Raw genomic sequence first — 56944 nt, forward strand, 5'->3', positions numbered from 1 at the left:
CGCGAAGTCTTCCACGCCCTCAGAACCGACCTACTCCGGGCTTGACGAACTATAGGACCGTCGCCCCAACCCGCCGCGACGTCACCTCGGTTTCGACTCCCTCGCTGCGCTCGGTCGCTCAACCACCAGAAGGGGTCAGCGGCGGTCGAGCCAGAGCTCCTCGGGCGGCACCAGGGCCTCGAGCCCGGCGAACAGCTCGTCGGGCAGGTCGGCGGTCGCCGCGGCGACGTTCGGCGCGACGCGGGCCGCCGAGGACATCCCGATGACCGTCGTCGCGAACCGGGGATCCCTCGTCGAGTACCGCACGGCGGCGACGTCGAGCGTGGTGTCGAAGCGGCGGCACACCTGCCGCATCCGCTCGATCGCGTCGCGACCCGGGCGATCCCGGCCCTCGCCGAGCACCGCATCGGCTGGATCGAGGAGCCCCTGCGGGCGGATGACCTCGCCGGATACCGGGAGCTCGCGCGGCGGATCGACGTGCCCATCGCCGCGGGCGAGAACATCCACACCGTTCACCGCTTCCGCGACTTCCTCGACGCGGGAGCGCTGCAGGTCGCGCAGCCGAACATCGTGCGCGTGGGCGGCATCACCCCGTTCCTCGCGATCGCGGACCTCGCCCGCGAGCGCGGCATCGAGCTCGCGCCGCATCTGCTTCCGGAGCTGAGCTCCCAGCTTGCGTATACGCTTCCCGAGACGACCTGGATCGAGGATGTCGAGGACGCCGCCTTCGGCGCGCTGGGCGCCTTGGTCGAGCCGACGGGCGTGACCGTCGCGGACGGCTGGGTCACGGGCGGGCCGCCGCTCGGCCTCGGCATCCGCTTCCGCTGAGCGACGAGACCGGCCCGCACAATCGCCGCAGTGAGCGACCGAAGGGAGACGAAGTGACTGACACGACGATCGATGAGGTCGACCGGATCGCGCGCGCCGCGAAGGACGCCTTCGCGGTCACCGTGCGCACGGACGACCCGACCCGCGCCGAGTGGCTGCGCCGCGCCGCCGACGCGGTCGATGCCGACGCCGAGGGGCTCATCGAGGTCGCCGCACGGGAGACGGCGCTGCCGGCGAACCCTCGTCTGGCGGGCGAGCTCGCGCGCACGACCGCGCAGCTGCGCCTGTTCGCGAAGGTGGTCGAGGAGGGCTCGTACCTCGAGGCGATCATCGACCATCCGGATCCGTCCGCCACTCCCCCGATCCCCGACCTGCGGCGCGTGCTGCGCCCGCTCGGGCCCGTCGCGGTGTTCGCGGCGTCGAACTTCCCGTTCGCGTTCTCGGTCGTCGGCGGCGACACCGCGTCGGCTCTCGCCGTCGGCTGCCCCGTTGTGGTCAAGGCCCATCCCGGCCACCCGGAGACCTCGCGGCGCATGGCGGAGGTCGTCGCTCGGGCGCTTGCCGAGGCCGGGGCGCCCGAGGGAGTGTTCGCGCTGATCGAGGGCTTCGAGGCAGGGCTCGCGCTCGTCGACCACCCGGTGATCCGGGCCGTGGGCTTCACCGGATCCGTCCGCGGTGGTCGCGCGCTGCTCGACCGCGCCGCGGCCCGCCCCGAGCCGATCCCGTTCTACGGCGAGCTCGGCTCGCTGAACCCCGTCGTCGTGACGCCCGGCGCGGATGCCGCACGCGGAGCCTCGCTCGCCGAGGGACTCGCCGGTTCGTTCCAGCTCGGTGCCGGACAGTTCTGCACGAAGCCCGGTGTGGTCTTCCTTCCCGCGGGATCCGCCCTCGAGGCGGCGCTTCCCGGGCACCTGATCACCCCGCCGCGCCTGCTCACGCCCGCCATCACGGATGGCTTCGCCGCGGGCATCGAGCGGGTGTCGGGCGTGCCGGGCGTGGAGGTCGTCGCGACGGGCGAGGCCGGCGACGGACCTGCTCCCCTCGTCGCCGCGACGGACGTCGCCACCCTGCTCGAGCACTCGCACCAGCTGCTGGAGGAGGTGTTCGGGCCGTTCACGCTGCTCGTCCGGTACTCGTCGGCGGACGAGCTCGAGTCGGCGCTCGACGCGCTTCCGGGCGGCCTGACCGCGACCGTGCACCACGAGGCCGGCGAGGACGTCACCGCGCTCGTCACGCGCCTCGAGGAGGTCGTCGGCCGCGTGCTGTTCTCCGGCTGGCCGACCGGCGTCGCCGTCAGCTGGGGCCAGCACCACGGCGGCCCCTGGCCCGCCACGAACACGCAGTTCACCTCGGTGGGCGCCACGGCCGTGCGCCGCTTCCAGCGCCCGGTCGCCTACCAGGACGCGCCGGCCGACCTGCTCCCCCCTGCCCTGCAGGAGGGGAACCCCCTGGGCATCCCCCGCCGCGTCGACGGCGTGCTCGGCATCATCTGACGCCCGGGCGCCGGGATCCGGTGCGGAGCGGCCCCTTCCCTCGCGGATGAGGGCCGCTCGGCACCGATCGGCCGCCGCGTCAGGCCGGAGCCGGACGCGGCCGGGTGCGGAGCGGCCCCTACGCCGCCGGATGAGGGCCGCTCGGCACCGATCGGCGCGCGCCGGTGAGCGCGGGTCAGGCGAGCGGGTCGGCCAGCAGAGGCTCGAACGCGGCCTCGGCGGCGCCGATCAGCAGGCGATCGGCGCCGAGGGCCGCGGCGCGGATCTCCAGGCGCTCGGTCGGTGCCGAGAGGGCCTGATCGCGGACGAGGTCGAGCAGCCCCTCCGGATCGTGCTCGTGAAGGATCGCCAGGAAGCCGCCGAGCACGATCACCGACGGGTTCAGGGCGTTGACGGCGTTGGCGAGCGCGGCGGACAGGATCCGGCGCTGCCGGTGGATCTCCCCGGTCACCTCGCCGTCGGTCGCGTTGGCGAGCGCGCGGGCGAGGGCGGCGTCGTCGGCCGAGGGAAGCCCGACCGCGTCGAGCAGCCTGCCGCGATTGACCTCGTCCTCGAGCACTCCCTGGGTGGTGCGCCGGTCGGCCTCGAGCAGGATGCCGGGCCGGCTCTGGCCCCACTCGCCCGCGTAGCCCTCCGCCCCGCCGATGGCCATGCCGTGGAGCACAAGCCCGCCGCCGATGCCCGATGCGCCGCCGTTGAGGTAGATCACGTCGGCGTGATCGCGCGCGGCGCCGAACAGGCGCTCGGCGCGCGCGCCGAGCGACGCGTCGTTGCCGATCAGGAACCTGAGGCCCGTCGCCTCGGCGAGGCGGCTCGCGATGTCCTCGTCGCGCCAGCCGAGGTGCGGAGCGAGGCGCACGACGCCGTCCGAGGCGCGCACGAGCCCCGGCACCGCGGCACCGCCGCCCACCATGCGGCAGCCGCGCAGTGCGCCGGATCTCCAGCCGTCGACGATCCGGGCGACCGCGGCGACGACGTCCTCCACGGCCATGCCGACGCTCTCGCGCGTGCGGGCGCGCACCCGTCCGCCGAGGGTCACCGCCCCGACCTCGAGCGCGTCGACCTCGGGGTTGATCGCGATCGCCACCACGTCCTCGCTGGGCGCGACGATCGGCGACGGCCGTCCCACGCGGCGCGTCGGATCCGGATCCCGCTCCTCCACGAGGCCGGCGCCGACCAGCGTCGCGACGAGGTCCGACACGGTCGAGCGGTTCAGGCCCGTCTCGGCGGTGATCACCGCGCGCGACCGCGCGCCCTCGTGGTGGACGAGCCGCAGCACCGCGCCGAGGTTCGTCCTGCGCACGCCCTCGACGCTCGTGGCCCGTTCGTGCATGTCAGTCCTCGGTCTTCCGGTTCGGCTCTACGCTACCGAGCCGGGCGCGCACATCCCCGCAGCCACGCACGCTGCGGCCGCAGCCGGATCACGACGGGCGCGCACGTCGACGGATCCGGATCCCCCCGGCGAGTTCGGGTTCTCGACCGGGGGGATCCGGATCCGCCTGGTCTGTCAGTCGATGCGGACGCCGACGATGCGGGCGTCCTCGGGCGTCACGACGTGGACGTCACCCGTGAGCGTGACGACCTCGCGCGCGGTGGCCTCGCCGGGGATGACGCGCACGCCGCGCGCCTTCTCGTTGGAGATCACGCCGCCTGTCGTCTCCTCGGGGCCGGTCAGCTTCGCGGACGCCTCGGCGTGCGATGCCGCCCACACCTCGACCTCGCCGGGCTCGACGACGCGCGTCAGGGTCCGGTCGGTGAACGACAGGCGCTGGGTGGGGACGTCGAACGTGACGCGGCGCGACTGACCCGGCTCGAGCGCGACGCGCGCGTAGCCGAGCAGCTGGGCGACGGGGCGCGTGACCGAGCCGACGACGTCGCGGGCGTAGAGCTGCACGACATCCGTCGCCGCCACCTCGCCGGTGTTCGTCACCGTGACCGCGGCCTCGAAGGCGCCGTCGGTCGCCGCCGTCGCCGTGACCTGCAGGTCGTCGTACGCGAAGGTCGCGTACGACAGGCCGAAGCCGAAGGGACGCAGCGGCGTCGAGTCGGTCGACGTGACGTCCGACGGACCGCCGAGGATCGGATGCAGGTAGCTGTACGGAGAGGATCCGGACGAGCGCGGCAGGCTGATCGGCAGGCGACCGGACGGCGCCGTCTTCCCGGTGAGGACGTTGGCGATCGCGGGACCGCCCTCCTCGCCGGGGAAGAACGCCTGCAGCACCGCGGCGGGCTTGGGCTGCTCGCCGTCGACCGCCCATGCGATCGCGTAGGGGCGGCCGGTCAGCACGACAAGCACGACGGGGGTGCCGGTCGCGACGACTGCGTCGACGAGCTCGCGCTGGACGCCCGGCAGGTCGAGCGACTCGACGTCGTTTCCCTCGCCGACGGTGCCGCGGCCGAACAGGCCCGCCTGGTCACCCACGACGACCACAGCGACCTCCGAGTCCGCGGCCGCGGAGACGGCGGCGTCGAAGCCGGAGCGGTCGTCGCCCTCCACCTGGCAGCCCTCGGCGAACACGACCTCCGCCTCGGGCAGGGCCGCCGCGAGCGCCTCGCGCACCGTCGGGATCTCGAAGCCGATCTCGTACCCGGGGTGGTGTGCGAGCACATGGTTGGCGAACGAGTAGCAGCCCTGCAGCGCGGCGGCGCGATCGGCGTTGGGGCCGATCACCGCGACCCGCCGCGCATCGGCCGCGAGCGGGAGCGCGCCGTCGTTCGTGAGCAGCACAAGCGACTCCTCGGCGAGGCGCAGCGCGACCTCGCGGTGCCGCGGGCTGTCGAGGTCGATCTCGGCCGGGGCCTCCCCCGCGAAGGCGTCGGGCTCGAGCAGGCCGAGCTCCTCCTTCTGCGACAGGGCACGCAGCACCGCGCGGTCGACGTAGCCCTCGTCGAGCTGACCGGAGCGGACACGCTCCACGAGCGGCGCGAGGTAGGCGTCGCCCGAGGGAAGCTCCACGTCGATGCCGGCCTTCAGCGCCTGCGCGGCGGCCTCGCCGCGATCGGCCGCGACCGCGTGCATCACCTCGAGGAATGCGATCGCGAAGTAGTCCGCGACGACGACGCCGTCGAAGCCGAGCTGCTCGCGGAGCACGGTCGTCAGGAGCTCGGGGTTCGACGCCACCGGAACGCCGTCGATCTCGGCGTAGCTGTTCATCACGCTCTTGACGCCGCCGTCGCGGATCGCCATCTCGAACGGCGGCAGGAACACGTCGGCGACCTCGCGGGGGCCGGCGTGGACGGGCGCGTGGTTGCGTCCGGCGCGCGAGTTCGAGTACCCGAGGAAGTGCTTCAGCGTGGCGTGGACGCCGACCGACTGGAGGCCCTTCACGTACGCGGTGCCGACGGTGCCGACGAGGTACGGGTCCTCGCCGATGCACTCGTCGACCCGGCCCCAGCGCGGGTCGCGGATGACGTCCAGCACGGGCGCGAGGCCCTGGTGGATGCCGAGGTCGCGCATCGACTCGCCGATCAGGGCGCCCATCTCGGCGACCAGGTCCGGGTCGAACGACGCGCCCCACGCCAGCGGCGTCGCGAAGGTCGCCGCCTTCCACGCCGCGAGGCCCGTCAGGCACTCCTCGTGCACGAGCGCGGGGATGCCGAGGCGGGTCTCGGTCTTGAGGCGACGCTGCTCGTTCCACAGCCAGGCGGCGCGCTCGGTCGGTTCGACCGGACGCGTGCCGTACACACGCGTGTAGTGGCCGATGCCGTCCTTCGTGATGTCGGCGAGGGTGCGGCCGTCCTTCGCGGTGCTCATCTCGTCCGCGAGCGGGGCGACGACCTCGCCGCCCTGGTCGAGCCAGTAGCCGACGATCTGCGCGGCCTTCTCCTCGAGGGTCATCTCGGCCAGCAGCGCGCGCACGCGCTCGGAGGACTCCGGGAACGCCGGCACCTCGGTGGCCGCGGACTCGACGGCGCGGCCGTCGATGGACGTGTCAAGGGACATGGATGTCTCCAAAAGGGTGTTCTGCGGGGCTGAGCGCGCGGGCTCAGCCCTTGACGGCGCCGGTGAGTCCGCCGACGATGCGGCGTTCGAACAGGCTGAAGAAGACAAGCGCGGGCACCATCGACAGCGACGTGTACGCGAGCACGCGGGCCGTGTCCACGGAGTACTGCGAGGAGAAGTTCTGCACGCCGAGCGGCAGCGTGTACAGCGCGCTGTCGTTGAGGATGAACAGGGGCAGCATGTAGCCGTTCCAGGAGCCGACGAACGCCAGGATGCCCACCGTGATCACGCCGGGGAGGCTGAGCGGGATGACCATCCGCCAGAAGAACCCGAGGCGGCTCGCCCCGTCGATCGACGCGGCCTCCTCCAGCTCCTTCGGGATCGCCCGCAGGAACGGCACCAGGATGATGATCGTCGTCGGCAGGGCGAAGGCGATCTGCGGCAGGATGACGCCGCCCAGGCTGTTGACGAGCCCCAGGTTGCGGACCAGCAGGTAGAGCGGGGTGATCGCGACCGTGACGGGGAACATCAGGCCGGCCGCGAACAGCGAGTACATAACGCCCTTGCCGGTGAACTCGTACCGCGCGATCACGTAGCTCGCCATCACGCCGAGCACGACGGCGCCGAGCGTGGTGCCGAGCGCCACGATGGTCGAGTTCGCCATGGCGGTCCAGAACTCGGATCCGGTCAGCACGTCGCCGTAGTTGGCGAGCTGCCACGGCGCGGGGAAGCCCGAGGGGTCGGCCGTGATCTGCGAGTTCGTGCGGAAGCCGCCGATGATGATGTACAGCACCGGGGTGATGCAGATCGTCACGAGGATCACCGCGAGCAGGTACACCCACGGGTTTCCCCACTTCTCCTTCGGCGCCTTCGCGGGCCGGTTGTTGCGGCCGACCGCCCGGATCGCCACGGATGTCGCCGTCATTTCTCCGCCTTTCCGCTGTCCGTGAGCGCTCCCTCGGTGTCGCGACGCAGCACGAAGCGCTGGTAGACGAGCGCGACGGCGAGGGAGATGAGGAACAGCATCACCGCGACGGCGTTGCCGAAGCCGTAGTTCCCGGCCAGGTGGCCGTTCTGGTACATGTACGTGGCCATCGTCGAGGTGCCCGCGGTCGCCGCGATGTACTGGCCCCAGATGATGTTGACAAGGTCGAAGAGCTGCAGCGAGCCGATGATCGACAGGAACGCCCAGATGCGGATCGTCGGTCCGAGCAGCGGGAGCGTGATGCTCCACTGGGTCTTCCAGAAGCCGGCGCCGTCGATCGCGGCGGCCTCGTAGAGCTCCTCGGGGATCGACTGCATGCCGGCGAGCATCAGGATGACCGCGAACCCGATGTACTTCCAGGTGATGATCACCATCAGGGTCCAGATGGCGACATCCGGGTTGGCGATCCACGAGTTCTGCAGGAACTCGAGGCCCAGCTTCTCGAGCATCGAGTTGATCGCGCCGGTGTCCTGGGCCATGAGGCTCCAGCCCGTGCCGACGACGACCTCGGAGATCACGTAGGGGACGAAGATGAGCACCCGGATGAGGGAGCGCCCCTTCATCTTCTGGTTCATCAGAAGGGCGAAGAGGATCGCGAGCGGGCCCTGCATCAGCAGCGACAGGATGACGATCGCGAAGTTGTGGCCGACCGCCTCGCGGAAGGTCTGGTCCTCCCAGATGAGGACGTAGTTGTTCAGTCCCACGAAGTCGGTGGGCCAGCCGAAGCCGTTCCACTTGAAGAAGCCGTAGAACGCCGCCATCACCACGGGGAAGATGACGAAGCCGACGAAGAAGATGAGTGCGGGGCCTGAGAGGAGCGCGATCTCGCCGCGCTTGCGCCAGTCGGCCCGTCGCGGCTTGCGCCCGCCCGCCGTCGGGGCAGGCGCGGAGCCTGCCCCGACGGAGGCGATCCTCTCAGGCACGGACGTGGTGTTCTGTGCCTGAATGTCGGTCATGGTGCGAGATCAGCCTCGCTCGGCCGCCGTGGCGACACCGTCGACGAGCTTCTGCGCGTCGCCCTGGCCGGCGAGCATCTCGACGACGCCGGTGTTGAGCGCGTTGCCGACGTTCTGGCCGAGCGCCGTGTCGAGCCACAGGGTGACGTAGGCCGCCTCACCGTAGGCCTCCATGAGCGGCTGCAGCGACGGGTCGGTGACCGCGCCGAGCGCCTCCGAGGAAGCGGGGATGGTCTGGTACGCCTCGGCGTACTTCTCCTGCCACTCCTTGCCGGCGATGAAGTTCAGGAACTCCTCGCAGGCGGCCGGCGAGTCAGCCGAGCACGAGTAGCCGTCGACGCCGCCCATCATCGCGGACGGGTCGCCCGCGCCGCCATCGACGGCCGGGAAGGGGAACCATCCCAGGTCGGGAAGCGGCTGCTGGTCGGGGGTGAGGCTCGCGATGACGCCCACGTCCCAGGCGCCCATGAGCTCCATCGCCGCCTGGTGGTTGGCGATCAGACCGGCCGACGAGCTCGCGCCCTCCTGCGGGTCGGTGGTCAGGAAGCCCTCGTGGAACGGGTCGGTGCCCGCGAACTCCTCGAGGTTCTCCGCGGCCTCCAGCCAGCACGGGTCGGTGAAGTCGGCGTCGGTGGTGAGGTTCGCGATGGTGTCCTGGTCGCAGGCGCGCAGAGCGAAGAAGTAGTACCAGTGCGCGGCGGGCCATGCGGCCTTGGCGCCCAGCGCGATGGGCTGGATGTCGGCGGCCTTCAGCTTGTCGACGGCCTCGCCGAGCTCCTCGATCGTGGTCGGGGTCTCGGTGATGCCGGCCTGCTCGAACAGGTCCTTGCTGTAGAAGATGCCGCCGGGAAGCACGGCGGTCGGCATCGCGTAGACCTTGCCCTCGAGCGTGAAGGCGTTGAACGCGCCCTCGCCGAGCGCCTCCTTCACATCGGCGTCGATGGCGCCGCTGATGTCCTTGACCTGGCCGGCCGCGACGATGTCGGCGAGCTTGCCGCCGCCGCGCTGCAGGAAGATGTCGGGCATGTCGCCCGAGTTCACGGCGGTCTGAAGCTTGCCGTCGAGATCCTCGTTCTGGACCGAGGTCACCTTGACCGTGACGTCGGGGTTCTCCGCCTTGAATGCGGCGGCCGCCTCGTCCCAGAACTCCTTGCCGGGGCCCGTGGTCGAGTTGTGCCACATCGTCAGCTCGACGGGGCCGCCTTCCTCGCCGCCGCCACCGCCGCCACCACCACCGGCACAGCCGGTGAGCGTGAGTCCCGCGGCGACTGCGATGGCCCCAGCGGCCATCCATGTCCTGCGAACGTTCATGGGCATGATCCTCCTCGTTGAGTCGACGCCCCGCCCGGCTCCAGTCGCCGAGGCCTCCGATGCGTCTTGGACGACTTTGTCACCGGCGACAACTAATGTCAAACGTTATCGATAACGTTTTCGACGCTATGCTTGCCGGGACCCGGACGCGCTCGGCAGGTTCCCGCCGAGAGCTCGGGCAGGATTGACGTGCAAGGGGGCACATGAGCACGACTGTCGGGCGCCAGACGCCGCCGCGACGCGTCACCATCCGTGACGTCGCGGTCGCCGCGGGCGTTTCCGTCGCGACCGTGTCGAAGGTCATGAACGGCCGGGACGGCATCGCCGCCACCACGAGCGCCCACGTGCTGAGCGTCGTTGATCGGCTCGGCTACGAGACGTCGATCGTCGCCTCGTCGATGCGTCGCAGCCGTACGCACGTGGTCGGCGTGCTCGTCGCCGAGTTCGAGCCGTTCGCCCTGCAGCTGCTTCACGGCGTCTCCACCGCCCTGCAGGAGACCGCCTACGACGTGCTCGCCTACGCCGGAAGCGTGTCCGCCGGCGATCACGCGGGATGGGAGCGCCGCTCGCTCTCGCGCCTCGGCGGCACACTGATCGACGGGGCCATCATCCTGACCCCCACCGTCACGCTCGAGGAGATCTCCGTCCCGGTGGTCGCGGTCGACCCCCACACCGGCCCCACCGGTCCGGCCGTCGTCGACACCGACAACTACGGCGGCGGGCGGATGGCCACCGAGCACCTGATCTCGCTCGGGCACCGCCGGATCGGCCACCTGCGCGGCCGTGCCGACCTGCTGTCGGCGCAGCAGCGCGAGCAGGGCTACCGCGATGCGCTCGCCGCCGCGGGCATCGCGATCGACGAGTCGCTCGTGCTGGATGCCGGCTACCGGGCCCCGAACGCGACCGCCGCCGCCGAGGCCCTGCTCGACCGTCCCGATCGTCCGACCGCGGTCTTCGCGGCGAACGATGCGACGGCGCTCGAGGTGATCCGCGTCGCCTCCACCCGCGGGCTCCACGTTCCGGACGACCTCTCCGTCGTCGGCTTCGACGATCTCGCCCCCGCAGCCGCCAGCCGGCCCGGCCTCACCACGATCCGCCAGCCGCTTCTCGAGATGGGAACCGCGGCCGTGCACCTGCTCCTGGCGATGTTCGACGGCGGCGCGAGCGAGCGCATCCGGATGCCGGCGGAGCTGACCCTGCGCGACTCGACCCGCCCACCGACGGAGGAACGATGACCATCGCCCGCACCGGATCCGCCGAGGTCGTGCTGACCTCGCCCGACGGCGAGCCGCTCGCCCACCACGAGGTCACCGTCGAGCAGGTGCGCCACGCCTTCGGCTTCGGCAACATCGGCTTCGAGCTCGTGCCGCACGCGAACGGCGAGGCCGATCTGACGGCGCTCGCCGACGACTGGCTCGCGCTGTTCGACACCGCGACCCTGCCGTTCTACTGGGGCCGGTTCGAGCCGGAGCAGGGGCATCCCGACACCGCCCGCCTGCAGACCGCTGCACGCTGGTTCGCGGAGCGCGGCGTGCGTCTGAAGGGCCATCCGCTGGTCTGGCACACCGTCAAGGCGCAGTGGCACGACCGGCTTCCGTCGGACGAGACCGAGCGACTGCTGCGCGAGCGCGTGACGCGCGAGGCGACCGACTTCGCCGGGCTCATCGACACCTGGGACGCGATCAACGAGGTCGCGATCATGCCCGACTTCGACAACGAACCCGACGGCGTGCCGAACGCGGTCTCACGTCTTGCCCGCGAGTTGGGCCGCACCGGCATCGTGAAGCTCGCGTTCGAGACCGCCCGCGCCGCGAACCCCGGCGCGACGCTGCTCATCAACGACTTCGACCTGTCGCCGCGGTACGAGCGTGTGATCGAGGACGCACTCGAGGCCGGTGTGCGCATCGATGTGATCGGTCTGCAGACGCACATGCACCAGGGGTTCCGCGGCGAGGAGGAGCTGCTCGAGGTCGCCGATCGCTTCGCGCGCTTCGGGCTGCCGCTTCACTTCACGGAGTCGAGCCTGGTGTCGGGCGACCTGATGCCTCCCGAGATCGACGACCTGAACGACTACGTGGTCGACGAGTGGCCGTCGACGCCCGAGGGAGAGGCCCGCCAGGCCGACGAGATCGAGCGCCTGTACCGCGCGCTCACCGGGCATCCCTCGGTCGAGGCGATCACGTACTGGGGCCTCACCGACGTCGGCGCCTGGCTTGGCGCCCCGATCGGGCTGCTGCGCGCGGACGGCAGCCGCAAGCCCGCCTACGACCGGCTCCACGGCCTGATCCGGGGCGAATGGTGGATGTCGCCCACGACGCTGCGCACCGACGCCGACGGCCGCGTTCGCATCGAGGGATGGAAGGGCGACTACCGGATCACCGTTCCCGGCGGCGAGGTCGTCGAGGTCACGATCGCCTGAGCCTGCCGCCGCGCGGATAGCCTGACACGATGCCCGAACTCTCCGCCCTCGCCTGGGCAGCGCTCGCGCTCGGCGCCGTGGCGGTCGGGGTCTCGAAGACCGCGCTGCCGGGCGTCAACACGCTCGCGATCGCGCTGTTCGCGGCCGTCCTGCCGGCGCGGGCGTCGACCGGGGCGCTGCTTCTGCTGCTGATCGTCGGCGACTGGTTCGCGATCTGGGTTCACCGCAAGCACGCCCGCCTGCGGGCGCTGCTCCCCCTCATCCCGGCCGTCGCGGCCGGCCTGCTGCTCGGCTGGCTGTTCCTCGGCATCGCCGACGACACCTGGACGCGCCGCGTGATCGGCGCCATCCTGCTGCTCGTCATCGGCGTGACGCTGTGGCGCCGCTGGCGGGCGCGCGAGGAGGAGGTCACGACCGGACCGGTCGCCGCGGCCGCGTACGGCACCCTCGGCGGCTTCACGACGATGGTCGCCAACGCCGGCGGCCCGGTCATGACGATGTACTTCCTCGCCGCGCGCTTCCCGGTGCGTGCGTTCCTCGGCACGACGGCGTGGTTCTTCGCCGGAATCAACCTCGCGAAGCTGCCACTGTCGATCGGCCTCGGGATCATCGACGTCCCGACGCTGCTGATGGACCTCGTGCTCGTGCCGGGCGTGATCGCCGGCGCCTTCCTCGGGCGGACGATGCTCGGGAAGCTGGATCAGCGGACGTTCGAGCGCATCGTGATCGTGCTCACGATCGTCGGCGCGCTGTACCTGCTGCTCAGCTGACCCACGATCCGCGGCACGCTCCCGGTGCCGGTAACCGAGCGCCGCTTCGGCATTGCCTCCGCACCATCCTCGTGATAAGTTCTCAGTCGCAACAATTCGCCAACGACGCTGAAAGCGGGTCTGTACCACCATGTCGCTCACCCCCACCAAGGACGACAAGTTCTCCTTCGGCCTCTGGACCATCGGCTACAACGGCACGGACCCGTTCGGCGGTCCCACGCGCAACGCCCTCGACGTGGTCCACGCGGTCGAGAAGCTGGCCGAGCTCGGCGCCTACGGCCTCACCTTCCACGACGACGACCTGTTCGCCTTCGGCTCGACCGACGCCGAGCGCCAGACGCAGATCGACCGCCTCAAGCAGGTGCTCGCCGACACCGGCGTGATCGTGCCGATGGTGACCACCAACCTCTTCAGCGCGCCGGTCTTCAAGGACGGCGGCTTCACGTCGAACGACCGCCAGGTGCGCCGCTTCGCGCTGCGCAAGGTGCTGCGCAACATCGACCTCGCCGCCGAGCTCGGCGCCAAGACCTTCGTCATGTGGGGCGGCCGCGAGGGCGCCGAGTACGACTCGGCGAAGGACATCCGCTCCGCGCTCGAGCGCTACCGCGAGGCCGTCAACCTGCTCGGCGACTACGTCACCGACAAGGGCTACGACATCCGCTTCGCGATCGAGCCGAAGCCCAACGAGCCCCGCGGCGACATCCTGCTGCCGACCCTCGGCCACGCGATCGCGTTCATCGACTCGCTCGAGCGCCCCGAGCTCGTGGGCCTCAACCCCGAGGTGGGCCACGAGCAGATGGCCGGCCTGAACTTCGCCGCCGGCATCGCACAGGCGCTGTACCACGGCAAGCTCTTCCACATCGACCTCAACGGTCAGCGCGGCATCAAGTACGACCAGGACCTCGTGTTCGGTCACGGCGACCTGCACAACTCGTTCGCGCTCGTGGACCTGCTCGAGAACGGCGGCCCCGGCGGCGTCCCCGCCTACGACGGCCCCCGCCACTTCGACTACAAGCCGAGCCGCACCGAGGACGAGAACGGCGTGTGGGACTCCGTGTCCGCGAACATGCGCACCTACCTGCTGCTCAAGGAGCGCGCCGCGGCCTTCCGCGCCGACCCCGAGGTGCAGGAGGCGCTCAAGGCCGCCAAGGTGCTCGAGCTCGCCGAGCCCACGCTGAACGAGGGCGAGTCGTACGACGACCTGCTTGCCGACCGCTCGGCGTACGAGGACTTCGACGCCGACGCGTACCTGGGCGGCAAGGGCTTCGGCTTCGTGCGCCTGCAGCAGCTCGCCACCGAGCACCTGCTCGGCGCGCGCGGCTGAGATGACACTGGTCGCGGGCGTCGATTCTTCGACGCAGAGCTGCAAGGTCGTCGTCCGCGACCTCGAGTCGGGTGAGGTCGTCCGCTCCGGGCGGGCGACCCACCCCGACGGCACCGAGGTCGATCCCGGCTTCTGGTGGGACGCGCTGCGGAGCGCCATCGCCGACGCCGGAGGGCTCGGCGACGTCGCGGCGATCTCGATCGGCGGCCAGCAGCACGGAATGGTGGCGCTGGATGCCGACGGCCGGGTCGTCCGCCCCGCCCTGCTGTGGAACGACACGCGCTCGGCGGACGCCGCTGCAGCTCTGACCGCCGAGGTGGGCGCCGCGGAGTTCGCGCGTCGCACGGGACTCGTGCCCGTCGCGTCGTTCACCGCCACCAAGCTGCGCTGGCTCGCCGACGCCGAGCCCGAGAACGCCGATCGCGTGGCGGCCGTCGCGCTGCCGCACGACTGGCTGACCTGGCGCCTGCGCGGCTACGGCCCCGCGGGCGAGGCACCGCTCGGCCCGGTGCTCGACGAGCTCGTCACCGACCGCTCCGACGCGAGCGGCACGGCGTACTTCGACGCGGAGTCCGGCGAGTACGACCGCGAGCTGCTGTCGCTCGCCCTCCGTCGCGACGCGACCGGGGTCATCCTTCCCCGCGTCCTCGGGCCCGCCGAGTCGGTGACGGGCGGATCCGGATCCCTCACGGACGGCCTCGTGATCGGGCCCGGCTGCGGCGACAACGCCGGCGCCGCGCTGGGTCTCGGTGCGGCCGCGGGCGACGTCGTCGTCTCGATCGGCACGTCCGGCACCGTGTTCGCGGTGACGGAGGCGCCGGTGCGCGATGCAAGCGGCACGGTCGCCGGCTTCGCCGACGCGTCCGGCGCCTACCTGCCGCTCATCGCGACGCTGAACGCCGCGCGCGTGCTCGACGCGATCGCGCGCCTGCTGGGCGTCGACCACGACGAGCTCGGACGGCTCGCCCTCGGCGCCGACGCGGGGTCGGCGGGTCTCGTCCTGCAGCCCTACTTCGAGGGCGAGCGCACGCCGAACCTGCCGGATGCCACGGCGACGCTGTTCGGGATGACCCTCGCTTCGACCACGCGCGAGAACCTCGCGCGCGCGGCCATGGAGGGCATGCTCTCCGGCCTCGCCGACGGCCTCGACGCGGTGCGCGCGCACGGGGTCACCGCCGAGCGAGTCCTGCTCGTCGGCGGCGCCGCCCAGAACCCGGCGGTCTCCGCGATCGCCGCGCAGGTGTTCGACGCCCCGGTCGTCGTGCCGCAGCCCGGCGAGTACGTCGCCGCGGGCGCCGCGGTGCAGGCGGCGTGGGCGCTGACGGGCGAGCGCCCGCAGTGGCCGGTGTCGCTCTCGGCCGAGCCCGCGCCCGACACACGCGCGGTCATCCGCGAGCAGTACGCCGCGCGGCGCTGACCCACTCGGCCTACCGGATGCCGCGGTGCGCGAGATAGCCGACGATCGCGGCGCGCGTCTCCGCGGCGCGGCGCTCCCGCCCGGCCGTATCCAGTGCCGAGATCCCCTTCATCAAGCCGCGGAACATCAGGATCAGCGTCTCGATGACCCGCGCGAGCTCGCCGGGATCGATCCCCGGGTTGCGCTGCGTCACGATCTCCCGCAGCCGCGCGGCGAAGGTCTCCTCGACAGGCTCGATCGGATTCGCCAGGCGCTCGGGCAGATCCGTGCGTGCGAACAGCGCCAGCAGGCCGGGGTTGTCGACGTTGAACTGGATGATCGGATCCACGACCACGCGCACGAGCTCGCTCAACTCGGGCGTGGTGACATCCGTCACGCCGAAGGCGCCGGCCTGCTTCGCCGCCACCGTCGCGGCGTAGCGCTCGGCGAGCGCGTCGGCGATCGCCTCCTTGCCCGAGAAGTACTGATACAGCGACCCGGGTGAGATGCCCGCCCGGGCGGCGATCGAGTTCGTGGTGGTGCGGTCGTAGCCGACGTCGGCGAGCTCGGAGGCGGCCGCGTCGAGGATCGCCTCGATCCGCGCCAGGCCCCTCGCCCGGCGCACGGGAGTGCGCTTCGCCGTGTCCTCCGCCATGCGTTCACGCTAGCGGCCTTGCAATACGCGAGCAAATGCTCGTATATTCCGAAACACGAGCGAACACCCGCAAATCGGAGGCGGACATGGCGGCACGATGGGCGGCGTTCATCGTCGCGAGGCGCTGGTGGGTGCTCGGCATCGCCGCGGTGATGCTGGTCGGCGCGGGCACCCTCGCCGCCGGGACCCTCGACGCGCTCTCGCTCTCCCGCTTCGCCGCGGCCGGCTCGGAGTCGGACCTCGCCGCGCAGCGCCTTGACGCCGCCACGGGCACCGGCAGTCCCAACGTCGCCCTGATGGTGATGACCGACGATTCCGTCGACTCGGCCGAGACGGCGGCGCTCGGACGCGACCTGACCGATCGCCTCGGCGACTGGCCGGGCGTGAGCGCCGCCTGGTCGTACTGGACCGAGGGCCACGCGACGATGCGGGCGGACGACGGCTCCGCCGCCTGGGTCTACGCCTACATCCCCGGATCGGCCGACGTTGTGCGCAGCGAGATCCTTCCCGCCCTGAGCGTCGAGTTCGCGATCGAGCGGGAGGGGATCCGCATCGTCGTCGCCGGCGCCGACGAGGTGTTCCGCGAGGTGGCGCAGCAGTCGCGCGGCGACTTCCTGCGCGCCGAGCTCGTCATCCTGCCGCTCGTGCTTGTGCTGCTCTGGCTCATCTACCGGCGCCTGAGCGCGGCGCTGCTCACGCTCGCGCTGGGATTCCTCACCGTGATCGGCGCGCTCGCGGTGCTGCGAGCAGTCGTGGCGTTCGCCGAGGTGTCGACGTTCGCCTCGAACATCGTGCTCGTGCTCGGCATCGGGCTCGGGGTGGACTACGGGCTGTTCATGATCTTCCGGTTCCGCGAGGAGCTGAGCCGCGCCCCGTCTCGGGAGGCCGCGCTCGCCGCGACGCTCTCGAGCGCCGGGCGCACGGTGTTCTTCTCGGCGCTGACCGTCGCGGCCTCCCTGGCCGTGCTGTTCGTCTTCCCGTACCCGTTCCTGTCGTCCTTCGCGTTCGCGGGCATCGCCGTGGTCGCGGTCGCCGCCGCGGCGACCCTCGTTGTGATGCCGGCCGCCCTCGCCGTGCTCGGCGAGCGGGTCGAGCGTCGCCGCCCCTCCGCCCGCCCGCTCGAGCGCTCCGTCTGGTACCGCGTTCCCGCCGCCGCGATGCGCCGGCCCGTTCTGATCGGCGGCGCCGGCCTCGCAGTCGCCGCCGCGCTCGCCGCGCCGGCGCTCGGTGTCTCGTTCGGTGTGGCGGATGACCGGGTGCTGCCCGACACGGCGGCGGTGCGGGCGGCGTACGACGTCGAGCGCGCCCACTTCGAGGGACAGGACTCCGACGCGCTGCTCGTTGTCGCCGCCGAAGAGCTGGACGCCGCCGAGCTGGCCGAGTACGCCACGGCGCTGTCGCGCGTGAGCGGCGTGCTCCGCGTGGATGCGACGGTCGGCTCGTTCGCGGACGGGGTGCGCACGTCCGCCGCGGCCTCGGACCGGTTCGCCGACGGCGCGTGGCTGTCGGTGACGCCCTCGTCCGAGGCCCTCTCCGCGGATGTCGCCGGCCTCGTGGGCGATGTCCGCGCGGTCCCCGCTCCCGGTGAGGTCCTCGTCGGCGGCTACCCGGCCGAGCTCGTCGACTATCGCGACGGCGTCCTGTCCTACCTGCCGACCGTGGCGGGCCTGATCGTGCTCGTCAGCCTGACCGTGCTGTTCCTCATGACGCGCTCGGTGCTCGTCCCGCTTCTCGCCTCGCTGCTGAACCTCCTCAGCATGGCCGCGATGTTCGCGGTGCTCGTCTGGGGCTTCCAGCAGGGAGGCCTCGCCTGGCTGATCGGCTTCACCCCGACCGGCTCGATCGAGCCGAGCATCCCGATCCTGATGTTCTGCATCGCCTACGGACTGTCGATGGACTACGCCGTCTTCCTCATCTCGCGCATCAAGGAGGAGCACGACCGGACGGGCGACGTCGTCCTGTCGGTTCCGCGCGGCATCGCGCATTCGGGCCCGCTCGTCACGGCCGCGGCGGTCACGCTCGCCGCGTCGTTCCTCGTCTACGCGGGCGGCGAGGTCGTGTTCCTGCAGCAGATCGGCGTCGGCCTCGCCTTCGCGGTGATCGTCGACGCGACGATCGTCCGCGCGATCCTGCTCCCCGCGGCCCTGCGCGCGGCGGGGCGGTGGACGTGGTGGGCGCCGGCGCCCATCCGGCGGCTCCCGGCCCGCGTCACGCTCGAGGGCACCTGAGGCCGCTCGGCCGCGAGAATCCACCTCCGCGCCCAGAATCCGGGCCCGCCTGGATCCTCGGCGCGGAGTCGCATTGTCACCGGATCGCGGCGATCACGTCGTCGACGAACCGCACGTAGTCGTCCGGATCATCCCCCGGCGTGACGGCGCGCAGCACCACCTCGTCCACCGCGTCGAGATACGCCGCCACCCGCTCGCGCGCCTCACCCGAGTGGATCACGGTGTCGAGCGGGCCGAAGCCGAGCCGCGCGAAGTTCGCCGCGTAGGAGGGGAAGCCGCCGTAGCGCCCTGCCTCGGCCTCGAGCCGCGGCACCGCCTCGGCGCGCGTTGCCGTGCGGACGTACAGGATGACGCGGCCGTCCGGGGATGCCTCGTGGTGCTCCGCGGCCTGGTCCGCCGCGGCGGCCGGGGTGAGCCAGTTCAGGACGACGCCGTCCGCTCGCTCCGCCGCGAGCCGCCGCATCTTCGGCCCCAGCGCGCCCAAGGCGATCTCCGGTGCGCCGCCGGATCGGAGGTCGGCGATCGCGCTGCGCATCAGGTCGAGGGCTCCCGTGCGCCGCGCGCCGGATCCGATGCCGAGCGTCAGGCGGTCGGCCGGGATGTCGAGCCCCGCGAGGTCGGCGAGCACCTCGGCCGCGGGGCGACGGTCGACGGGGATCACCCCGGTCGCGACCCGCAGGGTCCGGGTGACCCGGGCAGCCGCCGCCGCGACGTCGAGGGCGTTGGCTCCCGGGGTCTCGTTGACCCAGAGCGCACGGAGTCCGGCCTCCTCGAGCAGGGGGCCGATGCGCTCCGCGACGTCCGCTCCGGCGGTGGCGGCGATGCCGACGGACAGGCGATGACGTTCCATGCCTAGATCCTGTCACCGGTGTCGGCGGCCCGGGCTAGCGTGAGGGCCATGGAGCTCTCCCGCGTCGACGCGCGCCGCCTGCGCTGGGCCGCTCAGCTGCTCGGCGGATCCGGCCTCTCCCCCGGCGAGGTCGTCGCCCGCGCCGTCGCCCTGCAGGGGCAGGATCTGCCCGGGGTGCTGCGCGCGATCGCCATCCGGTCGCGGCCGGGAACGACGATCGACGACGTCCGGGCGGCGTTCGACGCGGGCGAGCTCGTGCGCTCGTGGCCGATGCGCGGCACCCTGTTCGCCACCACTCCTGGGCACCTCGCGGCGATCCTCCATCACACGGCCGCGCGCGTGCAGCGTTCGACGGGTCCCCGCCGCCGGGAGCTCGGGCTCGACGACGCGCTGATCGACCGCGCCCGCGGCATCCTGCGCGACGCCCTCCAGGACGCGCCGCGCACGCGCGCCGAGGCGCTCGCGCTCTGGCAGGCGAGCGACATCCCGACCGACGGGGGCCGCGGCTATCACCTGCTGTTCCACCTCGCGATGGACGGCCTGATGCACTGGGGCCCCTTCGCCGGATCCGAGCAGCAGCTCGTCCTGACCCCGCCCGCGGAGGCGGATCCGGATGACCTGGTGCAGATCCTGCGCGGCTACATCCTGGCCCGCGGCCCGGTCACCGCCGACGACGCCGCCTGGTGGCTCAAGCTGCCGAAGACCGCGCTGCGTCAGACGGCCGCCCGCATCGACGACCTGACCGAGGTCAGCGTCGAGGGCGAGCAGGGCTGGGTGATCGGCGAGCCCGCGGTCCCCGGCCCTTCGGGAGTGACCCTCGTCCCCGCGTTCGACGAGTGGATCCTCGGCTACGCGGTGCGCGCGCTTGTCGCGAGCCCGAGGATGCTCGATGCCCAGGTGCCCGGCCGCAACGGCGTCTTCCGCCCCGCGATCCTCGTCGACGGGGTCGTGGTCGGCACCTGGCGCCTGCCCGCCGCACGCTCGGCGAAGGCCGAGCGCACGCCGATCGTCGAGCTCGTCGAGCGCACCACAGCGGCCACCCGCCGCCAGATCGACAAGGCCCTCGCCGCCTGGCCGCACGGCTGAGCCGAGCTCATTCGGACGCGGCCCGATGCCGCGCGTAGCCCCATGTGGCGAGGGCGAGCAGCGGTCCCCAGGCCCAGAACGGAAGCACGACGGCCATCGCCCAGGACGGCAGTCCGTTGCCGCTCACGGGCGAGCTCAGTGCCAGCGCGAGCAGCTGGATGCCGCCCGCGGTGAACAGCGCCGCCACGATCGCGGCGGGCACGACCGCCAGCGGCACGGGCACCGGGCGTCCGCCGACACCGGGCACCCACCGCGGGAACGTGGTGCCCCATGGCATCACGAGCCCCAGCGTCAGCACCCCGCCCGCGAGCATGGCGGCGCCGAGCATAAGCCCGATCGTGCGGACGAGGGGCTCCTCGGCGAATGCCTCGGCGCCGCCGCCGAACAGCGGCCACGGGGTCAGCCACGATGCCCGGGCGATCACGTACGGCAGCGCGCACGCGGCAGCCGCGACAGCGAACGCCACGCGGTGGCGCTCGACGAACGCCCCTGCGCGCGCCGCGCGTCGGCCGATATCCCGCGCGGCCCAGAGACCGCTCACCCCCGCGAGCAGGACCAGCGCGAGGCACGACCAGAAGCGCACCGCGTCGTCGGCCATCGCCCCGACGAATCCGACGTAGAAGTCGGGAAGGCGCAGGATGCCGGTCGCCTGGCCGAGCACAAGCAGGGTCGCAGCGACAGCGAGGACGGGAACGCCGACGACCGGGCGGCGCACCGCGAACGCGACGAGCGCCGCCGCCGCGCCGATCGGCACGAGGAAGGCGAACGAGTAGCCGGCCACGGGGATCCCGTCGAAGCCGACCAGTCCCACCCCGATCGCGATGGCTGCAGCGAGCGCGAGACCGGCCCCGGCCCCGGATCCGCGCCGCGAGAACAGGGCGACGGCGCACAGCACCGCGCCCGCGATCGCCTGCAGCGCGGCGGCCGCCACGTCTCCCGCTCCCTCCGGCCATCCCAGCTGCGACACGGGGGCGAGGTCGGTGCCGTATGGGCCGAGGGCGGGCAGCGCGACCCAGAGCACGCCGGTGGCGAACGCGAGCGCGCCGAGCACGGCGGTGAGGCGCCGGAGGGCGCGGTCGAGAGGAATGGCGGCGGCGCGAGGGCCGCGGACGGAGGTGATCGAGGTCATGTCCACAGGCTCGCGGCCGCGCGCGGCGTGCCGCATCGCCCCGGCGGGCGGCACCGCCTCACCCGCGCGGGTGACCGTCAGCGGCGGCGTCGCCCTGCCGCATGTCGCCGGGCTGGACGATGCCGTGCTCGTACGCCCAGATCACCACGTGGATGCGGTCGGGAAGGCCGAGCTTGGCCAGGATCGACTTCACGTGCGTCTTGACCGTGTTGCCGGTGAGGAAGAGCTCGCGCCCGATGTCCTCGTTCGACGCGCCGCGTGCGAGCAGCCGCGTGACCTCCCGCTCCCGCGGGCTCAGCGCCGCGAGCGGGTCGCCGGCGGGGGCCACGACCCGGCGCACGTGACGCAGCAGCGACGCGGCGGCGCGTGGTGCGATGGCGGCATCGCCGGCCGCGACGCGCAGGATGCCCTCCACGAGCTCGGCGGGTCGCGCGTCCTTGGTCAGGAAGCCGCTGGCGCCCGCCCGGATCGCTGCGAACACGTACTCGTCGAGATCGAAGGTGGTCAGCACGAGCACGCGCGTCGCGGGGCGCACCCCGAGCACCTCCTCGGTCGCGCGGATGCCGTCCATGCCGGGCATCCGGATGTCCATCAGCACGACGTCGACCGCGTGCGCGCGCACGTGCTCGACCGCCGCGGATCCGTCGGGTACCGACCCCGAGATCCGGATCCGCTCGTCCGCGCCGAGGATCGTCGCCAGCGCGTCGCGCAGCAGCTCCTGATCGTCGGCGAGCAGCACCGACACCGGCTCGCTCATCGCTCCGCCTCCACCGGCAGCTCGACGCGCACGCGCCACGCGCGGCCCCGGTCGACCCCGACCGAGCCGCCCGCCCGGCCCACGCGCTCGGCCATCCCGAGCAGCCCTGTCCCCCCGGGCGAGGCATCGAGGTGCCCCGCACCGCCGTCGTCGGCGACGACAGCGACCACGGTGTCCGCGCCCCACTCGAGCTCGACGGTCGCGGACATGGGCGGGCGGACGTGCCGCAGCGCGTTCGTGAGGGCCTCCTGCACGGCGCGGTAGAGGGCAAGCTCGGCATCGGGCGCGAGCGGCCTGGGTGTGCCGCGCTGAACAAGGTCGGTGCGCCGCTCGGGCGAGGAGGCCGCCGCGATGAGCTCGCCCAGTGCCTCGACAGACGGCGCGGGGGCGAGCGGCGCGGCCGTCTCCTCCCCCAGCACGCGCAGCATCCCGCGCAGGCCGCGCATCGCGGTGCGCCCCGTCTCGGCGACGCGGTCGATCGCCTCCCCCGCGCGCGGCTCATCCACGAGCATGCGGGCGGCCTCCGCCTGCGCGATCATCACGGTCAGCCCGTGCGAGACGACGTCGTGGAGATCGCGGCCGATGCGTGCCCGCTCGTCGGCGATCGCCCGGCGCACGCGCTCCGCCGCGGCGAGGTCGGCTGCCGCGCGGCGCTGACGTGCGAGCGCGCCGAGCGCCCACGCGGCGGTGACGATACCGCCGAGCGCGACGAACTCGCCGGCGATCGCGAAGGGATCCCCCGCGCGCTGCGACAGCGCGTCGACCGCGGTCATGACCGCCGCTCCCACCAGCCCCACCGCGAGCGCCGCGCGGCTCAGCCGGCGCGGCTGCGTCGCCGCCACCTGCCACACGAGCAGCAGGTAGGCCGCGGCCGAGGGCATGAGACCTGCCGTGGACGACCCGGCCACGGTCGTCAGCGCGAGCCCCAGCATCGCCGCCGACCCGATCCCGAACGCGACGACGGGAACGCGCCGCGCGACGAAGGATGCGGCGTGCAGCAGGGTGCACAGCGCGAGGATCCAGCCGATCGCGGCACCCGGCAGCGGCGGATCGGGAAGCTGCACGAGGGCGACGACCGTGAGCGGCAGCATCACGACGGCGAGCGCCGCCGCCCACACCACCACGCCGCGCCCCTCGATCCAGGCGAGGACGCGCGGGGCGGGCGCATCCGGAACCGTCGTCACCCCGACAGTCTGGCCCGGATACGCCGCGGGCGGCATCACCCGAGGGGGTGATGCCGCCCGGAGGCGCCGATCCCATCTACGCGGCCGCGGCGAGCGCGACCGCCTCGACGGCCAGCTCGCCGTCGCGCACATCGACCCGCACGGTGCCGCCGTCCACGAGCGCGCCCGTGACGAACAGGTCGGCGATCCGGTCGTCGAGCTCGCGCTGGATCAGCCGGCGCAGCGGGCGCGCGCCGTACTCCGGCTCGTAGCCGCGCTCGGCGAGCAGGTCGATCGCGGCCGGCGTGACCTCGAGCGACACCTCGCGCGCGGCGAGGCGGCCGCGGGTCGCGCCGAGCATCAGCTCGACGATCTCGCGCAGCTGCGGCTTCTCGAGCTTGCGGAACAGCACGATCTCGTCGATCCGGTTCAGGAACTCGGGACGCATCGACTCGCGCAGGCGCCCCATCACGCGGGCCCGCAGGTCCTCGTCGTCGTACTCGCGACCGCCGGTCGTGAATCCGATCGCCCCCGCCCGCGAGGCGAGGAACTCCGACCCGAGGTTGGAGGTCATCACGATCACCGTGTTGCGGAAGTCGACGGTGCGTCCCTGCCCGTCGGTCAGGCGGCCGTCATCCAGCACCTGCAGCAGCAGGTTGAACACGTCGGGGTGAGCCTTCTCGATCTCGTCGAACAGCACGATCGAGTAGGGGTTGCGACGCACGCGCTCGGTCAGCTGTCCCGCCTCGTCGTAGCCGACGTATCCGGGAGGGGCACCGACCAGGCGCGCCACGGTGTGCCGCTCGCCGAACTCGCTCATGTCGAAGCGGACGATCGCGCCCTCGTCGTCGAACAGGCTCGACGCCAGGGCCTTGGCGAGCTCGGTCTTTCCCACGCCGGTCGGTCCGAGGAACAGGAACGAGCCGACGGGACGGCGTGCGTCGCCCATGCCGGTGCGGCTGCGGCGGACCGCCTTCGCGACCGCGGCCACGGCGTCGTCCTGGCCGATCACCCGACCGTGGAGCTCGTCCTCGAGCGTCGCCAGGCGCTCGCGCTCGCTCTCGGTCAGGCGCGCGACCGGGATGCCGGTGGCGCGGCTCACGACGGCCGCGATCTCCGGCTCGTCCACGACGGCGGGCTCGGCGGATCCGGTCGTCGCCGCCTCGTCGATCCGGCGCTGGACGTCGGCGATCTCGTCGCGCAGGCGCGACGCCTCCTCGTAGCGCTCGGCCGCGACCGCGGCGTTCTTCTCGGCCTCGAGCGTGCCGAGCCGCTCCATGAGGGCGCTGACATCGACGGGTGCCCCGAGGCGCAGCCGCAGGCGCGCACCTGCCTGGTCGATGAGGTCGATCGCCTTGTCCGGCAGCACACGCTCGGTGAGGTACCGGTCGCTCAGCTCGACGGCGGCCTTCAGCGCCTCGTCGGTGTAGGTCACGCGGTGGTGCTCCTCGTACGCCGAGCGCAGCCCGCGCAGGATCTCGATCGCGTCGGTCACTGACGGCTCGCCCACGCGCACCGGCTGGAAGCGGCGCTCGAGCGCCGCATCCTTCTCGATGGTGCGGTACTCCTTGAGCGTCGTGGCCCCGATGAGGTGGAGCTCGCCGCGGGCAAGGCGGGGCTTCAGGATGTTGCCCGCGTCCATGGCGCCCTCGCCGCCGCCGCCCGCACCGACGACCGTGTGGATCTCGTCGACGAACAGGATGACCTCGTCCTTGCGCTCGGCGACCTCCTCGACCGTCTTGGTGAGGCGCTCCTCGAAGTCGCCGCGGTAGCGCGTGCCCGCGAGCATCGCGGCGAGATCCAGCGAGATGACGCTCTTGTCGCGCAGCTGCTCGGGCACCTGGCCCGCGACGATCGCGCGTGCGAGGCCCTCGACGACGGCGGTCTTGCCGACGCCGGCCTCGCCGATGAGGACAGGGTTGTTCTTCGTGCGGCGCGACAGGATCTCGATTGTCTGCTCGATCTCGGAGGCGCGGCCGATCACCGGATCGAGCAGGCCGTCGCGCGCCCGCTGGGTGAGGTCGGTGCCGTAGGTGGCGAGCATGCCGCCCTGGCGGGGCGCATCGTCCTCGCCCGGGGCATCCGCGGCATCCGGGGTGACGGTCTCGCGGATCCCCTGCGTGAGCGCCTCGGCCGTGATCCCGGCGGACGACAGGATCTGCCCGGCGGGGGTGTCCTGCGCGAGCACAAGCGCGAAGAACACGTGCTCGGGGTCGATGTACGTCGAACCCGACGCACGGGCGACCTGGAACGCGTGGAAGAGGGCGCGCTGCACGGCGGGCGTCACGACCGCGGCGTCGACATCGGCGGCCGCGCCGGCCTTCGGCAGGCGCTGCTCGGCGGCCGTGGCGACGGCGGCGCCATCGGCGCCGACGCGCGAGATCGCCTGGGCGACCGTCTTGTCGTCCGTCAGCACGCGCAGCACGTGAAGGGCGTCGAGCTCGTGCTGACCGCGACCCAGCGCGTAGCGTCCGGCGCGCTGCAGCAGCTCCTGCGTGCGCGCGCTGAGGTACCGGCTCAGATCGACCGACCGCGCCGCGCGAGCGCGCTCGCCCTGCAGGTAGCGGGCGAGGAACTCGTCGAACGCGTTGGCGCCGCCCTGGCCGAAGAAGTCGTCGGTGGAAGGGAAGTCGGGCATTCGGATCTCCTCTGCAAGGGATCGCAGAACTTGCGTCCCGTCGTGTCAAGTTTCGAACTTGAGCGAACTTGTGTCAACTTCAACGCGGGACCCGGCGACCTATTCCCGAGGCGTCAGCGGGATCCCGAGGAGCCCCCACGGTCGGCGATCCCGGGCCCGCCTATCCTTGACGCGTGCGTGAGTTCTGGCAGGGAGTGCGGACGCTGTTCCGGGGCTTCGGATGGTGGCGCCACCATCCGGGCGTGATGGCCGCGGGCCTCATCCCGGCCGCGATCGTCGGGCTCGTGCTCGTCGGCGCGCTCGTGGGGCTCGGGTTCGGCCTCCCCGGCCTGCTCGAGTGGCTGACGCCGTTCGCCGACGGCTGGCAGCCCGTGTGGGCCGATCTGCTGCGTTGGGTGCTGGGGCTCGCGGTCATGGGCGGCGCGATCATCCTGGCGATCGTGACCTTCACCGCGCTGACGCTGCTCGTCGGCGAGCCCTTCTACGACCGCATCTGGCGCTCGGTCGAGCGCGAGCTCGGCGGCACCGTGCCCGACGTGCCGTACAGCATCGGCCGCTCGATCGGCGATGCGCTCGGACTCTTCGGCAAGGGCCTGCTCTCGGCGTTGTGCGCGGGCCTCATCGCGCTCATCCCCGTCGCCGGCGCCGCAGCGGGCGCGGTCGTCGGCGCGCTGCTGAACGGCAGGGTCATCGCCGACGAGCTCTCCTCCCGTGGGCTCACCGCCCGCGGCCTCGGGGGCGCGCAGCGCGCGGCGCTCCTGCGGGCGAACCGGGCGCGCGTGCTCGGCTTCGGCGTCGCCGTGCACGTGTGCTTCCTCGTGCCGTTCGCCGCGATCGCCGTCATGCCCGCCGCGGTGGCCGGGGCCGCCATGCTCGGCCGGCGCGTCGCGGGCGAGCCCGACACGCTGCCGACCCCGGCCCCACGGGCCTGAGTCAACCCTCGGGCGTCGGCGTTCCCTCCGCCGCGTGCGCCTCGCGCGCGGCGAGGAACAGCAGGACGAGGCCTCCGAGCGCGGGAACGGCGAGCGCGAGCGCGATGCCGAGGTGCGGGTAATCGCCGGTGATCGCGCCAAACGCGACGGCGAGGAGCAGCAGCTGCGTCACGATGCCACCCGAGCGGCCCCAGGACCTGCCCGCCCACACCGCTGCGGCGAACGCGCCGACGGCCGCCGCGCCGACGACGGTCAGCACGATGAGCGCGACGGCACTGACGGGATCGGTCGTGTCGGCCCCGGTGAGGGCGACGACCTGCCAGGCCGCGAGCGCCAGGATGCCGAGGGCTTCCAGGGCGAGCAGCGCGGCCGCGATGCGCGCGATCCTGCGGGGCATCCGGACTCTCCTCGGACGACGGGCATACAGCCGATTCCGAGGCGTGACGGGATATTGACCCTTGATTTCAGGCCCCGGCTGTACGACCATTGTTAACGGCATGTTTCCCACAACGTGGTGGGTGGTGGGCGTTCAGTCCCACACCATGACCAGCGTATCCGACCCGAATGGATGCGTTTCTCCACCCTCGAATCCGGGCGCGGATGCGCTCGCTCGAATCCCACCACATTGCGAGGAGCATCAGCATGGATTGGCGCGACAAGGCGGCCTGCCTGACAGTCGACCCGGAACTCTTCTTCCCGGTCGGCAACACCGGCCCGGCGGTCGACCAGATCGAGAAGGCCAAGTCCGTGTGCGCGCGCTGCACCGTCACCGAGGTCTGCCTGCAGTACGCCCTCGAGACCGGTCAGGACTCGGGCGTGTGGGGTGGCCTCAGCGAGGACGAGCGCCGCGCCCTGAAGCGTCGCGCCGCCCGCGCTCGCCGCGCCGGCTGAACTTCCGCATCACACCCGCAGTCACACAGCACTGGAAAGGGCGCCTTCCCCGCGGGGAAGGCGCCCTTTCCGGCGTCTGCGGTCAGCTCAGATCCACTTGAGCGGGATCTCGATGACGACCTCGGTGCCCTTCTCGATCTCGCCGCCCGCGTGCGGCTCCTCGCCGCCGAGCGTGCGCCATTCGATGGATCCGCTGAGCTCGCCCTGGATGAGCGTGCGGACGATCTGCGTGCCGAGGCCGCGTCCGACGGTCCCCTCGGGCAGGCCGCTGCCGGAGTCGCGCACCCGGACGAGCAGCTTCTCCTCGTCGCGCTCGGCGATGATCTCGACCTTGCCCTCGAGACCCTTGAGGCCGTGCTCGACCGCGTTCGTGACGAGCTCGGTCAGCGCCAGCGCGAGAGGCGTGGCGTACTCGCTCGGCAGCACGCCGAACTTTCCGATCGAGTGGGTGTGCGCGAGCGTGTTCGGCGCCGCGGCGACCTCGGCCACCAGCCGCAGCACGCGGTCGAACACCTGATCGAAGTCGACGTTCTGCGACAGGCCCTCGGACAGGGTGTCGTGCACGACGGCGATCGCCGCGACGCGCTGCATCGCCTGCGTCAGCGACTCGCGGGCCTCCTCCGACTTCGTGCGTCGCGCCTGGATGCGCAGCAGCGAGGCGACGGTCTGCAGATTGTTCTTCACCCGGTGATGGATCTCGCGGATGGTCGCATCCTTCGTCAGCAGCTCCTGCTCCTGGTGACGAAGCTCCGTGACGTCGCGGCACAGCACGATCGCGCCGGTGCGGTTTCCGTGGTCGCGCAGCGGGATCGCGCGCAGCGACACGGTCACGCCGCGCGCCTCGATGTCGGTGCGCCACGGCGCACGACCGGTCACGACCACGGGCAGCGACTCGTCGGTGTCGCGCGAGGCGGGAAGGATGCGGCTCGTCACCTCGGCGAGCGACTCGCCCTCGAGCTCGTCGGCGAAGCCGACGCGGTTGAACGCCGACAGCGCGTTGGGGCTCGCGAAGGTCACGATGCCGTCGACGTCGAGCCGGATGAGGCCGTCGGCCGCGCGCGGCGCGCCGCGGCGCGGCCCGGTGGGCGCGGACAGGTCGGGGAAGTCGCCCGTGGCGACCATGCGGAAGATGTCGTCGGCGCAGTCGTTGAACGTGATCTGCTGACGCGAGGGAGCCCGGACGTCGCCGAGGTTCGTGTGGCGCGTCAGGACGCCCATGACGTTCGGCCCGCCGTCACCGCGACGCACGATCGGCACGGCGCGCACGCGCGTCGGGGTCTCCTCGAACCACTCGGGGCTGGAGGAGTCGATGATGCTCGCCGACGAGAAGGCGTCGCGCACCTGCGCCTGCCACTGCGGGCGGATCCGCTCGCCCACGATGTCGCGGTAGAACAGGGTGGCGGCGCTTCCCGGCCGGGTGTGGGCGACGGCGACGAAGGAGTCATCCGACGTGGGGATCCACATCACGATGTCCGCGAACGCCAGATCGGCGAGGAGCTGCCCGTCTCCGGCGACACGGTGCAGCCACTCGACATCCGCCTCGCTCGCGATTCCCTGGGCGAAGGCGAGATCACTGAGTGTCGACACGGATCAAGCTTATGGGTCGACGATCTCCGCTCCCCGCCGTGTGACGCCGGTGACGCCGATCCGGCGGCGGATGCCGCCCCTCGCGCGCGTGGCGACCTCCTGCCCCGAACGCCGGGTGTGGCGGGGCTGGAGCTCGGCCGCGAGGCGCCGCACCGCCTGGGCGAGCGCCGAGCGCGGCGATACCTCCCCGACGGGGCGCGCGGCGAGCAGCGCCGCATCGGCGGCCCTGCGGTCGTCGGGCACGAACGACACGTCGGTCACGCCGGAGAACCGCTCGAGCGCCCTCCTCACCTGTCCGCGCGGATCGAGCCCCAGCGGTCCGGAGCGCAACCGGTTCACGACGACGCGCACGGGTGTGGCGCCGACGATCCGACGCAGTTCCGCGTAGCCGCGCACAAGCCGCGCGAGGCCCACCGGGTCGGCGGCCGCCACGGCGACGATCTGGTCCGCCGCCACCAGCGCGGCGAGCGTCGCCGCGTTGCGCCGCGGTCCGTCGAGGTCGCTGACGATCTCCTCGTCCGCCTCCAGCGACGCGCTCACATCCACGATCACGACGTCCGCCCACTCGCGGATCACCGCGAGCGCGGCCGTCATGCGCGGGCCGGACAGCTCTGGCCAGCGCGAGACCCGGTTGATCCCCGTCAGGACGTCGACACGGCCGTCCGCGTCGGCGAGGGGAACGCTGACCCGCAGCAGCTCGCCGGCATCGAGCAGCCCGAACTCCGCCTGCCGGCAGGCGGCCGCGAGCCCCGGGCTCTCGTCGGCGAGGCCGACCGCGATCGCGATGGAGGGCGCGTGGCTGTCGGCATCCAGCAGCGCGACGTGGGCTCCGAGACGCGCGTGCTCGAGGGCGAGCTCGATCGCGAGCGTCGTGCGGCCCGGGGCGCCCTCCGGGCCCCACACGACGAGGACACGGCCCTGCGCGGGAACCTCCGGCGCCACCTCGATGCCGGCTCCGCGCGCCGCCGCCACGATGCGCCACGCGGGGGCGTCGGGCGGCAGCGGCTCGGCGAGCCCGAAGGCACGCGCGGCCCGCACGTCGGCCTCGCGATCCACGAGCAGCAGGATGCGCACCCCCAGCCGGTCGCATTCGGCGACGAGGGCGGCGGTCAGGCTGCCCGCGCCGGCGAGGACCAGGGTGTCGGCGTCGCGCAGGCTCGTCGCCCCGCCCGGATCCCCCTCGGACAGGATCGCCGGATCGACCGTCTCGAGCACCGTGGCGCCCTCGTCGCGGAGATCCTCCGCGATGCGCTCGGCGTCCGCCGCGGCGGCCGCGACGATCGCGATCACTCGCCGTCCTCCTCGGCCGGCGGCGCCGACGGGCCGACGGCGTCATCCATCGGCTGGTCCGTGGCCACGGGAGCCGGCAGCGCCGCCGAGCCCCCGCCCGCGGTCGGCACCGCCGACAGCACGGAGCCCGCCGCGATCGCGGCCAGCACGTCGGAGACGCGGGTCCTGTCGATCACAAGCTCCAGGGCCGCTCCCCCGGCGGCCATCACCCCGTCGTCTCGTGTGACGCGCGCCACGACGGCGTCGGCGACCAGGATCCGCGGGGCGCCGAAGGTGCCGGGCTGCTCGGCGGGCGGCGTCTCCCACAGCTCGACAAGCGCCCCGCGGTCCACGCCCGCCGGCACGTCGACCGAGCTGCGCACGACGACCGAGGTGCGGTCGCTGACCTCGGCCGCACCGGTCGCGGCGGTCGGCAGCAGTTCGCCGGCGCCGATCGTGCGCAGCGCGACGAGGCCCTCGCCGAGCGCATCCGGGGCGAGGTACGACCCACCCGACTGCCCGAGGGCCACCTCGACGACGGCGACATCGGCCGCGGTGATCGTCTGGCCGGGGACGAGCGTGCCCGAGGCCGCGAGGACCGGCACCGTCTGGCGTGCGGCTCCCACGACGAACCAGACCCCTGCGATCGACACGGCGACGAGGACGAGCCCGATCACGAAGCGGGCGTCCGCCCAGAACCGGCGCCGCGCGGGGCGCTGCTGCGGCGGCGTCGCGCGCCCGGTGCCGCCCTGGGCGGCCGTCATGGTGCTCATGCAGGAATAGTGGCAAATCGCGGCGGTCGGCCTCGGCGGTTCTCCACAGGCGGGAGATCCGCCGCCCGTCTCGGTACCCGGGCACACATAATGGGGGCATGGTCGAGCATCAGGCACGCCGTCTCGTGCCGCCGGCGCAGGTCGCCGAACTGCTGGGCATCGGCGTCGACGAGGTCGTCGAGCTCGTGCAGGAGGGCCACCTTCGCGGCATGCGCGTCGGCTCGCCGACGCGGTGGCGAATCGAGCACGCGAGCGTCGCCGAGTATCTCGACGCCCAGGCGGAGGAGGCGCGCCGCATGGCCCTGTGGCGGCAGTCGAACGCCGCGAGCTTCCCCGAGCTGTGGGGGCGGCGCAGCTGACGCCACGGTCCTCCGCCGCCCCGTTCAGACGACGGGGACGCCGGCCGCTGCGTCGATCCTGACCCACGCGATCGCCGCGAGGGGCAGCATCCGGTACGACTGCACCTCGCCCGCGCGGCGCGGCGAACCGGCGTCGTGCAGCGCGAGGTCGAGGTGATCGGCTCCGACGCGATCGACGGTGCCGGTCAGAACCCGGCCGGACGACTCGGGGCCCGTCCCGCTCAGCCCCAGCGCCACGCCCACGCGGCGGCGGGCGAGGTCGCGCATCGCGAGGGCGAAGGTGACGCGCTCCGCCAGCCTGTCGGTGTGCGTGGCCGGCCTGGCGCTGCGCAGCAGGTCGCCATGCGCCGCGTGGATCCCGCGGATCGACGCGATAGGCGCGAGCAGGAGGCGCCGGGCGCCGTCGCTCTCGGGAGCGGCGACCCAGTCGGCGCCGACTGCCGCGATCCGCACGACGGCGGACAGGCCGTCGGCGAGCTCGAGCGTGACGGGCGCCTCGGCCTCTCGGGCGAGCCCGGTCAGCCGGGCGCGCAGGTCGACGCGGGCGAGGCGCAGCCGCTCGGCCTCCGACTCGAGGGCCGCACGCTCGGCCTCCCACTCGGCGGCGAGCTGATCCTCCAGATCGTCGAAGAAGCGGTCCCATCGCACGGGCCGAGCGTAGGGCAACCGCTCCCGCCTCCGCCGGGCCTGTCCACAGGCCGAGCCGGCGCGAGATGTGTCCACGGACATAGGTGCCGCCTCCGAGGGCCGCCGCGGCCGGTGCTGGACTGGCGACTCGTCCCGCCGACCGAGAAACCGGGGGTCTCGATGTCCCAGCCACTTCCGTCCGCCGCGCCGCCGCCCCACGCGCCCGGAGCCGCCCCGCGGCCGCTGCGCAAGCTCGCCGACGTCGAGGAGCACTTCGCCCCGCAGCGCACCTCGAGCGGGAACCTGCCCGACCCCGAGCCGCTGCTGACCGCCCTCACGCGCGGCGTGCTCGAGGTCCTCGCCGGAGTGCGCGAGCCCGAGCAGCTCGCGCGCTGGCTCACCGACGAGCCATACCGCTCTCTCGTCACGCGCGCCGGGATGGCCGTGCGCGCCCGCAGCGCGAAGCGGCAGGCGGTGATGCGCCCCGTCTACGCGATCCGCTCCATCCGGCACTCGGCTCCCGCCGACGGCGTCATCGAGGCCGTCGTGATCGTCGAGACGACACAGCGCACCCGGGCGGTCGCCATGCGACTGGAGGGCATGGACAGCCGCTGGCGCGCGACGAGCCTGTCGATCCTTTAATCAGTAGTGCATGGTCGCGTTCTCGATCGCGCAGCCTTTCTTGGCCGCGCGCGGATCGATCGCTCGGCCGACGCTCCGCGCCGGCACTCGCGCTCGATTGGCTGTCGCTGACGCTCCATCCGGGCGCACTGGTGGGCCGCATCCGCGGCACGCTCGCTTCGCTCGCACATGGGGCGCATGGCATTCGCGCGTGGCGATTGGTCGCTTGACGGAACGACCACGGCCTCAAGGCGTGCGAGCGAAGCGAGCGTGGAGCGGAGCGACCGCCGACCATCTCTGGAACGCGACGGCCGTCACCGATGGAGCGGAGCGACAGCGCATCGTTCGGAGTGCCGGCGCGAAGCGTCGGCGCGATCGAACGATCACGCTTCCATGCACTACTGCTTATAAGAGCTCAGGAAGTTGCCGAGGCGCTCGATGGCCTCGCTCAGCACCCGGGCCTCCGGCAGCGTGACGATGCGCAGATGGTCGGGCGTCGCCCAGTTGAAGCCCGTGCCCTGCACCAGCAGGATGCGCTCGGCCACCAGCAGGTCGTAGACGAGCTTCGCGTCATCCCGGATCTCGTGCACCTCCGGGTCCAGCCGCGGGAACGCGTACAGCGCCCCTCGCGGCTTGACGCACGAGACCCCGGGGATCTCCTCGAGCTTCTGCCAGGCGACGTCCCGCTGCTCGAGCAGGCGCCCGGCCGGGGCGACCAGCGCGTCGATCGTCTGGACCCCCGTGAGTGCGGCCAGCACCGCATGCTGGGCGGGAACGTTCGGGCACAGGCGCGTCGACGCGAGCAGCGTGATCCCCTCGAGGAAGCCCTTCGCGTGGTCCTGCGGCCCCGTGATCACGAGCCATCCCGAGCGATAGCCGGCGACGCGATAGGTCTTCGACAGCCCGTTGAAGGTCAGGCACAGCAGGTCGGGCGCGACCGAGGCGGTCGGGATGTGCTGTGCGTCGTCGAACAGGATGCGGTCGTAGATCTCGTCGCTCAGCAGCAGAAGCGAGTGCTCGCGGGCGATCTCGGCGATGCCCTCGAGCACCTGACGCGAGTACACCGCGCCGGTGGGGTTGTTCGGGTTGATGATGACGATCGCCTTGGTGCGCTCGGTCACCTTCGACCGGATGTCCTCGAGATCCGGCTGCCAGTCGTTCTGCTCGTCGCACAGGTAGTGAACGGGGGTGCCGCCCGCGAGGCTCGTCATGGCCGTCCAGAGCGGGTAGTCGGGCGCCGGGATCAGCACCTCGTCCCCCTCGTCGAGCAGGGCCTGCATCGTCATCGTGATGAGCTCGGAGACGCCGTTGCCGAGGTAGACGTTCTCGGGGTCGACGTGCGGGAAGCCCGGGGTCTCCTCGTAGCGGCTCACGATCGCGCGACGCGCGGACAGGATGCCGCGGCTCTCGCTGTAGCCGTGCGCGGTCGGGATCGACGCGATCATGTCGCGCACGATCTGATACGGGGCCTCGAAGCCGAACACCGCCGGGTTGCCGGTGTTGAGCTTGAGCACCGTGTGCCCCGCGGCCTCGAGCCGGGCGGCCTCCTCCAGTGCGGCGCCCCGGATCTCGTAGAGGACGTTGTTCAGCTTCGAGGAGTGACGCAGCGTGCGGAGCCGGCTTCCACCGGGCTGAGCGCTGATCGGGACGGGGGTGCTCATCGCCCCAGGATATGCCGGGGCCCACCGGTCCACGCGCGTTCGCGTGGACCGGTGGGCCCGTGACGACTGCTCAGCGCTTCTTCGCGGCGCGGCGCTGCTCGCGGTTCTGCGGGGCCTCCTGGGCGGCGGCGTCCGCGGCCTGGCCGAAGGCGCTCGCGCCGGGGCCTGCCTGCGGGGAGGTGGCCTGCGTCTGCGTGCGGCGCACGCGATCCGTGGCGGCCTTGTTGACCTGGCCGCGGTCGTTGCGCACCTCGACCTCGCCGGCATCGTTGGGCGCCGAGTACTCGAGCTGCTGGTCGGCCGGGTGCTCCGAGAGCCCCTTCGCCTCGACCTCGGGCTGCGCTCCCTCGCCCTCTCCCACGCGGCGCACCTGCACCTCGAGGTTGAAGAGGTAGCCGACGGCCTCCTCCTTGATCTGGCCCATCATCGTCTGGAACATCGAGTAGCCCTCGCGCTGGTACTCGATGAGCGGGTCGCGCTGCGCCATCGCGCGCAGGCCGATGCCGTCCTTCAGGTAGTCCATCTCGTAGAGGTGGTCGCGCCAGCGGCGGTCGAGCACCTGCAGCACAACGCGGCGCTCGAGCTCGCGCACGGCGGCCGTGCCGAGGGCCTCTTCGCGCTTCTGGTAGGCGATCTTGGCGTCGCTGAGCAGCTCGCGCTTCAGCGCCTCGGCCGTGATGCCGCCCTTGCGTCCGCCGGCCTCGGCGACGACCTCGTCGATCGTCACGCCGACCGGGTAGAGGGTCTTCAGCTCGCTCCACAGCGCGTCGAAGTCCCAGCTCTCGTTGTGGCCGCCCGCGGTGTGCTCGTCGATGACGGCCGTGATGGCGTCCTCGATGAAGTGCTGCACGCGATCCGCGATGTCGTCGCCCTCGAGGATGTGGCGGCGGTCGGAGTAGATCGCCTCGCGCTGGCGGTTGAGGACGTCGTCGTACTTCAGGACGTTCTTGCGCGCCTCGGCGTTGCGGCCCTCGATCGCGGCCTGGGCGTTCTTGATCAGGTTCGACACCAGGCGCGACTCGATCGCGACGTCGTCGGGCAGGTCCGTGCGCGACAGCAGCGCATCGGCCGCGCCCGACTGGAAGCGGCGCATCAGGTCGTCCTCGAGCGACAGGTAGAAGCGGCTCTCGCCGGGGTCTCCCTGACGGCCGGCGCGACCGCGCAGCTGGTTGTCGATGCGGCGCGATTCGTGGCGCTCGGTGCCGAGCACGTACAGACCGCCGACCTCGACGACCTTCGCCGCCTCCTCGGCGACCTCCGCCTTGACGCGGTCGAACACGACGTTCCACTCGGCGTCGTACTCCTCCGGCTCCGTCGCCGCCGGGTCGAGGCCCTTGGCCTTCATCTCCTGCACGGCGAGGAACTCGGCGTTTCCACCGAGCATGATGTCGGTGCCTCGACCGGCCATGTTCGTGGCGACGGTGACGGCCCCGAGCTTGCCCGCGCGCGCGACGATCTCGGCCTCGCGCGCGTGGTTCTTCGCGTTGAGGACCTCGTGCTTGATGCCCTTCTTCGCGAGCAGGCGCGACAGGTACTCGCTCTTCTCGACGCTGACGGTGCCGACGAGGACGGGCTGGCCCTTCTCGTGGCGCTCGGCGATGTCCTCGACGACCTGGGTGAACTTGCCCTTCTCGTTGCGGTAGACGAGATCCCGCTGATCCGTGCGGACCATCGGCTTGTTGGTCGGGATCGAGATGACGCCCAGCTGGTACGTCGACATGAACTCGCCGGCCTCGGTCTCGGCCGTGCCCGTCATGCCAGAGATCTTGTCGTACAGGCGGAAGTAGTTCTGCAGCGTGACCGTGGCGAGCGTCTGGTTCTCGGCCTTGACCGGGACGCCCTCCTTCGCCTCGATCGCCTGGTGGATGCCCTCGTTGTAGCGACGACCGACGAGGATGCGGCCGGTGTGCTCGTCGACGATCATCACCTCGTCGTTCATGACGACGTAGTCGGTGTCGCGCTTGAACAGGGCGATCGCCTTGAGCGAGTTGTTCAGGAACGAGATCAGGGGCGTGTTCGCCGACTCGTACAGGTTGTCGATGCCGAGGTAGTCCTCGACCTTCTCGATGCCGGCCTCCAGCACGCCGACCGTGCGCTTCTTGATGTCGACCTCGTAGTCGACGCCCTCCTCGAGGGTCCGCGCGACCTTCGCGAACTCGACGAACCAGCGGTTCGCCTCACCCGACGACGGGCCCGAGATGATGAGCGGGGTGCGCGCCTCGTCGATCAGGATCGAGTCGACCTCGTCGACGATCACGAAGAAGTGACCGCGCTGGACGAGGTCCTCCTTGCGCCAGGCCATGTTGTCGCGCAGGTAGTCGAAGCCGAACTCGTTGTTCGTGCCGTACGTGATGTCCGCCGCGTACTGCTCCCGCCGCACGGCCGGGGTCTGACCCGACACGATGGTGCCGGTGGTCATTCCCAGCGCGCGGTGGATGCGGCCGATCAGCTCGGCCTGGTACGACGCAAGGAAGTCGTTCGTCGTGACGACGTGCACGCCCTTGCCGGCGATGGCGTTGAGGTACGCGGGCATGGCCGCGACGAGGGTCTTTCCCTCACCGGTCTTCATCTCGGCGATGTTGCCGAGGTGCAGCGCCGCGCCACCCATCACCTGCACGTCGTAGGGGCGCATGCCCAGGGTGCGCTTCGCCGCCTCGCGGACGGCCGCGAACGCCTCGGGCATCAGGTGGTCGAGCGTCTCGCCCGCCTCGTAGCGCTGCCGCAGCTCGGCGGTCTCGCCCCGCAGCTCCTCGTCGGTGAGCTGCGTGTAGTCCTCCTCGAGCGCGCCGACGGCGGCGACGACCTGCTGGAGCCTCCGGCGGGTGCGACCCTCGCCGGCGCGAAGCAGCTTCTCGAAGGGATTGGCCACGTGATGTCTCCTCGTTCTCGGCCCCGCTCTGATCGAGCGACGGTGCCGTGCTCCCCGTCGCCGTCCGGCGAAGGGCATACGGACTCATGTTATCCGCCCGTGACCTATGCCGCGGCTGAGCGGGTGCGATCGACACGCGCCGCTGGGGTCAGTCGGAGCACGGGGGCGCGTTCCACTGCTCGCCCGCGTGGATGAACGCCTTCGCCACCGTGCCGTCGACCCCGTCGAGCGTGACCGCGAGGTGGGTCGCACCGTCGCTCAGGCGCCAGGCGAGCGTCTCGTGGCGCCATTGGTCGGACGGAGCGCCGTGGATCGCCTCCACCTCCGCTCTCGTGCTGTCGAGCGAGATCCCCTCCGCGGTGCGTGGCAGCGCCCCCGGCTCCACGGCGCTTCCGTCCATCGGGTCGGAGTACTGGATGGCTGTCACCAACCCGGCGTCATCCGCGGTCACGAGCCAGGTTCCCCCGCTGTCGAGCAGGAAGCCGGTGCAGCCCTCCGACACGGTCGCCTCGCGACCGACGAGGGCGGCGACCTGGTGGACGTCGGCGCCGAGCCGCAGCGGCCCCGCACCGTCGGGCGTGAGCGTCCAGGTCGAGACGTCGTCGAGGTCGTACGCCCCCGGGACCTCGGCCTCCCCTTCGCCTTCGCCGCCCTCACCCGCGCCGCGCATGCAGCCCTCGAGTTCGATGATCGGCTGCCCGAAGGCGTTGATCTGGATGGTCTCGAGGTCGCCCACGGCGAACACCTGGTCGGGGGCGCTGGCCCGGTAGCCGAAGTGGATCATCGACCCCGCTCCGTCCGCATCGAGCGTCGCGTAGGCGCTGGAGCCCTGGGTCACCTCGGAATCCACGACCTGCGGGTGGGCCGCGCGGACGTCGTCGATCGTGTCGTAGGGACTGACGCCGCCCGCGGTGCGCGGGCCGAGATCCGCGTCCGCGGGATCCAGCCGGCCCGCGTCGTCGACGTAGGGGCTGACCGTGATGGCGAACACCGTGCCCTCCGAGCCGTAGACGTTCAGGGCCGGCCCCTCGCCCGCGGGCGAGCCGAACCACGGGACGCAGTTCTCGCCCTGTGCGGCCGACATGTCCCAGCCGAACCCGGCGCCCGCCGCGACCGCGTCGCTCCACGGCATCCCGACCGTGAACGGCCCCGTGCCGTCCTCGGTGATGATCCATGCCGCGCGGTCGGACGGATCGGGAAGGACGGGCGGTGCGGTTGTGGGGTCGGCGGTCGGCGTCGGCGTCGGGCCGGCGACGCGGTCGTCGGGGGCGAGCTCGCGCAGCAGCGTGACGCCGCCGATCGCGGCCGCGGCGACGCCGACCGTGACGGCCGCGGCGAGCGCGATCGCGCCGATGCGGCGTCCACGGGAGGTCTGGCGCTCGAGAGGAGTGACCGGGGCGAGCGCGTCGCCCCGGCGTGAGTCGCGGGCCGTGTGGCGACCGGAGCGGGATCCGATCGCGACCGGCGCGGCGGCGCTCTCGCGTTCGATCTCCACCATCAGGCGGGCGCGCGCGGCGGCGAGCTCGGCTGCCGTGGGGCGGCGCGCATCGTCGCCGAGGTCACGCACGAATGTGAGCGAGTCCATCGTCCCCCTCCTCTGAAGTGTCGGTCGGAAGCTCGAGGCGGAGCTTGCGACGCATCCGGTTGATGCGCGACCACACGGTTCCGACGGGAACGCCGAGGGCATCGGCGATCTGCTCGGTGCTCAGGTCGCCCCAGGCGTACAGCAGCAGCGTGTCGCGGTCGGCATCGCTCATCCGGCGGATGTGGGGAACCAGATGCTTCAGCCGCGAGGCGGCATCCGCCCGGTCCGAGGCCGCCTCGATGTCGCTGATCGCGGTCTCCACCGCGACCCGGGCGGAGGCCTGCAGCGCCCGCCACCGCTTCGCCTCGGCGGCGCGCGCACGGTGCGCGAGCCGGGTGGCGATGCCAAGCAGCCACGGCAGGGCCGATTCCCTGTCGAAGTCGTAGTCGGCGCGGCGGCGGAACGCCACGAGGAACGTCTCGCTCATCACGTCGTCGCCTGCGTCCGCGCCGACCAGCCGGCGAGCGTAATGCCCGACGGAGGCCGCGTGCCGGTCGAAGAGCGCGGCGAACTCGCGCGGTCGCGCGAGCGACAGCCGGACGATCTCGGCGTCTGTGGTCACGTGTTGTATTGCCCCGCCGCGTCGATTCCCTTCACGCTCGCGATGATCCCGCACGCCCGGCGTGTCGCGCGGACATCGGGACGCGCCGCGACCGGATCGTTGCGCGCCGCGTTTTCCGGGTATGCATATACCGGGAAAACATGAGCGACCGAGCGCGGTCGACAGCGAATGGAGCCAGCCGAGATATGAGCGTCCGCCAGAGCCTGCTTGCGATCCTCGATCAGGCGCCGTGCTACGGGTATCAGCTGCGCACCGAGTTCGAGCGTCGCACGGGCGGTGCGTGGGCCCTCAACGTCGGCCAGATCTACAACACCCTCGAGCGGCTCGAGCGCGACGGGCTCGTGACCCGCGGCGCGGCGGATGAGCACGGCCACGTCTACTGGGAGATCTCGGACGCCGGGCGCCAGGAGGTGCGCGCGTGGCTGGCGACGGGCGTCGACCGGAGCCAGGCGGCGCGCGACGAACTGGCGATGAAGCTGTCGCTCGCCGCGACCCTTCCCGGCGTGGATGCGGCGGCGGTGATCCGCACCCAGCGGGGCGCCACCGTCGCCCGGCTCGAGGAGCTGCGTCGGGCGCGCGGCACGGGATCCGACTCCGCAGCACCGGAGGCGATCGCTCGGTCGCTGGTGCTCGACGCGATGATCTTCGCCGCGGAGGCGGAGGCGCGCTGGCTCGACCACGCGGAGGCCGAGCTCGCCGCCCATCCGGATCACGCCCTCGCCCTGGACCTCTCGACGGATCGCCCGCGACGCGGGCGGCCGGCCCGCGCCGCCGCGTGACCCGCGGCCCCCGGAGTGTCAGGATGACCTCGACCGGCTCGCGCTCGCGAACTGGCGACGCTGAAGGCGAACACCGCGGGATAGGCGGGCCCCGCCGACCGTAGGATCGAGCCATGGCCGGATTCTGGGGCAAGCGCAGGCGCGAGGAAGAGGCGGCTCGGCAGGCGCAGGACGACGATCTCGCGCGGCGCGCCCGCGCGGCGCTCGTCGCCGCCGACGAGCGCATCCGCACGACGTCGGACGAGCTGGAGTTCGCCGTCGCCGAGCTCGGCGAGAGCACGACGGTGCCCCTGCGCGAGGGGCTCGCGGCGGTGCGGACCCACCTCGCCGAGGCGTTCCACCTGCACCAGCTGAACCACGACGAGATCCCCGACACGGCCGAGGAGCTCCGCACGCGCAACGCCCGGATCGTGCAGCTGTGCGAGTGGGCCGAGGACGTGCTGGATGAGCGCACCGAGGCGCTGCGCGACAGGATCGCGCTCGCCCGCCAGGCCCCGCAGATCATCGAGGGGATCCGCGCCGACGTCGAACGGCTGCGCTCGCGCCTGCCGCTCGCCCGCGAGACCGTCGCGCGCCTGTCCGGCCGGTACAGCGAGGCCGCCCTGCACCGGGTCGCCGCGAACCCGGACGAAGCGGAGCAGCTGCTCGACTTCGCGCTTCACAGCGCCGACGTCTCGGTCCGCCGGCGCGAGGCCCGCCGCCCCGAGGAGGCGAACCTCGCCCTCGAGACCGCCACCGAGGCGGTCCGCCGCGCGAGCACGATCATGGACGGCGTCGAGGACTTCGAGATCGAGGCGCTCCGCGCGCAGTCGACGCTCGCGGATGTCGTCGCCGACTCGCGCCAGGACATCGTCGCCGCCCGCCCGTTCACGCAGGCGGGCGCGCCCCACGCAGCCGAGGTGACCGCGGCGGTGGCGACCCTCGAGGCCGCGCTCGCGGCCCTCCCCGGGCCGGGGACGCCGAGCGATCCGTTCGCCGACCTCGCCTCGCTGCGCGAGGCGAACGCGGGGCTCGACGCGGCGGTCGAGAAGGCCCGCCTGCGGGCCGCGCGGCCGCTGCCGTCGATCGAGCAGGTGCGTCATTCCGTCGACGCGGCCGACCACGCGATCGCGGTCGCGAACAGCGTGATCGCCGGACACCGCGGCTACATCGGCGCCGACGCGCGCACGCGCCTCGCCGAGGCCCAGCGGCTGCGCGCCGAGGTGAACGAGCTCGTCGTCCCCGAGGACACGCGCGAGCAGGCGCTCACGCTCGCGCGCCGCGTGCAGCAGCTCGCCGGCGAGGCCCTCCAGGCCGCGCAGCGCGACATCGACTCCGGCCGCCCGGGCGGAGACGACTGGGGCGGAGACGGCTGGGGCGGCGGCCGTCGCGGCCGGGGCTACGGCGGAGGCGGCGACATCCTCGGACCCGTGGTGGGCGGCCTGCTGCTCGGCGGACTCATGGGCGACTTCTTCGACTGAGTTCGCCGCAGGCACGACGAAGGGGCCCGGTCGCCGACCGAGCCCCTTCGCCTCATTCGCTGCGCGTGCCGCGTCGACTACGACGCGAGCTTCTCGGCCTCCTCGGGCGGTGCCGTGGCGGTCAGCGAGATCACGCCGTAGTCCCAGCCACGGCGGCGGTAGACGACACTCGGGTGGTCGGTGCGGGCGTCGATGAAGAGGAAGAAGTCGTGCCCGACGAGCTCCATGCGGTCGACGGCCTCCTCGACCGTCATCCACTCGGGCTCGAACGTCTTCGTGCGGATGACGACGGGGGTGTACGTCTCCTCCTCCTCGCCGTCCGCGACGATCGGGACCTCCCCCGTGGCGACGGCATGGATGACGTCGGCCGCCGCGGGCTCCACGTCGATCCCCTCGAGCGCGCCGGAGCCCTTCTCGTAGTGAGCCCCTCGCGGGTGGAGCCGGCCGGTGACGCGCTTGTCCTTCGCGCGGCGCAGCTGCTCGGCGATCTTGTCGAGGGCCATGTCGAGGGCGGCGAACTTGTCGCCCGCGCAGGCCTCGGCCCGGACGACGGGGCCCTTTCCGATCACGGTCAGCTCGACGACGTCGTCCTCCATCCGACCGTTGCGATGGGACTGATGCGTGACCTTGACCTCAAGGCGGAGTGCGCGCGGAGCGAGTCCGGCGATGCGGGCGCTCTTCTCTTCGACCACGGAGCGGAATCGATCGGTGATCCCGACGCCGACACCCGAGATGTTCGTTTCCATCGTGCCTCCCGTTATTTCCGGTGAGACCTTTCGGTCCGCACGGTCCCCGGCACCACGTCCGGATGAGCGGACCTCGGTCGCGTTCCCCCGGGCTCGGCCCGGGGCTTGTGTTGCCCTACCGTAGACCGGCCCGGCCCCGGTGTCACGCCCTGTTCGCCCTTTTGTCCGATCCCGTTCGACGAGGTGGTGTAAAGGGCCTCGCTCACCGCGGCCCGACGCGCCCGGGACGCGGGCATTCATGCCGTCGAGGACCGCAGCGGCGTGTCGGCGACGACCGCCGCGGCCACCACCCTGGCACCCCCGGCCTCGAGCGCGCGCCGGGCCTCGGCGAGGGTCGCGCCCGTCGTCAGGACGTCGTCGATCAGCACGACGGCCAGGCCGGCGGCACCGCGCCGGGCGCGCATGCTGCCGGCGACGTTGCGTGCCCGCTCGTCGCGGCCGAGCGCACGCTGATCGCCCGTCGCGCGGGCGACGGCGAGCAGCCGCGCCGTGCGGACGCCCGCCCGGCGTGCGACGAGCTCCGGCACGCGGTAGCCGCGCCGGCGGAGGGCGGCCGCCGAGGTCGGGACGGCCACGGCGACGACCCCGCCGGGCGCCCCGGCGACCACGGCGCGCAGCGCCTCGAGGAGGGCGGGACCGAGGGCGCGGGCGAGATCCGTGCGACCCCGTTCCTTCAGGGCGCGCAGGGCCCGCGCGCAGACCCCGTCGAACGCGAGGCCGCTCCACACCGTGAGGCCGTCGACCACCCGCCGCCGTGGTGCGGGATGCAGCCGCAGCCGGCAGGAGTCGCACAGCGCCACGCCCTGCAGGCCGCATCCGGGGCAGGCGACCGGCAGCAGCAGCGCGAGCGCCGCCGACGCCGCGTCCCGCGCGGCCACGGCCCACCGTTCGCGGAGCTCGACATCCATCCGGCAAGGATGTCGCCCCGGTGGCGCGCGGCGACCTCGTCCGGCGCTTCCGGGAGCACTCGCCCCCATGCATGCCGGGTGTGGACGAGTCGCCTCAGCGCCGAGGGGTCACTCGTCCGCGCCCTGAGGCGTTCCCATCTGCGTCGCGAGCACCGAGACCTCCGCGCCGGTCTGCTGCCACGACGTCCCGCGGCGGGTGTACATCAGGCCGTCCTTGCCGAGCAGGCGCACTGACGAGTCCTGCGTGCCGAACTCGATGGCGGTGATCCCCGCGGGGGCCTCCGAGGACTCGCCCGGTCCGCCGACCTGCTGCTCGAACACGCGCGTGATGTTCCCCGCGGTCGTGACGATGCCGACGCGGGCGTCCTCGATCCACGCGATCGAGACGCCGGGCTCGGGCAGCACGCTCAACCTCATCGCCTCCCCCAGGCCGGTCGGCGTGCCGTTGCGGTCGCGCCGCACGCTCGCGACCACCGCGAGGTGCTGTCCCCCGGTCGTGAGCAGGGCCGCGACGCGCGAGCCGTCGCGCGACATCGCCATCCCCCGCACGCGCGTCGCGTCGGGCCAGCCGCCGCCGATCTGGGTGGGCTCCAGCTCGGGGCTCCAGGTCAGGATCGCGTCCGGATCGTCCTCGGGGACGGTCCAGATGAAGCCGAACGGGTCGATGAGCGGATCGATGAGGCCGTCGCGCTCGTCGAGGACGACGTCCGGCTGGTCGGCGGTGACCCGGTAGATGGCATCGGGAGACTGCTTGAGCACCGCCACCTGCTGATCCGGCGACACGGCGATGGATTCGATGGGCCCCGGCATGTCCGCGATCGCCGCGCTCAGACCCTCGATCGGCGTCAGCTCCGAGCCGGAGATGAAGCCGAACTCCCCCGCCCGCAGGACGAGCGCCCGGGGATCGGGACGCGTCTGGCCCGGGACCAGGGGATCCACGGTGCGCGGGGAGTCCTCGCCCTCGATCATCAGGCGCACGTCCTGCACCCCGGCGTTGGTGAGGCTCGCATCCAGCTGGGTCATCATCCGGGTGAGCGTCGTCGCATCCGCGGCCGCCGCGACCGCGTTGAGCGTCACGTGGGCGATCTGGTCGGCGTCCACGGGCACCGCGTTGGGCACGAGATCGACGTCCTGCGCGAAGGCGCTCGCGACCGATCCCGCGAGCCACGGGCTCGGGGCGCCGTTGACGAGCTCGCGCACGATGTACGTGGCGGTGTTGCCGGTGGCGGGGAACCAGCGGACATCCGGCACCAGGTACGTCCAGGTCGGGTCGAAGTACGCCAGGCGGTGGTCGCGGTAGACGTCGGGGAAGCTCAGCCGGTCGAGCACCACACCGTCGGGCGCCTCGACGATGCGCCACTCGCCGTCCTCGCGCTTCGCGAGACGGAACGAGAGCTCCACCGGTCCCGAGGCGGACGAGGTGTAGGTGCCGTGCTCGTCGACCGTCGCCGTCGGGTCGATCCGGAGCGTCACGATGCCGTTCTCCTCGTCGACCTGCGGCCGCCGCTCGTCGGCGATGTCGACGGTGACCCCGGCTTCCGGCCGCCAGGTCTCCGCGAGGTCGCCGTCGAGGAACAGCCGCGCGGTCTTCCAGCTGTCGATCGGCGAGATCGCCGCCTCGATGAACCCCGCGACGATCTGCTCGGGCGTGGACCCTCGCACGGGGGCACCGGCGTAGTACTGCGGCCGCGGCTCCTCGGCGGCTGCTCCGGGCTCCAGTCCCGCCTTCACCTCGCCCGAGGTGGGAAGCCCCGTGCAGCCGGCGAGCGCCAGGATCAGGGTGAGCACGAGCGCCGTGATCCCGGTGCGGCGGCTGCGCGGATCGACGGTGCTCATCGGGGCTCCCCCTTCTCTCCGTGGCGGGCGTCGCCGCGATGGCCGTCTCCGCGATGCCCGTCTCCGCGGCGATCCTCCGTGTGGCGGCCCGACAGCCCGTCCACGTCACGGAGATCGCGCACCTCGCCGACGTCCGACAGCTCGTGGGTCTCGGCGACATCGAGGGTCAGGATCGGCTGCGTCAGGCCGAGCGCCGCGTGCAGCGACTCGTCCGACGGCTCCAGCGGCAGGGGCGACTCGAGCTCGGCGAGGGGCGACGCGGGATCGTGCGGCTTCCGCGGCAGCGTGAGGACGAAGTTGGTGCCGCCGCCGAGCTGCGACCAGACGGCCAGCGTTCCGCCGTGGAGCCGCGCATCGCCGAGGGCGATCGAGAGCCCGAGGCCCGTGCCACCGAGGGTCCGCTTGCGCGACGGATCGGCGCGCCAGAACCGGTCGAAGACGCGTTCGGCGGCCTCCGGCGACATCCCCATTCCGTAGTCGCGCACCCCCACCGCGACGGCGCTGGGGTTGCTGTCGACCGTCACCACGATCGGCCGGCCCTCGCCGTGCTCGATGGCGTTTCCGAGCAGGTTGCGCAGGATCCGGCGCACGCGGCGCGGATCCATGTCCACCGGCGAGTAGCCGCCCGGGGCCACGAAGCGCAGCTCGGTGCCGTGCTGCTCGGCGACCTGACGCATCGACTCGAGCACGTCCTCGGCAAGGTGTGCGAGGCTCGTCGCCTCCAGTTCGAGCTGCACGGATCCGGCGTCGTACCGGCTGATCTCCAGCAGGTCGGTCAGCAGCCCCTCGAACCGGGCGACCTGGGTGTGAAGCAGCTCGGCCGCCCGCGCCGTCGACGAGTCGAACTCGTCCCGGCGATCGTGGAGGATGTCGGCCGCGAGCCGGATTGTCGTCAGCGGCGTGCGCAGCTCGTGCGAGACGTCCGAGACGAACCGCTGCTGCACCAGCGAGAGCTCGGCGAGCTCCTGGATCTGCGACTCGATGCTGTCGGCCATGGCGTTGAACGACCGGCCGAGGGTGGCGAGCTCGTCCTCACCGCGGACCGGGATGCGCACCTTGAGATCGCCCGAGGCGAGCCGGGCACTGGTGCCGGACGCCTCGACGATCGGCGCCACCAGCGCGCGCATCACGAGCCACAGGATGGCAACCACGATCAGCACCATCGCGATGCCCGACCCCCACAGCGTCCCCTGCACGAAGCCGAGCGTCTCGGCCTCCTCCTGCAGGTCGTACGCGAGGTAGATCTCGTACGCGCCGACGCTCGGCACGCGCAGCTGCTGCCCCACGATGATGCCGGGGACCTCGCGCCCCTGCGCGTCGGTGAGGGCGATCGACTGCCACCACTGGAAGCCTGCCTGGCTCTGCACGCGCTCGCGCAGTCCCGGCGAGACCGCCTCGGCCGTCAGCCCGCCGAAGCCGAAGTCGGCGGGGGCGAGCGGCACCGGGTCCTTCTCGATGCGGAAGCCGGCGATCTGATCCGTGGAGGCGAGCCGGCGGGTGTCGTTGAGCACGAGGTTCCACAGCTGCTGCATCTGGGCGCGGCTGCCGGCGACCTCGGAGGCGTCGAGGTTGCGCTGCGCCTCGTCCACCGCGCGCCGCGCGTCGGCCTGCACCTCGTCGACGCGGCTCTGGAACAGGTTGTTCTGGATCGCCAGCGCCATCCACAGACACGCGATGGCGATCGTGATGGCGGTGAGGACGGTCGTGATCAGGATCGTCCGGAACTGCAGCGAGCGCCCCCACAGCAGGAGCAGCATGCGCGGCCAGCTGCGCGGGGACGTCCACCCGAACAGCGCGGGGGTCGCTGCCGTGGACATGCCGCTCAGGACGCAGCGGCGTCCGCGACCGCTCCGGCACGGTAGCCGACGCCGCGCACCGTGGTGACGATCTTGGGGTTGTCCGGATCGAGCTCGATCTTCGCGCGCAGCCGCTGCACGTGCACGTTCACGAGCCGGGTGTCGGCCTTGTAGTGGTAGCCCCAGACCTGCTCGAGCAGCTCCTCGCGCGTGAACACCTGCTGCGGCTTGGAGGCGAGGGCGACGAGCAGCTCGAACTCGAGCGGTGTGAGGGCGATGGCGTTCTGACCGCGGCGCACCTCGTGCGCGGCGACATCCACGGTGAGATCGCCGATCCGCAGCACGTCGTTCGTCGCCTCCGGCGTCGGGCGCAGGCGGGTGCGGATGCGCGCGACGAGCTCCTTGGGATTGAACGGCTTGACGATGTAGTCGTCGGCGCCGGCCTCGAGACCGCCCACGACGTCGTTCGTGTCGGCGCGCGCGGTCAGCATGATGATCGGCACACCCGACTCGGCGCGGATCTCGGTGCAGATCTCGATGCCGTCCTTGCCGGGAAGCATCAGATCCAGCAGCACGAGATCGGGGCGCTCCTGCCGCCAGGTGTCGACGGCGAGCTCCCCGTCGGCGCAGAAGAGCGTCTCGAAGCCCTCCGTGCGCAGCACGATGCCGATCATCTCGGCGAGGGCTGTGTCATCGTCGACGACCAGGATGCGGGCGGTCATGGAGGGCGGAAGATCCTTTGCTTCGAATCCGCGGAGGAACGTGAGATCCCGATCAGCCTAGTAGAGGCGCACCCTTCTGTAACGTGGGACCAGGCACATGCCTGTGGCTCTCGAGGGGGATCGATGTCTCACGCAACGACGTGGCGACCTGCACCGAGGCCCGGTCTCGTGCCTCTGTATCCGTTCGGCTTCGGCACCGCGCTCGGCCGCTCCTTCAGCGTGCTGCGCGGAAATCCGAGGGTCCTGCTGGGCTTCGCGGTCGGCGTGCAGGCGGCCGCGAGCTTCGTCGGGCTGCTCATCCTGGGCGGCGTCTCCTTCCTGATGTTCAGCCGCCTCGCGACGGTGGAGGAGTTCTCCGACGAGTTCGACGCGCTGATGGCGGGTTCCATCGCGGTGACCGCGGTCGTCGGCGTCATCGTCACCCTCGCCCTGAGCGCGCTGAACGTCGTCGTGCAGGGAGTCGTGGTCGCGGAGGTCTCCCGGGCGACCGTCGGCGAGCGGGCGACGCTGCGCGAGCTCTGGGCGATCGTGCGCCCCTCGTTCTGGCGCCTCGTCGGCTACTTCGTGCTGCAGCTGCTGGCGATCCTGGTGGTCGCCTTGGTCGTGGCGGTGCCGGTGATCATCGGCGCGGGCACCGAGCAGTACCTCCTGGCGGCCCTCATCTTCCCGCTTCTGCTGGCGATGATCCCCCTGTGGGCATGGATCGGCACCAAGCTCTATCTCGTTCCCAGCGCGATCGTGCTCGAGGGGATCGGCCCGATCGCCGGCATCCGCCGCTCGTGGCAGCTCACGCGCGGGCGCTTCTGGCCGACGTTCGGCGTGATGGTCCTCATCTCGGTGATCGTGAGCGTCGCATCGAGCATCGTGACCGCGCCGCTGCAGCTCTTCGGCTCGTTCCTGCCCGTCATCGTCATGCCCTTCGGCGAGGGGACCCCGGAGCCGGGCGACTTCGGCGCGGCGCTCGCGACGATGCTCGTCGTCACGATCGTGACGATGGCGCTCCAGCTGCTGGTCTCCGCGATCGGCACGATCGTGACCGGCGCCGGCGGCGCGCTGATGTACATCGACGCCCGGATGCGCCGCGAGGGCCTGGATCTGCGCCTGCAGTCGTACGTCGAGCAGCGCGAGCTGGGGGCATCCGAGCTTCCCGACCCGTGGCCCTACGACCCCGCCTACGCCGCGTACGCCGCGCAGCCCCGCTATGGCGCGCCCGGGCCGGCACAGCCCGGGTACGCGCAGCAGCCGGGTTACCCGCAGCAGCCGCCGCAGGGCTACCCGCAGCAGCCGGGATACCCGCAGCAGCAGCAGCAGTACCCGGGACACCCGGGGCAGCCCCCGTACCCCGCGCCGCCGAGCGCCCCCGCGGCCGAGCAGCACCCGCAGTGGCAGCCGCCGCAGTGGCAGCCCCCGGCCCCGCCGAGCGGCGGCGCGTGATCGCCGTCACGCTGGCGGCGGCGCTGCTGCCCGGTTCGCCCGTGCGGTCGGCGCTCCGGCCGCTCGAGGGCCTCGACCCCGAGCGCGACGAGGCGCGCGAGTGGGCCGAGCGCGAGCTCGCCGATCCCGTCTACGACGCCGCGGAGCCGACCTGGTTCGATCGCATCGCGCAGGCCGTCGGGGAGTTCATCGCGAACCTGCTCACTCCGCGCGGGGATCTCCAGTGGAGCCCGCTGCTCGCCGTCGCGGCGGTCGTCCTCGTGGTCGGCCTCGTCGTCGCGGCCGTGCTGATCTGGGGCCGGCCCCGACTCGCGCACCGCTCGGGCGGCGGCTCGGCTCTGTTGTTCGGCGAGACCGAGACGCGCACCGCCGCCGAGCTGCGCGCCGCCGCCGCGGCCCACGCGACGGCGGGCGAGTGGGACGACGCGATCGTGCTGCGCTTCCGCGCGGTCGCGAGAGCGCTCGAGGAGCGCGGTGTGGTGGAGGCGCCGCCCGGCACGACCGCCCAGGGCCTGGCCCGCCGCGCGCAGCATCCCTTCCCCGCGCACGGCGCCGGGCTCGACGCGGCCGCGCGCGCGTTCGACGACGTGCGGTACCTGCGCCGCCGCGGCACCGCGGAGCTGTACGCGGTCGTCGCCGGGCTCGACGATGACCTGGTGCGCACCACGCCGGTGCGCGCGCCCTCCCCTGTACGCGACGGAGCGCTGGCGTGACGGCGCCGGCACCCGTCCGGAGCGCGGATGCGGCGACGGTCGACGCCGATCCGTTCCACCGTGATGTCGTCGAGCGGAAGAGCCGGCGACGCTCGGCACTCGGGTGGATCGCCCTCGGCGCCGCCGTGCTCGTGCTCGGCGGCGTGCTGTCGCTGTTCGCCGCGCCCGACTGGGTGCAGGCCCCGCCGCTCGACCCGGAGAGCCCGGGGCCCGAGGGCGGCCGCGCGATCGTGCACATCCTGCGCGAACAGGGCGTCGAGGTCGTCGCGACATCGCGCCGCGCCGAGACGGTCGAACGGCTCGACGACGACACGACGCTCGTGCTGACGGATCCGTGGACGCTGTCGGAGGACACGATCCTCGAGCTCGTCGATGCCGCCGGCGACACCGTCGTGCTCGACGCCGACGGCGCCGTCGCCGACCTCCTCGCCCCCGGCAGCGGCTACAGCGGGTACGGCAGCGGGCCGACGCCGCCCGACTGCGACCTCCCCGTCGCGCAGCGCGCGGGCGAGATCGTGCCCGGCCGCGCGTTCTCGGCCCCGTCGGGGACCGAGGGCTGCTACCCCGTGGGCGACGGCTTCGCGCTGCTGCAGGTGCCGGGCGGCGCCGGCACCGTCACGCTGATCGACGGCACGGTGCTGTTCGACAACGAGCACCTCGCCGAGCAGGGGAACGCCGCGCTCGGGCTCGGGCTCATCGGCACCCACGACCGCGTCGTCTGGTACACGCCGTCGCTCGAGGACGCCGAGGACGGCGGCGCCCCGCCGACGCTCGGCGACATGGTGCCGCCGTGGCTCACGCCCGCGATCGCCCTGCTGCTCCTCGCCGGCGCCGCCGCGGCCCTGTGGGGAGGGCGCCGCTTCGGGCCGCTGGTCGCCGAGCGGCTTCCCGTGACCGTGCGCGGCAGCGAGACCCTCGAGGGCCGGGCCCGCCTCTATGCCCGCGCGTCCGAGCCCGCGCACGCCGCCGAGCTGCTCCGCGCGGGAGCCACCGGCCGCATGGCGCGTCGGCTCGGGCTGCCGCCGAACGCCGCCCCGCTCGAGGTCGCCGACGCCGCCGCCGCACGACTCGGAGCGGCGACCTCCGTGACCCGCGCCATCCTGACCCACGTCCCCGCCACCGACGCCGACCTCGCCACCTTCGGCCGCCGTCTCCGCGACCTCGAGGCCGCGGTCGACGCCGCGCGCACCGACGGCCGGGCCTGACCGGCCGACGACCCGCTTCCACCGCCCCGAGAGGATCACCACATGGAGAACCCCGCCGCCGTCCAGACGCCGGTCCCGCAGGCCGGGCAGGAACCGGATGCGCTCCGCCAGTCGATGCACCGCGTGCGCGCCGAGGTCTCGAAGGCCGTCGTGGGGCAGGACGGAGCCGTCAGCGGCCTGCTGATCGCCCTGCTCTCGCGCGGCCACGTGCTGCTGGAGGGAGTCCCCGGCGTGGCCAAGACCCTGCTCGTGCGGGCCTTCAGCCGCGCACTGGGTCTCGACACCAAGCGCATCCAGTTCACGCCCGACCTGATGCCCGGCGACGTGTCGGGCTCGCTCATCTACGACGCGAAGTCGGGCGAGTTCGAGTTCCGCGAGGGGCCGGTGTTCACGAACATCGTGCTCGCGGACGAGATCAACCGCACGCCTCCGAAGACCCAGGCGGCGCTGCTCGAGGCGATGGAGGAGCGGCAGGTCTCGGCGGACGGCGTCACGCGCCCCCTGCCGGATCCGTTCCTCGTCTGCGCGACCCAGAACCCCGTCGAGCACGAGGGCACCTACACGCTGCCCGAGGCGCAGCTCGACCGCTTCCTGCTGAAGCTGCTGATCGACGTGCCTCCGCGCGATGCCGAGGTCGCCGTCCTGCGGCGTCACGCCGACGGCTTCACCCCGCGCGAGCTCGGCGGCATCGCCCCGGTCGTGACCCCGGATGAGATCCGGGCCGCGCAGCGCTCCGCGGCCGCCGTGACCGTGACCGACGACGTGCTCGCGTACGTCGTCGACCTCGCCCGCGCGACCCGCCAGAGCCCCTCGGTGCAGCTCGGGGCGAGCCCGCGCGCCTCCACGGCGCTGCTCGCGGCCGCCAAGGCGTGGGCCTGGCTCGGCGGCTACCCCGCGATCACCCCCGACCACGTGCAGGCGATGCTCGTGCCGGTGTGGCGTCACCGCATCCGGCTGCGCCCCGACGCCGAGATCGAGGGGGTCTCGGTGGACGCGGTGCTGAACTCCGTCGTGCAGCAGACCCCCGTGCCGCTCTGAACCCGGTCGCCCCATGTACGTGACCGCCCTCCTTCCCTGGATCGTCGCCGCCGGGGTGATCCCCCTCGTGCCGCTGACCGCCATGGGGGCGAACCCCTGGCTCGTGGTGCTCGTGTGGCTCGCGCTGTGCGGTGCGCTGGTGACGGTCGACGTGCTCGCGGCCCCGGACCCCCGGGCGCTCGCCCTGGAGCGCACGTTCGGGAACGGAGCGGCCGGCACCCGGATTCCCCGCGTCCGCCTCGGCGAGCGCATCGACGTCCGCGTGCGGCTCGTCAACCGGGGCACGCGGCGCATCCGCGCGACCGTGCGCGACGCGTGGCAGCCGACTGCCGGGGCGCCGTCCGCGCGGCTGCGGTTCGACGTGCCGCCGCACGAGGCTCGCAGCGTGACCGTGCCCCTGCTCCCCCGCCGCCGCGGCGAGCTGCGCAGCGAGTTCGCCGTGATCCGCTCGGCCGGCCCGCTGGGGATCGCGGGCGTGCAGCGGCGGATGGACGTGCCCGGCGCCATCCGCGTCCTTCCCCCTTTCCACTCGCGACGGCACCTTCCCTCGCGCCTCGCGCGGCTGCGCGAGCTCGACGGCAACACAAGCCTGCAGGTGCGCGGCCAGGGCACCGAGTTCGACTCCCTGCGCCTGTACGTGCGCGGCGACGACGTCCGCTCGATCGACTGGCGGGCGACCGCGCGCGCGAGCAGCACGATGCTGCGCACCTGGCGCCCCGAGCGCGACCGGCACGTGGTGATCGTGATCGACACCGGACGCACCGCCGCCACCCGCGTCGGCGATGGCACCCGCCTCGAGGCGTCGTTCGAGGCGGCCCTGCTGCTGGCAGCGCTCGCCGAGCGCGCCGGCGACCACGTGCACCTCGTCGCCTTCGACCGCGTCGTCCGCGCGCGGGTCACCGGCGTCGACGGCACCGCCCTTCTTCCGGCCCTCGTCGACGCCCTCGCGCCGGTGGAGGCCCAGCTCATCGACACCGACTGGGAGGGTACCTTCGGGCAGGCGCGCGCGCTGGCGGCCCACCCGTCGCTGCTGATCGTGCTCACTGCGCAGGAGGCCCCCGAGGCCGCGCGCGGGTTCCTGGGGACGCTGCCGCAGACCGTCCGTGCCGGCACCGTGGTGCTCGTCGGCACCGCGACGGACGCCGACCTCGAGCGCACCGCCCGCGGGCAGGGCACCGGGGGCGGGCCAGGCGACGGGTCGATCGACGAGCTCTACCGCGCCGCCGCCGCGGAGGCCGCGCTGCGCACCGCGGCAAGCGTGAACCGGGCGATCACGCGCGCCGGGGCCGAGGCGCTCGCCGCCTCCCCCGACGACCTGCCCCCGCGCATCGCCGACCGCTACCTCGCCCTGAAGGCCGCAGGCAGGCTGTAGCTCCGCGACCGGCAGCGGCACGGCGGGTTAGATCCCCGTCACATTCCTTGCCGGGTACGCATCCCGCTGGCACCATGCGGACGGGGGGACACGACCGAGAGGAACTCATGACCGATCCGAATCCCGAGCAGCCCGTCGAACCGACGGAGCTCGCTCACACGCCGCCGCCCGCGCCCGCGACCAGCGCGAAGCTCGTGGCCGAGGCGTTCGGCACGCTGCTTCTGGTTCTCGGTGGCGTCGGAACCGCCGTGTTCGCGTCGAACCACTTCGCCGACACTCCCGCGGCCGTGTACACCGCGGTCGCGCTCGCCTTCGGCCTCACGGTCGTCGTGGGCGCCTACGCGTTCGGCCCGATCTCGGGCGGCCACTTCAACCCGGCGGTCACCCTGGGGCTTGCCGCCGCGGGCCGGTTCCCGTGGCGCGAGACCGGCGGCTACATCGTCGCGCAGGTCATCGGCGGAGCGATCGCGACCACCCTGCTCGTGCTGATCGGGCTCTTCGGCCCGGCGAACTGGCTCACTACGGCGCAGGATGCCGGCTTCGCCAGCAACGGCTGGGACGCCCTCTCGCCCGCCGGCTTCGGGCTCGTCGCCGCGATCATCGCCGAGGTGATCCTGACGGGACTGTTCCTGCTGATCATCCTGGGAGTGACGCACCCCACCCGCGGCACGCCGCTCGCCGGCCTCGCGATCGGCCTGTCGCTCGCGCTGATCCACTTCATCAGCATCCCGGTCGACAACACGTCGGTGAACCCGGCCCGCTCGATCGCGACGGCGATCTACGGCGGCGGCGACGCGCTCGCCCAGCTGTGGGTGTTCATCGTGTTCCCGATCGTGGGCGCGCTGCTCGCCGGCTTCGCCTACAAGGCGCTGTTCGACGGCGTGAACCCCGCGCGACCGATCGGCCGCTGAGCGTCCTCCCGGTCGTGGGGCGCGCCGCTCAACGACCGGGAAGGGACCGCAGCGCCTCCACCGCGAGCGCGTGGTCGTCCGCCTCCGGCAGGCCCGACACGGTCACGACGCCGACGATGCCGACGCCGCGCACGCGGATCGGGAACGCCCCGCCGTGGGCGACGTACTCGGTGAAGGGAAGGCCGGTCGCCGCGTTGAAGTCGCCGCCGTGGCGACGTCCGACGAGGTAGGACGAGGCCCCGAACCGGTACACGGTGCGGATCTTCCGCTCGATCCAGGTGTCCATGTCGACCGTGCTTCCCTCTCGCGCGGCGTGGAAGACCTGCTGGGCGCCCTTGCGGATGTCGACAGCCACGGCGAGGTCGCGCTCGGTCGCGAGCCTCATCAGCTCGCGGCCGAGCGCCCAGGCGTCGTCGTAGTCGAACGTCGGCAGGACGAGCTCGCGCTCCTCGTCCTCGAGTCTGCGGATGAGGTCCGTCTCGTTCTGGTTCACGGCTCCAGCATCCCCCATCGCGCGGGCGATGCCGTCCGCCGTCATCCGGAGACGAGCGTTGGGGTCCCCGCCTCGTACTCGGTGAGGTCGCCCGTCTCACCGGCGCGCGCCGCGCGACGGCCGAGGACGAGCATCCAGAACAGCAGCACACCGAGCGCCACCGCGCCGATGCCGATCTTCAGCCACCACGGCCACGGCTGACCGGTGACGAAGCCCTCCACGGCCCCGGCGAGCGCCAGCGCGAACACGAGCCCGATCGCGACGGTCGCGAGCGCCCGCCCCTCAGCGGCGAGCGCGCTCGAGCGCGTCCGCCGCCCGGGCGCGACCCAAGCCCAGAACATGTGGAGTCCGGCCGCCGCGGCGACGAAGATGCACGTCATCTCGAGCAGCCCGTGGGGAAGGATGTACAGGATCATCACGTCGAGCCGGTCGTACGCCGTCATGACGGCGGCCGCGACGCCGAGGTTCGTCGCGTTCTGCACGAGGATGTAGATCGGGAAGATGCCCGTCACACCGAACATCACCGCCTGGGCGGCGATCCACGCGTTGTTCGTCCACACCATGCCTGCGAAGACGGCCGCGGGGTTCTCGGTGTAGTACTCGGTGAACTCGTGCTCGGCGTACTTCTCGAGCTGCGCCTCGGCCCCCAGGGTCGCGACGAGCGCGGGATCGCCCGAGATCCAGGCCCCCGACACCGCCACGACCCCGATGAAGGCGACCGCGATCGCGAGGGTCGTCCAGCGCACACGGTAGAGCGCGGCAGGCAGCTGGTGAAGGAAGAAGCGTGGAAGCTGCCGCAGCACGTTGTCGGATGCGCCGGTGAGCGCAAGCCGCGCGCGCGACAGGATGGTCGACACATGGTCGCCCTGCGGCGTGCGACCGGCCGACGTCTTGATGTCGGCGAGATCCGCGGATGCCGCCTGGTAGCGGGCGATGAGCTCGTCGACCTCCTCGCCGCTCAGCCGCCGGCGCTTCGAGAGATCGTCGAGGCGCGCCCATTCGTCCCGGCGCGCGGTCGTGAGGGCATCGAGGTCCACAGTGATTTACTGTACGCATGTCGACAGGCGCCGTCCCGGGGATGCTTCCCGCCGCGCCGGGCGATCCGGGTATCCGGCCTCCGCTCGCCGGCCGCCCGTCCGCCGTCCGGTCCCGCGTGGTGACGATCGAGCAGGATGAGGTGCTCACCGGAGAGGCGGTGGCCCTCGACGTCCAGCCCGTCGGGCTGATCCTGCGCGTGACGGGAGCGGCGATCGACATCGTCGCGACGGTGATCGTCTACCTGCTGATGCTTCTCGGCCTGTTCAACCTGATGGCCGCCGGGCTGCTGCCCGAGAACGTGCTGTCGATCCTGTCGATCGTCCTGCTCGTTGTGCTGCTCGTGATCGTTCCCGCGACGGTCGAGACCGCCACCCGCGGGCGCAGCCTCGGCAAACTCGCGGTGGGAGCGCGCGTCGTGCGGCTGGATGGCGGCGCGATCTCGTTCCGTCACGCGTTCATCCGGGCGCTCCTCGGCGTGCTCGAGGTGTACATCACGGGCGGTGGTCTCGCGATCCTGGTGGGCATCTTCACGTCGCGCTCGCAGCGCCTCGGCGACCTCGTCGCCGGCACCTATGCCGAGCGGACCCGCACGCCGAGGCTGGTGCCGCAGGAGGTGCCGCTGCCGCAGGGGCTGGAGGCATGGGCGGGAATCGCCGATGTGGGGCGCCTGCCCGATCGCCTCGCGCGCCGCGTGGCGCAGTTCACCTCACGGGGATCAGACATGCACCCGGCGGCGCGCCACCGTCTCGCCCAGGACCTGGCGGCGGAGGTCGCCCCGCACGTGTCGCCGCTGCCGCCGGTCGACCCGGAGACGCTGCTGCGGGCG

The 56944-nt window shown here is 72.6% G+C and carries 50 protein-coding genes (1 of these 50 cut by a window edge); 22 read left to right on the forward strand and 28 right to left on the reverse strand.

Annotated features, from left to right (window positions below; genetic code table 11):
- Positions 1-135: 135 nt before the first annotated feature.
- Complete coding sequence (locus ABD161_RS01780) at positions 136-507, reverse strand: aldo/keto reductase (RefSeq protein WP_343999127.1); 372 nt, start codon at positions 505-507, stop codon at positions 136-138.
- Here ABD161_RS01780 and ABD161_RS01785 point away from each other — a divergent pair.
- Positions 427-828 carry an enolase C-terminal domain-like protein gene (locus ABD161_RS01785; RefSeq protein ID WP_343999470.1) on the forward strand — a complete coding sequence of 134 codons (402 nt, stop codon included), beginning with the start codon at positions 427-429 and terminating at the stop codon, positions 826-828. The two genes, ABD161_RS01780 and ABD161_RS01785, sit on opposite strands and share 81 nt — an antisense overlap.
- Positions 829-881: 53 nt before the next feature.
- A complete protein-coding gene (locus ABD161_RS01790) occupies positions 882-2321 on the forward strand; it encodes an aldehyde dehydrogenase (NADP(+)) (protein ID WP_343999129.1) in 1440 nt (479 codons plus the stop codon).
- 175 nt (positions 2322-2496) lie between these two features.
- Here the strand turns inward: ABD161_RS01790 and ABD161_RS01795 are convergent, their stop codons facing one another.
- The 5 genes from ABD161_RS01795 to ABD161_RS01815 form a co-directional block, all read right to left on the reverse strand.
- Positions 2497-3654 (reverse strand): ROK family transcriptional regulator, encoded by a 1158-nt coding sequence (locus ABD161_RS01795; RefSeq protein WP_343999131.1) that lies wholly within the window; start codon positions 3652-3654, stop codon positions 2497-2499.
- 174 nt (positions 3655-3828) lie between these two features.
- Positions 3829-6264 carry a beta-xylosidase/alpha-l-arabinosidase gene (locus ABD161_RS01800; RefSeq protein WP_425560743.1) on the reverse strand — a complete coding sequence of 812 codons (2436 nt, stop codon included), beginning with the start codon at positions 6262-6264 and terminating at the stop codon, positions 3829-3831.
- Positions 6265-6307: 43 nt separating this feature from the next.
- Positions 6308-7189, reverse strand: coding sequence for a carbohydrate ABC transporter permease (locus ABD161_RS01805; RefSeq protein ID WP_343999133.1), 882 nt, complete (start codon positions 7187-7189; stop codon positions 6308-6310).
- Positions 7186-8205 (reverse strand): carbohydrate ABC transporter permease, encoded by a 1020-nt coding sequence (locus tag ABD161_RS01810; protein WP_343999135.1) that lies wholly within the window; start codon positions 8203-8205, stop codon positions 7186-7188. The genes ABD161_RS01805 and ABD161_RS01810 overlap by 4 nt, the downstream gene beginning before the upstream one ends.
- Positions 8206-8214: 9 nt before the next feature.
- The gene (locus ABD161_RS01815; RefSeq protein ID WP_343999138.1) at positions 8215-9516 is read right to left on the reverse strand and encodes an extracellular solute-binding protein; all 1302 of its coding nucleotides are present in this window, start codon (positions 9514-9516) and stop codon (positions 8215-8217) included.
- 203 nt (positions 9517-9719) lie between these two features.
- Here ABD161_RS01815 and ABD161_RS01820 point away from each other — a divergent pair, with 203 nt between their 5' ends.
- The 5 genes from ABD161_RS01820 to xylB all read left to right on the forward strand — a co-directional run bounded on the left by ABD161_RS01820 (position 9720) and on the right by xylB (position 15446).
- On the forward strand, positions 9720-10751 hold the full coding sequence (locus ABD161_RS01820) for a LacI family DNA-binding transcriptional regulator (RefSeq protein WP_343999140.1): 1032 nt from the start codon (positions 9720-9722) through the stop codon (positions 10749-10751).
- On the forward strand, positions 10748-11935 hold the full coding sequence (locus tag ABD161_RS01825) for an endo-1,4-beta-xylanase (protein WP_343999142.1): 1188 nt from the start codon (positions 10748-10750) through the stop codon (positions 11933-11935). Before ABD161_RS01820 ends, ABD161_RS01825 begins: the two co-directional genes overlap by 4 nt.
- Before the next feature lie 29 nt (positions 11936-11964).
- On the forward strand, positions 11965-12705 hold the full coding sequence (locus ABD161_RS01830) for a sulfite exporter TauE/SafE family protein (RefSeq protein WP_343999144.1): 741 nt from the start codon (positions 11965-11967) through the stop codon (positions 12703-12705).
- A 130-nt stretch (positions 12706-12835) separates the two neighbouring features.
- Entirely contained in the window at positions 12836-14029 is a 1194-nt protein-coding gene (gene xylA / locus ABD161_RS01835; protein WP_343999146.1) for a xylose isomerase, read from the forward strand.
- A gap of 1 nt (position 14030) precedes the next feature.
- Complete coding sequence (gene xylB / locus ABD161_RS01840; RefSeq protein ID WP_343999148.1) at positions 14031-15446, forward strand: xylulokinase; 1416 nt, start codon at positions 14031-14033, stop codon at positions 15444-15446.
- 10 nt (positions 15447-15456) lie between these two features.
- On the opposite strand, the gene ABD161_RS01845 is transcribed toward xylB, so the two are convergent.
- The gene (locus tag ABD161_RS01845; protein ID WP_343999150.1) at positions 15457-16080 is read right to left on the reverse strand and encodes a TetR/AcrR family transcriptional regulator; all 624 of its coding nucleotides are present in this window, start codon (positions 16078-16080) and stop codon (positions 15457-15459) included.
- An 86-nt stretch (positions 16081-16166) separates the two neighbouring features.
- Here ABD161_RS01845 and ABD161_RS01850 point away from each other — a divergent pair, with 86 nt between their 5' ends.
- Positions 16167-18308, forward strand: coding sequence for an MMPL family transporter (locus ABD161_RS01850; RefSeq protein WP_343999151.1), 2142 nt, complete (start codon positions 16167-16169; stop codon positions 18306-18308).
- A 76-nt stretch (positions 18309-18384) separates the two neighbouring features.
- Here the strand turns inward: ABD161_RS01850 and ABD161_RS01855 are convergent, their stop codons facing one another.
- Positions 18385-19158, reverse strand: coding sequence for an LLM class flavin-dependent oxidoreductase (locus tag ABD161_RS01855; RefSeq protein ID WP_343999153.1), 774 nt, complete (start codon positions 19156-19158; stop codon positions 18385-18387).
- A gap of 48 nt (positions 19159-19206) precedes the next feature.
- On the opposite strand from ABD161_RS01855, the gene ABD161_RS01860 reads away from it, so the two are divergent.
- On the forward strand, positions 19207-20244 hold the full coding sequence (locus tag ABD161_RS01860) for a winged helix DNA-binding domain-containing protein (protein ID WP_343999155.1): 1038 nt from the start codon (positions 19207-19209) through the stop codon (positions 20242-20244).
- Positions 20245-20251: 7 nt separating this feature from the next.
- Here ABD161_RS01860 and ABD161_RS01865 read toward each other — a convergent pair whose 3' ends face one another.
- From ABD161_RS01865 to ABD161_RS01880, 4 genes are all read right to left on the reverse strand, one after another.
- A complete protein-coding gene (locus tag ABD161_RS01865; protein WP_343999157.1) occupies positions 20252-21373 on the reverse strand; it encodes a hypothetical protein in 1122 nt (373 codons plus the stop codon).
- 58 nt (positions 21374-21431) lie between these two features.
- The gene (locus ABD161_RS01870; protein WP_343999159.1) at positions 21432-22130 is read right to left on the reverse strand and encodes a response regulator; all 699 of its coding nucleotides are present in this window, start codon (positions 22128-22130) and stop codon (positions 21432-21434) included.
- Positions 22127-23314, reverse strand: coding sequence for a sensor histidine kinase (locus tag ABD161_RS01875; RefSeq protein WP_343999161.1), 1188 nt, complete (start codon positions 23312-23314; stop codon positions 22127-22129). Before ABD161_RS01875 ends, ABD161_RS01870 begins: the two co-directional genes overlap by 4 nt.
- A 76-nt stretch (positions 23315-23390) precedes the next feature.
- Complete coding sequence (locus ABD161_RS01880) at positions 23391-25931, reverse strand: ATP-dependent Clp protease ATP-binding subunit (RefSeq protein WP_343999163.1); 2541 nt, start codon at positions 25929-25931, stop codon at positions 23391-23393.
- 173 nt (positions 25932-26104) lie between these two features.
- On the opposite strand from ABD161_RS01880, the gene ABD161_RS01885 reads away from it, so the two are divergent.
- Positions 26105-26863: an EI24 domain-containing protein gene (locus ABD161_RS01885; RefSeq protein WP_343999165.1), complete on the forward strand. Its 759-nt coding sequence runs from the start codon at positions 26105-26107 to the stop codon at positions 26861-26863.
- A gap of 1 nt (position 26864) precedes the next feature.
- Here ABD161_RS01885 and ABD161_RS01890 read toward each other — a convergent pair whose 3' ends face one another.
- Entirely contained in the window at positions 26865-27260 is a 396-nt protein-coding gene (locus ABD161_RS01890) for a histidine kinase (RefSeq protein ID WP_343999167.1), read from the reverse strand.
- Between the two features lie 245 nt (positions 27261-27505).
- Between ABD161_RS01890 and ABD161_RS01895 the strand changes: the two genes are divergently transcribed.
- Positions 27506-27754: a WhiB family transcriptional regulator gene (locus ABD161_RS01895; protein ID WP_029152980.1), complete on the forward strand. Its 249-nt coding sequence runs from the start codon at positions 27506-27508 to the stop codon at positions 27752-27754.
- A gap of 87 nt (positions 27755-27841) precedes the next feature.
- On the opposite strand, the gene ABD161_RS01900 is transcribed toward ABD161_RS01895, so the two are convergent.
- Genes ABD161_RS01900 through ABD161_RS01910 form a run of 3 tightly spaced genes read right to left on the reverse strand, consistent with a single transcriptional unit; the run spans position 27842 to position 31383 of the window.
- Positions 27842-29341, reverse strand: coding sequence for a sensor histidine kinase (locus tag ABD161_RS01900; RefSeq protein WP_343999172.1), 1500 nt, complete (start codon positions 29339-29341; stop codon positions 27842-27844).
- A gap of 9 nt (positions 29342-29350) precedes the next feature.
- Entirely contained in the window at positions 29351-30631 is a 1281-nt protein-coding gene (locus ABD161_RS01905; protein ID WP_343999174.1) for a CpaE/TadZ family protein, read from the reverse strand.
- Entirely contained in the window at positions 30628-31383 is a 756-nt protein-coding gene (locus ABD161_RS01910) for an SAF domain-containing protein (RefSeq protein ID WP_343999176.1), read from the reverse strand. The genes ABD161_RS01905 and ABD161_RS01910 overlap by 4 nt, the downstream gene beginning before the upstream one ends.
- A gap of 98 nt (positions 31384-31481) precedes the next feature.
- Here ABD161_RS01910 and ABD161_RS01915 point away from each other — a divergent pair, with 98 nt between their 5' ends.
- Positions 31482-31742, forward strand: a complete 261-nt coding sequence (locus tag ABD161_RS01915) for a helix-turn-helix domain-containing protein (protein ID WP_343999179.1) — start codon at positions 31482-31484, stop codon at positions 31740-31742.
- A 24-nt stretch (positions 31743-31766) separates the two neighbouring features.
- Here ABD161_RS01915 and ABD161_RS01920 read toward each other — a convergent pair whose 3' ends face one another.
- Positions 31767-32390: a hypothetical protein gene (locus ABD161_RS01920; protein WP_343999181.1), complete on the reverse strand. Its 624-nt coding sequence runs from the start codon at positions 32388-32390 to the stop codon at positions 31767-31769.
- A gap of 159 nt (positions 32391-32549) precedes the next feature.
- Between ABD161_RS01920 and ABD161_RS01925 the strand changes: the two genes are divergently transcribed.
- Positions 32550-33011 carry an Rv3235 family protein gene (locus ABD161_RS01925; RefSeq protein WP_343999183.1) on the forward strand — a complete coding sequence of 154 codons (462 nt, stop codon included), beginning with the start codon at positions 32550-32552 and terminating at the stop codon, positions 33009-33011.
- 377 nt (positions 33012-33388) lie between these two features.
- On the opposite strand, the gene ABD161_RS01930 is transcribed toward ABD161_RS01925, so the two are convergent.
- From ABD161_RS01930 to ABD161_RS01945, 4 genes are all read right to left on the reverse strand, one after another.
- Positions 33389-34651 carry a pyridoxal phosphate-dependent aminotransferase gene (locus ABD161_RS01930; RefSeq protein ID WP_343999185.1) on the reverse strand — a complete coding sequence of 421 codons (1263 nt, stop codon included), beginning with the start codon at positions 34649-34651 and terminating at the stop codon, positions 33389-33391.
- 70 nt (positions 34652-34721) lie between these two features.
- Complete coding sequence (gene secA, locus ABD161_RS01935) at positions 34722-37520, reverse strand: preprotein translocase subunit SecA (RefSeq protein WP_343999187.1); 2799 nt, start codon at positions 37518-37520, stop codon at positions 34722-34724.
- Positions 37521-37668: 148 nt separating this feature from the next.
- On the reverse strand, positions 37669-39105 hold the full coding sequence (locus tag ABD161_RS01940) for a hypothetical protein (RefSeq protein ID WP_343999189.1): 1437 nt from the start codon (positions 39103-39105) through the stop codon (positions 37669-37671).
- The gene (locus ABD161_RS01945) at positions 39080-39667 is read right to left on the reverse strand and encodes an RNA polymerase sigma factor (RefSeq protein WP_343999191.1); all 588 of its coding nucleotides are present in this window, start codon (positions 39665-39667) and stop codon (positions 39080-39082) included. Before ABD161_RS01945 ends, ABD161_RS01940 begins: the two co-directional genes overlap by 26 nt.
- A 185-nt stretch (positions 39668-39852) precedes the next feature.
- Between ABD161_RS01945 and ABD161_RS01950 the strand changes: the two genes are divergently transcribed.
- Positions 39853-40446: a PadR family transcriptional regulator gene (locus tag ABD161_RS01950; protein ID WP_135112603.1), complete on the forward strand. Its 594-nt coding sequence runs from the start codon at positions 39853-39855 to the stop codon at positions 40444-40446.
- Positions 40447-40559: 113 nt separating this feature from the next.
- Positions 40560-41906, forward strand: coding sequence for a hypothetical protein (locus ABD161_RS01955; RefSeq protein ID WP_343999194.1), 1347 nt, complete (start codon positions 40560-40562; stop codon positions 41904-41906).
- A gap of 77 nt (positions 41907-41983) precedes the next feature.
- Here the strand turns inward: ABD161_RS01955 and hpf are convergent, their stop codons facing one another.
- From hpf to mtrA, 5 genes are all read right to left on the reverse strand, one after another.
- On the reverse strand, positions 41984-42652 hold the full coding sequence (gene hpf / locus ABD161_RS01960) for a ribosome hibernation-promoting factor, HPF/YfiA family (protein WP_343999196.1): 669 nt from the start codon (positions 42650-42652) through the stop codon (positions 41984-41986).
- 236 nt (positions 42653-42888) lie between these two features.
- Positions 42889-43560, reverse strand: a complete 672-nt coding sequence (locus tag ABD161_RS01965; protein WP_343999198.1) for a ComF family protein — start codon at positions 43558-43560, stop codon at positions 42889-42891.
- A gap of 108 nt (positions 43561-43668) precedes the next feature.
- Complete coding sequence (locus tag ABD161_RS01970; protein ID WP_343999200.1) at positions 43669-45396, reverse strand: LpqB family beta-propeller domain-containing protein; 1728 nt, start codon at positions 45394-45396, stop codon at positions 43669-43671.
- A complete protein-coding gene (mtrB, locus tag ABD161_RS01975; RefSeq protein WP_343999203.1) occupies positions 45393-47213 on the reverse strand; it encodes an MtrAB system histidine kinase MtrB in 1821 nt (606 codons plus the stop codon). The genes ABD161_RS01970 and mtrB overlap by 4 nt, the downstream gene beginning before the upstream one ends.
- Positions 47214-47218: 5 nt before the next feature.
- On the reverse strand, positions 47219-47914 hold the full coding sequence (mtrA, locus tag ABD161_RS01980; RefSeq protein ID WP_343999205.1) for an MtrAB system response regulator MtrA: 696 nt from the start codon (positions 47912-47914) through the stop codon (positions 47219-47221).
- Between the two features lie 168 nt (positions 47915-48082).
- Between mtrA and ABD161_RS01985 the strand changes: the two genes are divergently transcribed.
- From ABD161_RS01985 to ABD161_RS02010, 6 genes are all read left to right on the forward strand, one after another.
- Positions 48083-49348 (forward strand): DUF7847 domain-containing protein, encoded by a 1266-nt coding sequence (locus ABD161_RS01985; RefSeq protein ID WP_343999207.1) that lies wholly within the window; start codon positions 48083-48085, stop codon positions 49346-49348.
- Positions 49297-50061: a DUF4129 domain-containing protein gene (locus ABD161_RS01990; RefSeq protein WP_343999209.1), complete on the forward strand. Its 765-nt coding sequence runs from the start codon at positions 49297-49299 to the stop codon at positions 50059-50061. Before ABD161_RS01985 ends, ABD161_RS01990 begins: the two co-directional genes overlap by 52 nt.
- A complete protein-coding gene (locus ABD161_RS01995; RefSeq protein ID WP_343999211.1) occupies positions 50058-51266 on the forward strand; it encodes a DUF4350 domain-containing protein in 1209 nt (402 codons plus the stop codon). The genes ABD161_RS01990 and ABD161_RS01995 overlap by 4 nt, the downstream gene beginning before the upstream one ends.
- 42 nt (positions 51267-51308) lie before the next feature.
- The gene (locus ABD161_RS02000; RefSeq protein WP_343999213.1) at positions 51309-52304 is read left to right on the forward strand and encodes an AAA family ATPase; all 996 of its coding nucleotides are present in this window, start codon (positions 51309-51311) and stop codon (positions 52302-52304) included.
- 13 nt (positions 52305-52317) lie between these two features.
- Complete coding sequence (locus tag ABD161_RS02005) at positions 52318-53676, forward strand: DUF58 domain-containing protein (RefSeq protein ID WP_343999215.1); 1359 nt, start codon at positions 52318-52320, stop codon at positions 53674-53676.
- Positions 53677-53783: 107 nt separating this feature from the next.
- Entirely contained in the window at positions 53784-54587 is an 804-nt protein-coding gene (locus ABD161_RS02010) for an aquaporin (protein ID WP_343999217.1), read from the forward strand.
- 28 nt (positions 54588-54615) lie between these two features.
- Here the strand turns inward: ABD161_RS02010 and ABD161_RS02015 are convergent, their stop codons facing one another.
- Both ABD161_RS02015 and ABD161_RS02020 read right to left on the reverse strand, forming a co-directional pair.
- The gene (locus ABD161_RS02015) at positions 54616-55080 is read right to left on the reverse strand and encodes a heme-degrading domain-containing protein (protein ID WP_343999219.1); all 465 of its coding nucleotides are present in this window, start codon (positions 55078-55080) and stop codon (positions 54616-54618) included.
- A gap of 41 nt (positions 55081-55121) precedes the next feature.
- Positions 55122-56117, reverse strand: a complete 996-nt coding sequence (locus tag ABD161_RS02020; protein ID WP_343999221.1) for a stage II sporulation protein M — start codon at positions 56115-56117, stop codon at positions 55122-55124.
- Between the two features lie 17 nt (positions 56118-56134).
- Between ABD161_RS02020 and ABD161_RS02025 the strand changes: the two genes are divergently transcribed.
- Positions 56135-56944, forward strand: partial view of an RDD family protein gene (locus tag ABD161_RS02025; protein WP_343999223.1) — the 5' portion only. It continues 78 nt past the right edge of the window; only the first 810 of its 888 coding nucleotides appear in the window; its start codon is at positions 56135-56137; its stop codon lies off the right edge, out of view.

The sequence above is a fragment of the Microbacterium paludicola genome (assembly GCF_039529675.1).
GTDB classification, from domain to species: domain Bacteria; phylum Actinomycetota; class Actinomycetes; order Actinomycetales; family Microbacteriaceae; genus Microbacterium; species Microbacterium paludicola.

Excerpts from the sequence above, each read along its gene's own strand:
- ABD161_RS01795 (WP_343999131.1), bottom strand. The coding sequence starts at position 3,654 with ATGCACGAACGGGCCACGAGCGTCGAGGGCGTGCGCAGGACGAACCTC.
- ABD161_RS01800 (WP_425560743.1), bottom strand. The coding sequence starts at position 6,264 with ATGTCCCTTGACACGTCCATCGACGGCCGCGCCGTCGAGTCCGCGGCC.
- ABD161_RS01805 (WP_343999133.1), bottom strand. The coding sequence starts at position 7,189 with ATGACGGCGACATCCGTGGCGATCCGGGCGGTCGGCCGCAACAACCGG.
- ABD161_RS01810 (WP_343999135.1), bottom strand. The coding sequence starts at position 8,205 with ATGACCGACATTCAGGCACAGAACACCACGTCCGTGCCTGAGAGGATC.
- ABD161_RS01815 (WP_343999138.1), bottom strand. The coding sequence starts at position 9,516 with ATGAACGTTCGCAGGACATGGATGGCCGCTGGGGCCATCGCAGTCGCC.
- ABD161_RS01820 (WP_343999140.1), top strand. The coding sequence starts at position 9,720 with ATGAGCACGACTGTCGGGCGCCAGACGCCGCCGCGACGCGTCACCATC.
- ABD161_RS01825 (WP_343999142.1), top strand. The coding sequence starts at position 10,748 with ATGACCATCGCCCGCACCGGATCCGCCGAGGTCGTGCTGACCTCGCCC.
- ABD161_RS01830 (WP_343999144.1), top strand. The coding sequence starts at position 11,965 with ATGCCCGAACTCTCCGCCCTCGCCTGGGCAGCGCTCGCGCTCGGCGCC.
- xylA (WP_343999146.1), top strand. The coding sequence starts at position 12,836 with ATGTCGCTCACCCCCACCAAGGACGACAAGTTCTCCTTCGGCCTCTGG.
- xylB (WP_343999148.1), top strand. The coding sequence starts at position 14,031 with ATGACACTGGTCGCGGGCGTCGATTCTTCGACGCAGAGCTGCAAGGTC.
- ABD161_RS01845 (WP_343999150.1), bottom strand. The coding sequence starts at position 16,080 with ATGGCGGAGGACACGGCGAAGCGCACTCCCGTGCGCCGGGCGAGGGGC.
- ABD161_RS01850 (WP_343999151.1), top strand. The coding sequence starts at position 16,167 with ATGGCGGCACGATGGGCGGCGTTCATCGTCGCGAGGCGCTGGTGGGTG.
- ABD161_RS01855 (WP_343999153.1), bottom strand. The coding sequence starts at position 19,158 with ATGGAACGTCATCGCCTGTCCGTCGGCATCGCCGCCACCGCCGGAGCG.
- ABD161_RS01860 (WP_343999155.1), top strand. The coding sequence starts at position 19,207 with ATGGAGCTCTCCCGCGTCGACGCGCGCCGCCTGCGCTGGGCCGCTCAG.
- ABD161_RS01865 (WP_343999157.1), bottom strand. The coding sequence starts at position 21,373 with ATGACCTCGATCACCTCCGTCCGCGGCCCTCGCGCCGCCGCCATTCCT.
- ABD161_RS01870 (WP_343999159.1), bottom strand. The coding sequence starts at position 22,130 with ATGAGCGAGCCGGTGTCGGTGCTGCTCGCCGACGATCAGGAGCTGCTG.
- ABD161_RS01880 (WP_343999163.1), bottom strand. The coding sequence starts at position 25,931 with ATGCCCGACTTCCCTTCCACCGACGACTTCTTCGGCCAGGGCGGCGCC.
- ABD161_RS01890 (WP_343999167.1), bottom strand. The coding sequence starts at position 27,260 with ATGCCCCGCAGGATCGCGCGCATCGCGGCCGCGCTGCTCGCCCTGGAA.
- ABD161_RS01895 (WP_029152980.1), top strand. The coding sequence starts at position 27,506 with ATGGATTGGCGCGACAAGGCGGCCTGCCTGACAGTCGACCCGGAACTC.
- ABD161_RS01910 (WP_343999176.1), bottom strand. The coding sequence starts at position 31,383 with ATGAGCACCATGACGGCCGCCCAGGGCGGCACCGGGCGCGCGACGCCG.
- ABD161_RS01915 (WP_343999179.1), top strand. The coding sequence starts at position 31,482 with ATGGTCGAGCATCAGGCACGCCGTCTCGTGCCGCCGGCGCAGGTCGCC.
- ABD161_RS01925 (WP_343999183.1), top strand. The coding sequence starts at position 32,550 with ATGTCCCAGCCACTTCCGTCCGCCGCGCCGCCGCCCCACGCGCCCGGA.
- ABD161_RS01930 (WP_343999185.1), bottom strand. The coding sequence starts at position 34,651 with ATGAGCACCCCCGTCCCGATCAGCGCTCAGCCCGGTGGAAGCCGGCTC.
- ABD161_RS01940 (WP_343999189.1), bottom strand. The coding sequence starts at position 39,105 with ATGGACTCGCTCACATTCGTGCGTGACCTCGGCGACGATGCGCGCCGC.
- ABD161_RS01950 (WP_135112603.1), top strand. The coding sequence starts at position 39,853 with ATGAGCGTCCGCCAGAGCCTGCTTGCGATCCTCGATCAGGCGCCGTGC.
- ABD161_RS01955 (WP_343999194.1), top strand. The coding sequence starts at position 40,560 with ATGGCCGGATTCTGGGGCAAGCGCAGGCGCGAGGAAGAGGCGGCTCGG.
- hpf (WP_343999196.1), bottom strand. The coding sequence starts at position 42,652 with ATGGAAACGAACATCTCGGGTGTCGGCGTCGGGATCACCGATCGATTC.
- ABD161_RS01965 (WP_343999198.1), bottom strand. The coding sequence starts at position 43,560 with ATGGATGTCGAGCTCCGCGAACGGTGGGCCGTGGCCGCGCGGGACGCG.
- ABD161_RS01970 (WP_343999200.1), bottom strand. The coding sequence starts at position 45,396 with ATGAGCACCGTCGATCCGCGCAGCCGCCGCACCGGGATCACGGCGCTC.
- mtrB (WP_343999203.1), bottom strand. The coding sequence starts at position 47,213 with ATGTCCACGGCAGCGACCCCCGCGCTGTTCGGGTGGACGTCCCCGCGC.
- mtrA (WP_343999205.1), bottom strand. The coding sequence starts at position 47,914 with ATGACCGCCCGCATCCTGGTCGTCGACGATGACACAGCCCTCGCCGAG.
- ABD161_RS02000 (WP_343999213.1), top strand. The coding sequence starts at position 51,309 with ATGGAGAACCCCGCCGCCGTCCAGACGCCGGTCCCGCAGGCCGGGCAG.
- ABD161_RS02005 (WP_343999215.1), top strand. The coding sequence starts at position 52,318 with ATGTACGTGACCGCCCTCCTTCCCTGGATCGTCGCCGCCGGGGTGATC.
- ABD161_RS02010 (WP_343999217.1), top strand. The coding sequence starts at position 53,784 with ATGACCGATCCGAATCCCGAGCAGCCCGTCGAACCGACGGAGCTCGCT.